Below are 57,671 nucleotides of genomic sequence, written 5' to 3'. Positions count from 1 at the left end.
AGCGCGCGGCTCCACCAACTTTACGCCTGATTTCCGATACTTTTTTGCGCAATCCGGCCATAAACGGTGCCGGACGGCAAATTTGTTGCAGCGCGGAACGGCGCGGACGGCCGCCCGCGCCGGCTTACGCCGCCGCGTGCTCGCGCGCCGTGCGCACCTCGTACGTCTTCAGGTAGTTGTACGCGATCCGCAGCAGCGACAGCGTATCGGCCGCCTGCGGGTCGCGCCGCGCGAGCAGGTCGCCGATCACGTGATCGGCTTCGACGCGTGCATGGTTCTCGACGTCGCGCAGCATCGACGCGGTCAGCGGCGACGGCGTCAGCACCATCCGCTGCATCCGCTCGCTGGCCGCCGGGTCGGGCCGGTGGCCGTTGCATTCGGCGATCGCGCTGCATTCCGCGAGCATCGTTTCGAGCAGGCGGCGGCCGTCCGGCGCGGCGAGAATGTCGCCGATCGACCCGCGAAACAGCGACGTGCTCGCGGCGAGCGTCGCGAGGAACACCCACTTCTCCCACATCCGCGCGGCGATGTCGTCGCTGAGCGTGGCATCGAAGCCCGCGCCGCCGAGCACGTCGGCCACCGCGCGTACGCGCGGCGATTCGCCGCCGGCCAGCTCGCCGAACGACACGCCGTGCGTGTCGTTCAGGTGCACGATGCGCTGCTCGCGATCGAGCGTCGCCGCGATCACGCACAACCCGCCGAGCACCTGCGTGGCGCCGAAGCGCTCGCGCAGCACGTCGAGGTGGCGCATCCCGTTGAGCATCGGCAGGATCAGCGTCTGCGGCCCGACGAACGGCGCGAACGACGCAATCGCGTCGTCGAGGCTGTACGCCTTGCAGCTCAGCAGCACGAGGTCGAACGGCGCGACGCCAGCGCCCGCGTCGCCCGCGCGCACGGTCTGCACGTTCGCGAGCGTCAGGTCGCCGCGCGGGCTGCGGATCAGCAAGCCATCGCGGGCGAGCGCCGCGGCGCGGCCGTCGCGCACCAGGAACGTCACGTCGCGCCCCGCCGCGGCCAGCCGGCCGCCGAAGTATCCGCCGACCGCGCCGGCCCCTACCACCAGAATCCGCATCGTTGCCTCCCTTCGGTTTGGTTCGGCGTCGCGCCGCCGCCCGTGCGGGCGCGGCGCGCACGCCATCGCCCGACAGTATAGCGGCCGCTGTTATGCATATGCATAGATGCCCGCGCTTGCGTCCCGGGCATGTGGAAATGGCCGCCTCTAAGGGATTTCCCGTCTACGGCGACACGCATGGCGCGCCGTCAAGAGACTTATCCCGTCACGCCGACCCGGCGAGCTTCCACGACTGACCGACCTCCTACCATGCGCACTCTCTCCCTGAATCAGAAACTCGCCTCGATGATCGTCATCCTGTGGCTCGGCCTGCTCGTGATCGCCGGGCTGGGCGCATGGCAGACCCGTACCTCGATGATCGCGGATCGCCGCGATCAGCTCGCGTCGCTGGTCGCGCAGGCCGCGAGCGTGACCGATCACTACTACAAGCTGTCGCAGCAGAACGCGCTGCCGGAAGCCGAAGCGAAGCAGAAGGCGCTCGAGGCGATCGCCGCGATGCGCTACGGTGCAGACGGCTATATCTCGATCAACGATTCGAAGCCGGTGATCGTGATGCATCCGATCAAGTCCGATCTCAACGGCAAGGACGTGTCGAATTTCACCGATCCGAACGGCCGGCACCTGTTCGTCGAGATCGTGAAGGCCGGCAACGCGGAAGGCGGCAAGGGTTTCGTCGAATATCTGTGGCCGAAGCCGGGCGCGGACAAGCCGCAGGACAAGACCAGCGCCGTGCAACGCTTCGCGCCGTGGGACTGGTATCTCGTGACCGGCATGTACATGAACGACGTGCGCTCGGCGGTGCTCGCGAGCGTCGGCCGCTGGCTGGCGATGACGGCCGTGCTCGGTGCAATCGCGACCGCCGTGATGGTGCTGGTGCTGAAAAGCGTGCGCGCGAACCTCGGCGGCGAGCTCGAAGTGGCGCTCGACGCCGCGCAGCGCATCGCGCAGGGCGACCTGACCGCGCGCGTGACGGTGAAGCACGACGATCGCGGCAGCCTGCTGCATGCGCTGCATACGATGCAGGGCGGGCTGATCGACATGGTGTCGCGCGTCCGGATGGGCACCGAGAACATCAACGTCGGCGCGAGCGAGATCGCCTCCGGCAACACGGACCTGTCGCAGCGCACCGAGGAACAGGCGGCCGCGCTCGTGCAGACCGCATCGAGCATGGATGAAATGACCGCGAACGTGAAGCAGAACGCGGACAGCGCCGCGCAGGCAGCGTCGCTCGCCGGCCAGGCCGCGCAGGTCGCGACGCGCGGCAGCGCGGTGGTCGACGACGTCGTGCGCACGATGAACGAGATCACCGACCGCTCGCACAAGATCGGCGACATCATCGGCGTGATCGACGGGATCGCGTTCCAGACCAACATCCTCGCGCTGAACGCGGCCGTCGAAGCGGCGCGCGCGGGCGAACAGGGCCGCGGCTTCGCGGTGGTCGCGGCCGAAGTGCGCTCGCTCGCGCAACGCTCGGCGACGGCGGCCAAGGAGATCAAGTCGCTGATCGTATCGTCGAACGAGACGGTCCAGCACGGCGCGACGCTCGTCACGCATGCAGGCGAGACGATGGCCGAGATCGTGCAGTCGGTGCGGCGCGTGAACGAAATCCTCGACGAAATCAGCCACGCGTCCCGCGAGCAAAGCGCCGGGATCGAGCAGGTCAACCGCGCGGTGGGCGAAATGGACCAGGTCACGCAGCAGAACGCGGCGCTCGTCGAACAGGCCGCGGCGGCCGCGCATTCGCTGCGCGATCAGGCCGAGGCGCTGCGCGACGCGGTGACGCGGTTCGCGTTGCCGGCCTGACGGCGTCCCGCCCGGCCCCTCACGCCGCGCTGCCCGCCCGCCGCGCGGCCTCCCCGCTACCGAGCCCCAGCCCCGCCGCCCGCTGAATCAGCTCGACGTCGTTGCTCGCGCCGAGCTTCTTCATCGCGCTGATCTTCTGCGCGCTGACCGTCTGCTTGCCCTTGCTCAGGCGCTGCGCGATCGTCTTGATCGGCACGCCCGACAGATACAGTCGAATCACCTCGATCTCGCGCGCCGACAGCTTCACGGGCGGGTCGCCGCGGGTGCCGAGTGCATCGACCGCGCGCCGGACGGACGGCGACAGATAGGCGCCGCCGCTGTAACTCGAATGGATCGCCGTGACGATATGGCCGACCTCGTCGAGCTTGCTGACGACGCTCACGCGGCCAATCCCCAGGATCGAGCGGAAGATCAGCGGATTCTCGTTGGCGACCAGCACGACGATCCCGACGTTCGGCCGCATGCGGCGCAGCCAGTCGAACAGCGCGAGGCCGTCCATCTGCTCGTCGCCGGGAATCGCATAGTCGACCAGCACGACGTCGCAGTCGACGCCGCCGAGCGACGCGACCAGTTCGGCCGCGCTCCGGTAGACCGCGACGAGCTCGATCGCGCAGGTGCTGCCTGCGATCTGCTCGATGCCGGCCAGCGTCAACGGCCAGTCGTACGCGACGACGATGCGAACATTGAATTTCCTCATGCGCAGTTTCCTGATGGTTCACCGCCGCGCCACGCGGAACGCGCGCGACCGGTTGGGCGTTGAAAGGACGTTCAGGCTATTTTTAGCCTGAACGTCGATTCTATGAACGTGCGCAAGGGCGCGATATCGGACGGCGTACGAATTGGCGGCCGCAGACGTAATACGGGTTTGATATTTGCGCCGGTTCAACGCCCGGCAGCCGGCGATCGACCGTCGCGGCATCGGCCCGACGGCCAGCGTTGCGCGCCGCACCGCCGCCCAGCGGGTAAAATTGCGCGTTTGCATGCCACCCCGGCCCGCCGGCGGCGAGCGACGCGCCGCTGCCGGCCGCGCGCCACGCCCCTTCGCCGGCTTGCCCGTACTGCCCGCTTTCCTCATGACCGATTCCGACCTGCAATCCGACACCTCCATCCACGAAGACGGCCTCTGGCGCGACAACGGCTGGACGGCCCGCATCATCAAGAACGAAGACGACGACGGCTGGGCCGTCGAGATGGTCAAGGACGGCGAGTCCGAGCCCGCGCTCGTCGGTCCGTGGACCATGGGCCGCGACAAGAAGAATCCGAAGCCGATGGACGCGAATGCGTTCCGCACGCTCGTGAAGACCGCGACCGAAGTGCTGATGCGGCACGAACAGCAGCGGCGCGCGATGCTGCACAAGGAGGTGACGGTGCAGGACGAAGCCGGACAGGACGTGTCGGTGACGCTCGACATCGTGCCGGACGAGTTCGAGCCGTATGCGCAGCTCAAGGCTGTCGATCCGTATGGCGAGCTGCTGGCCGACGCGAAGGTGTCGGCCGGATTCAAGCTCAACAAGGCCAGCGCCGAACGCTGGGTCGCATCGGGCTTCGAACGGCCGGCCTGAGCCCGCACGGCGCGCCGACGCACTCGATCAGGTGTCGGCGCCCCGCTCCGCGCGCGCGAGCCGGCGTGCGGCGAGCTTGCGCCGCACGAATTCCTCGAACTGCCGCGTCGCGACCTCCGGGTCGCGCGCGGCCAGCCCCAGCAGGTTGCGCGCGAGCTGGATCGGCGTCAGCACGACGCCCCACGGCAGCCCCCACCAGCCGAGCGTGGCCGACGCGAGCAGCGCGACCGCCTGCTTCCTGCGCCCGCAGCGGCGGCAGCATACGTGGCGCCGCGTCGCCCAGCGCGTGACGAACACGAGCGACACGACGCGATGCGACGCATGGACGTCGACCGGCTGCCCTTCGCGCCGGCAAATCGGGCATGGCCCGTAGCGCCAGTCGTCGACGTACTGCCGGACCTTCGCGTCGGGCACCCGTTCGGCCTCGACGACGACCGGATGCGCATGCGCGCATGCCGGGCTGCAATAGCGGCGACCGTCGATCGACCGTCCGCCGACCAGGAACGTCCTGCCGCACTGACTGCACTCTGCCACGATGACCTCGGATAAGCGTGATGCGCCGCGTGCCGGCCGCGCGCAGGTCGGTGCACGCGTGCCGGCCGGGCCGGTTCATGTCTTAACGGCTGCCGCCGCGCGGTCTTGAGCGGGTGCGTCACGGCACGTCAGCTATGCAGCCCGTGCGCGATCATCAGCCGGTACAGCGTCGCGCGCGAGATGCCGAGCTCCGCCGCGACGTCCGCATGCTGATGGCGGTGACGCAGCAGCGTTTCCTCGATTGCGTGCCGCTCGGCCTGCCGGCGCGCCTGCGCGAGTGTCGGCGGCCGCAGCGACGTGTACGGATGCAGCTCGAGATCGGCGGCCGAGATCAGCGGGCCGCTCGTCATCACGACCGCGAAGCGGATCCGGTTGATCAGTTCCCGCACGTTGCCGGGCCACCGATAGTTGTGGATCGCCTCGATCGCGCACGGCGTGAAGCCGCGAATCCGGTACGAGCCGTCGTCGCGATAGCGCCGCAACACGTCGTCGGCGAGCAGCATGATGTCGCGGCCGCGCACGCGCAGCGGCGGCTCGTCGATCCGCAGCACGCACAGGCGGTAGTACAGGTCGGCGCGAAATCGCCCGGCCTGCATCGCGGCTTCGAGATCGACGTGCGTGGCCGACACGATCCGCACGTCGACCGGAATCGACGCATGGCCGCCCAGCCGCTCGATCTTGCCTTCCTGCAGGAACCGCAGCAGGCTCGCCTGGCTCTCGAACGGCATGTCGCCGATTTCGTCGAGAAACAGCGTGCCGCCGTGCGCGGACTCGATGCGGCCGATCTTGCGCTGGTGCGCGTCGGTGAACGCGCCGCGCTCGTGGCCGAACAGCTCGGCCTGCAGCAGCGTCGTCGGGATGGCCGCGCAGTTCACGGCGACGAACGGTGCATCGGCACGCGACGACTGCCGGTGGATCGCCGCCGCCGTCAGCTCCTTGCCGGTGCCGGATTCGCCGGCGATGAACACGCTCGCGTCGTTATTCGCGACCTTGCGGATCGTCGCGAACAGCCGGCGCATCGCGCCGCACGCGCCGATCATCGCGCCGTCGGGCGGCGCGGCCTCCGCGGCCGGGTCGCCGTCCGCGAGCTCGAGCATCCCGTATGCATGGCCGACGAGATAGACGATCGTCGTGTAGGCCGCCGCATTGCGCACGTAGTCGAAGCAGCAATGGCGGATCAGCCGCGCGATCGTGATGTTGCGCAGCCGCTCGCCGTCGGCGAGCGCGACCCAGCCGACGCGCGGGTCACGCAGCAGCGTCTCGAACGACGCGACGTCAGGCGACGCGAAGCTGCCGAAATCGACGATGCCCGCATGCGGACGGTTCGCCTTGACGAGATTCAGCGCGTCCGCGACGGTTTTGGCGCGCCACACTTCCCAGCCGCGCGCCGCGAGCACGTCGACGAGCGCGGCATCGTGCTGCTGCGACAGGTAGACGAGCGGCCGCGACGGCGCGACATGATTGCGCCGGACCGCGAGGAACGGCAGCGTGCTCACCTCCCGTTCGACATCCTCCGCGCCCGACATGCTGAGCTGACAGCAATGGTTCACGATTGCCTCGCCGCATAAGGTTGTGTGTCGGAGCGGCCGTTGCCCGATCGCGCGCGGCGGGGCCCGTGGTCCCGCGGCGCGGCGCCGCTCCGTCCTCGAATCGATGTCGCGTCATCCGATGCGTCAGCGGCAGAACACGACGCGCTGCGTGTAGATCTGCGGCTCGATGACGGGCTTCGCCGATCCGTTGAGATCGTCGCGATAGGCGCGGTAGGTCTTGCCGTTTACCGTCACGTCCGACGCGCGGGCCGTCTCGATCTTGTCGAGCCCGGTATGCCGCCATTCGTTCACCCGGTCCGCCGCGGTGACGCTCGACTCGCCCGCGATCTTCTGCGTGATCGCGCTGCCGTCGCTCCACGGCTGCGTCTGCATGTCCTCGGTGTGCTGCATCGCGCCGACCGTCTTGCCGGTCGACTTCGGCCCGGTCTGCGCGTCGAACGGCGCGCCGCGGCCGTACACCGGCGATTGCCACGACGGCGCGTGACCGGCTTCCGGCACCATGTAGACCATCTGCGGGTCGCCGATCATCATCATCGGCGCGCATGCCGTGTTGTCGGGACGGCCGAGCGTCGACAGCGCCTGCTGGACGCTCGCGGCGTTCGCGAGGGTCTGCTCGCTCAGGATGACGAAGACCGCGGGATTCTGGAAAACCGACTGCGCAGCGGCCTGCACGCTGGCCAGCAACAAAGCGACCAAAAAGATCCTCATGATTGAGGCCTCCTTGCATCCTCGTCACGCAAAAAGAGGTGTTGACCTCGGGGATGGGCACAACACCCGTCAAACCGGAAAAGACGGTCGGGCATCGGGCCGAACGCCTGCCGTGCGACCCGCGCTCCGGTCGCACGGCAAACCGGCCCGCATGCTCACGACGAGGTACTCGTCGAGATGACGGTCGGCGCCGGCGCGACCGGTGCTGCCGGTGCGGCCTGCTGGTCGACCGTGGCGGGTGGCAACGCTTGCGCCGGATCGGTCAGCGCCGGCGTGCCGGCGGCGGCTTGTGCAGCCGCCGTGCCAGCGGCTTCGACCGCGTCCGGCACTTTCGCGTCGGCGGCCGGCAGGTCGGCGGGCGCCGCGGCAACGGCAGGCTGCGCGGGCTCCGGTGCTGGCGCTTCGGCGGCTGCCTGCGGCGCGGGCTCGGCAGCCTTCGCGTCGGCGGCCGGTGCCGCGACGACGGCTGCCGCCGGCATCGGTTCGGCCACCGGCTCACCCGCGGCTTGCGCGGCGTCGGTCGCGGCGGGCATCGGCTCCGGGGCCTTGTCGGCGACCGGCGGGACCTGCTCCGGCGCCTGGTCGGCCACGGCCGGCGCGGGCTCGGGCGCCTTGTCCGCGACCGGCTGCGCGGGCTCCGGCGCCTTCGTATCGGCGACCGGTGCGGCGGGGGCGGGCGATGCCTTGTCTGCCACTGCCGGCGCGGCGATGACGGCTGCCGCCGGCACGGCGGCCATTGCGGCCGCCGGTACCACCGACGCGGCAGGTGCCGCGGCGACGGCAGGCGCGGCAGCAGCAGCCGGTGCCGCGGCCGCCGGAACTGCGGCGGCAACCGTCGGCACTGCGACGGCCGGAGCAGCCGCGGCGACGGCCGGAGCCGCGGCGACCGGCGCCATCACCGGTACCGGCACCGAAACGGGCGCCGCGCGCATCGACGTCGTCTCGATCGGGCGCGTCGGTGCGGGCGCCGGCGCGGCCGAGCCGAGCGGCGGCAGGCCCATCCGGTCGCGCACGATCGGATCGCGATACTTCACGTCGTCCGCGACGGTCGCTTCGACGCTGGGCGCCACGTTCGAACGCGCGAGCGGCGCGGTCGTGCCCGGGCACAGGTGCCCGGTCGCTTCCACCGCGCGCCGGTTCGCATCGCTCTGGCAGAGCAGCGCGAGCGCCACGTCGGTCAGCCCCATCGCGCGAAATTCACGCGCATCGAGGCGCCGCACGCAGGCCTGGTCGACCAGCGTCGTGCCGCCCGTCGCGCCGAACCCCGGGAACGACACGCCGACGCTCACCGAGCCCATGCAGGTATCGGACAGCGTGGTCGTGAGGCCGGGCGCCTGGATCGACGGGTTCGTCTTGATCGTCTGCGTGCCCGAGTAATTGACGTTTTCCGTCGCCTGGGTGTTGTACGGGCTGGTGCCGGGTGCGCCGGCCGCGAGCGCGTTCGTGCTCTGCGGCGTCACGTTGCCGCCGGCCGTGCTGGACGGCAGCGTCACGTTGACGTTCACGCTCGAATTGCCGCTGCCGCGCACACCGCTGGAACTGGTGGCATTGCCGCCGCGCGAGCTGGTCGTATTCGTGTTCATGCTCGAGCCGCCGCCCTGGCTGATGGCCGTCGACGATGTCGACGACTGCGCGCTCGACGTCGAATCGGCGGTTTGTGCCTGTGCACCGATCGTGGTCATCGCGAACATCGCCGCACATGCCACCTTGATCCTGTTGCTGTTCATTTCACTCTCCGGACGAGGTTTGTCCTCCACCCAGGCAACCGTACTAATTCCCCTGAATGCCTTCAGTTTTCGCTGCTTCCCCGAACTGCTTCCAGCCGCTGCCCAGCTGGGACCACGAGCCGGCCGACACGCCCTGCCACTGCTGGGTGTCCGGTCCGCCGATGGCACTGCCCGACGAAAGCGTTTGTTGTTCTGACGGTTTGGTTGTCTGGTCAGGGTTGTTTGACGTCTGCATAGTCGATTGCCCACCATCGGCAGCACGGTCAGCGCCATACGCCGTCAGAGACGCGAGCATCAGAGCGGCGGCAATCAGGTTCTGCTTCATGCCAACTCCTTACGTGACAACAATGCGGAAAAGAGACCAGCGTCGCTGGGAAACTGGTCCCCTCCACACCTGACTAATGACTGCTCCCGGTCGCGCTCGAGTCGCCCTGGCTTCCGCCCGATGCGGACGGCGAACCGGCCGGACCGGTACTCCACACGGTCGACGAGTTGTAGTGATTCGAGCCCGCGATCGCGCCCGATCCGCCACTGCCCGTCCATCCCGCGGCACCCGCGTTGGCATTGCCGTGGTCGTTCGCGCCCGTGGCCGTGTAGTGGTTCGCGCCGAGTACGATCGTGGCGGTCACCCCTCCCGAAAGCGCATTCGCGTTCTCGTTCGTGCTGCCGTTTCCAGCGAACGAGCCTGCGGCACCGATACCGCCGCCTGCCGCGAACGCGCCCCCGTTCGTGCCCGAACCGCTGGCCGTCGAAGTCGAGTTGTGATAAGCGGACGCCGTGCCGGCGGAGCCGCTGGGCGTCACGGTACTTCCTGCATTCGCGCCGGCCGTCGATGTCGAATTGCTGGTATAGCTGCCGGAGCCGACCAGCACCGAACCGGAAACACCCGCCGCAACGGATTGCGTCTGGTTGGTCGTGGACGATCCGGCCGCCAACGCAGCGGACGAAATGACGGTGAGCGCTGTCGCTAAAATGACTTTGGCTTTCATAGCAATTCCTTGCTGTGAGGAAGTTCGACGGTGGCGGAGCCGGGCCCGCCCTCGCGGGACGAAACCCGGCATCCGTACCGCCAGCCAATGACGAACGCTACGCGTCGCGGCTTAGTGGTGATACGTCCAGCCGATCGAGCCGGCGTTCGCACCGCTGCTGCCGCCCGCTTGTGCGCCGCCGAAGCCGAAGCCGCCGACCGTCGACGTTTGAGTGTGGTTCGTGTACGAGATCGAACCGCTGCTGCCGCCACCGGCCGTTGCGCCGGCTGCGCCGAGTGCCGAGCCCGAATCGGTCGCGGAGAAGTGGCCGAACCCGGCGACCCCTGCCATCGTCTGGCCACCGCTCGACGAGTTGCTGCTCGACACCGTGCCGCTGCCGGCGAACGCTGCACCCGAAACCGCCAGAACTGCTGCTGCAATCAGAAGCTTCTTCATGGTCGACTCCATAACGGCGTGGAGAGAATGAGCATGGAAGATCGCACGCCATCAATCTTCCTGCCTCGAGCAATCCTTAAAAATAAGGATCACTATCTAATAAATAAGCTATTGCTTACTCGTAAATGGCGTTTTTATTTTTGGCCAGCCGAAGTCTAGTTTTATGTTTTTAAGTTGTCCAAAATTTCTGAGTAGGTGTTTTCTATTATTTTTATGAACATTAAAATGTTCTCAAAACACCATTGATGAAATTAACCGGAATGGCGAGCACACCTTTCCGGCTCGCGATTTTCAATACCCCGTCGAAAACCGATGCCGGCACTGGCACCCGTTTCCGGAATTGAAAATCAGCGAATATATTTACAACCGCAAAATTCAGCGCCCGCGCGACGTGCGCCCTTCATCCGGGCGACGACGGGCCTGCATTGCAGCCAGACGACATGTCTGCTCCCTGAGCTGACGAAGAAAGGCCTTCCGGATAACCCGGCCGACGCGCGTTCGATCTAGTCCGGCCGGCGCCGGCACTGACCCGGCGCGATCGAAACGGCTCTGCACGGTTGAAGAGGAATCGGCGCCACGCTGTTCGGCACGAACGACATGCCCCATCCGGGAACGCTGAATGAAGTCGAGCGCCGCTGTCGCCGGGTTGCCGCGCGAAGCGACAACCGCTCCAGCACGCGGCGCGCGCGGAGGGCGGGAAATCGGCAACGCGCGAGCCACGACGCTGGCACTGCGTCGCGAGCACTACCCCGATCGTTCCGACTACCCCTGTGGTGCGCAAGAATCGCGCGGATCAAGCCACTGCTTATAGTGTTCATCGCCGCTTCCCCGACTGGCTCGTGACGAACTGGCCGCCCCCACATCGTTGTTGCATCGTGTCGACCGCTCGCCGGTGCGTCCCATGTTGCAAACTGCATGCCACGCGATATTCCACCGCGCATTGCGCGCCGCATGCGACCGCCAGCCCTGACGATTTCACCCGGAACGGCATTTTTTGTTTCAGGAATGTATCGCGATAACGGGATGCACTTGGCAGCGATCATTGAACACTGCGACGTAATGCCGTGATTTGACGGACGAATCCGGCGTGCCGAGGCACCCCGGACGCCCCTGCGAACGGTTGTTTCAAACTTGAGAAGCGGCCGTCGACACCCGGCCCACGGTTCGCGCGTTTCCACTGACAAACCGCGTGTTGCGGCATGCCGGCAACCGTCCATCCCCCCCGGCGGACGGGGATCCCGGCGCTCGATGATCCCCGCCGAACGGCCGCCGATACGACCGGAACACGGGTTCACCCCGAAATACGAAACGAATTTGATTCATCCGTGAAAATACCCACACGATCATCCGGTGAAAAAAGCTTGCCTTCCGGCACGTTGCAGGCGTAATAATTAAAACAAATGTAAACCAGCGATCCCGGCAAAAACGTACGCATCATTTTTTCATTTCCGTTCGATTCACCTTTCATCGCCTGGCCTCGATGAGCAATTCATTGAAGAGACGTTTTCGATCTGTTATCCGCCTAATTCTCATCACTGAAACATGCCGATTAAAAACCGCTTTCACGCCTTCAATGTCTTAAAAGCCTGATTCGACGCGCGTTTCGTCGTATCGAACCGTATCGATCCCGCGATCGCCACGGGCGCTTCCCTGTCCCCACGATTCACGCATGAAACACAAACGCGCGTGCCGAACGGCCATTGCGCGGCCACGCCCGCATCCAGCGGGACTTCGTCATTCATGGCATGCCGATTGCCTGATGTCCGGCTCTCACCGAGCGGCACGCCACGGCACACGACATACAAGCGGCGGCCCCTCGTCAATCAGCGTGTCGGGGAAAAGGCGATGAAGATCACCACCGATCGATCGACGCTTGCGTCGTTCAAGCATCAACGGGGTTGTCAGCGAAACCGGAGCGCCTGTCGCGGCGCTTCGTCGACATCGGTACATGCGGACCGGCGCCCGCCGAAGCGATACCCGTGCAGCGGGATGGAACGGGTGCGCGACGCCGTCGAGTACATCGACGTGTGGTTCCTGGAGATGCTCGACGAAGGAGAAAGCGATGAATGACAGGGTCGCGATCGACACGCGCGCCGGCCGGCGCGTACTGGTGACGGGTGGCGCAGGTTTTCTCGGCAGCTACGTCTGCGAACGGCTCGTCATGGAAGGCGCGTTCGTCACCTGCGTCGACAGCCTGCTGACGGGACGCAAGCTCAACGTCGCCGACCTGAAGGCGTCCGGCCGGTTCGAATTCGTGAAGGGCGACGTGTCGCTCGGCCTGCCGCAGCTGCAGGTGGATGAAATCTGGAATCTCGCGTGCGCGGCCTCCCCGCCCACCTACCAGATCGATCCGGTCCACACGATGATGACGAACGTGCTCGGCATGAACCACTGTCTCGCGCTGGCGCGCCGGACCGGCGCGCGCGTGTTCCAGGCGTCGACCAGCGAGATCTACGGCGACCCCGGCGTCCATCCGCAGATGGAAACCTATCGCGGCAACGTGAACACGATCGGCCCGCGTGCGTGCTACGACGAAGGCAAGCGTGCGGCCGAGGCGCTGTGCTACGACTACTACCGTTCGCACGGCGTCGACGTGCGCGTCGCGCGCATCTTCAATACCTACGGGCCGCGCATGTCGCCGCGCGACGGCCGCGTCGTGTCGAACTTCATCGTCGCCGCGCTCAATGGCGCCGCGCTCGAGATCTACGGCGACGGCCGGCAGACACGCTCGTTCTGCTTCGTCAGCGACCTGATCGACGGCTTCTTCAGCCTGATGGACGCCCCGCGCAACGTCGGCACACCGGTCAACATCGGCAATCCCGGCGAATTCACGATGATCGAACTTGCGGAGCAAGTCCTCGCGATCACGGGCTCGACCTCGGAGATCGTGTTCCGGCCGCTGCCGATCGACGATCCGCACCAGCGCAAGCCCGACATTTCGGTCGCCGCGACGGAGCTCGGCTGGCGGCCGGCGATCGATCTCGACGAAGGCCTGCGCCGCACGGTCGACTATTTCAGCCGCGAACTGTGGCTCGCGCCGGTGCTGCGCGGGACCGGAGCGGTCGCATGAAAGTGCTCGTGACAGGGGGAGCGGGCTATATCGGCAGCCATACGTGCAAGGCGCTCGCGGAAGCGGGACACGAGCCCGTCGCGTACGACAACCTGTCGACCGGTCATCGCGACGCGGTCCGCTGGGGGCCGCTCGTCGCGGCCGACATCCTCGACGGCGATGCGCTGTCGCACGCGCTCGCCGCGCACCGGCCCGACGTCGTGATCCATTTCGCCGCGCTCGCCTACGTCGGCGAATCGGTGCTCGCGCCCGAGCGCTACTACACGGTCAACGTGACGGGCACCTGCACGCTGCTGAGCGCGATGCGCGCAGCCGGCGTGGGCAGGATCGTGATGTCGTCGTCGTGCGCGACGTACGGCATTCCGGAGACGCTGCCGATCTCGGAACGCACGCCGCAGCGGCCGATCAATCCGTACGGCTTCACGAAGTACGCGATGGAGCGGATGGCCGCCGATTTCGAACGCGCGTACGGGCTGAAATGGATCGCGCTGCGCTACTTCAACGCGGCGGGCGCGGACCCCGACGGCGCGATCGGCGAATGCCACGCACCGGAAACGCACGCGCTGCCGCTGGCGATCCGCGCGGCGCTGCGCACCGGCGACGCATTCCGGGTAATGGGCACCGACTACCCGACGCCGGACGGCTCGGCGATTCGCGACTACGTGCACGTGAGCGACCTTGCCGACGCCCACCTGAAGGCAAGCGCCTATCTGTGCGGCGGCGGCCCGAGCGTCGCGCTGAACCTCGGCACCGGAAACGGGACGTCGGTGCTCGCCGCGTTGCGCGCGGTCGAGGCCGTGACCGGCCGCCGCGTGCCGACGGTGCTGGCCGCGCGCCGCCCGGGCGATCCGCCCGCGCTGTACGCCGACGCGACGATGGCCGCGCGGGTGCTCGGCTGGCGGCCCCGCTTCACCGCGATCGAGCCGATGGTCGAACACGCTGCGGCGTGGTTTCAGAAGGAGCGGCAACGCGAATCCAGCAGGTAACGACGCAAGCGTCGTCACAAGCCACCCAGGGGAACAACCATGAATGTGCGGATCGCCATCGTCGGTACGGGCTACGTCGGCCTGGTCAGCGGCGCATGCCTTGCCGAGCTCGGGCATGACGTCGTCTGCATCGACAACAATCGCGGCAAGATCGACGCGCTGAACGAAGGCCGCATGCCGATCTACGAACCGGGCCTCGACGCCGTCGTCGCCCGCAACGTCGAACGCGGCACGCTGCGCTTCAGCAGCGACCTCGCCGCCAGCGTGCGCGATCGCGATGCGGTGTTCATCGCGGTCGGCACGCCGACGCTGCCCGGCACCGACCACGCGGATTTGCAATACGTCGAGGCGGCCGCGCGGGAAATCGCGGCGAACCTGACCGGCTTCGCGGTGATCGTCACCAAGTCGACGGTGCCGGTCGGCACCAACCGGATCGTCGCGCAGATCGTCGACTGCTGCGCACCGGACGGCGTCGACGCGGCGATCGCGTCGAATCCGGAATTCCTGCGCGAAGGCTCGGCGATCGACGATTTCATGCATCCCGATCGCATCGTGTTCGGCGCCGAGCATCCGCGTGCGATCGAGATCATGAAGGCGATCTACGCGCCGCTGGAAGCGGCCGGCCATCTCGTGCTCGCGACCGAGATCGAGACGGCCGAACTCGTCAAATACGCGGCGAATGCGTTTCTCGCGGTGAAGATCAGCTACATCAACGAGATCTCCGACCTGTGCGAAGCGGTCGGCGCCGACGTCGAGCTGGTCGCGAACGGGATGGGCCTCGACCGGCGCATCGGCGCGTCGTTCCTGAAAGCCGGCCCCGGCTGGGGCGGCTCGTGCTTCCCGAAGGACACGCGCGCGCTGAAGGCGACGGCCTCCCTGCATGCGGTGCCGCTGCGCATCGTCAGCGCGGCGATCGAATCGAACGCGCTGCGCAAGGAGCAGATCCTCCGGCGCATCGAGAACGCGTGCGGCGGCTCGATCAAGGGCAAGCGCATCGCGGTGCTCGGCCTCACCTTCAAAGGCCAGACCGACGACGTGCGCGAAAGCCCGAGCATCGACGTAATCCAGTTGCTCGTCGGCGCCGGCGCACATATCCGCGCGTACGACCCGGCGCGTCCGCACGAGGCGTCGCGGCTGCTGCCGCAGGTGTTCATGGAAGGCTCCGCGGTCGATGCGGTACGCAGCGCAGATGCCGTCGTCGTGATGACCGAATGGAAGGCGTTCGAGACGCTCGATCTCGCCGACCTCGCGGATCACATGGCCGACCCCGTGATGCTCGACATGCGCAACCTGTTCAGCGAACGGCTGGCCGCCGACAGCGGCTTTCGCCGCTACGAACGCGTGGGCCGCTCGTGCGGCGAGCGCTCGCCGGCAGACCCGGCCGCGGAACCCGCGAACGCGAGCGCGGACACCCGGCCGCAGCGCGGCCTGCTTCAGCACTGATGGTCCGACCTTGACGGGAGAGCACCATGAAGAAGCTGGTTGCGTCGCCTGCCGGTGCGCTTGCGCCGGATACCGCCGATACCACGGACGCGCCGGACACCGAAGCAGGTCGCGCCGATGCGCGGCACGCGGCGGTTCCGTTCGTGGTCCCGCTGATGGACAGCGGGACCCGGATCGTGTTCCAGATCCTCGCGCTGGGCTGGTTCGTCGCGCTGGGCATCTTCTGGCGCTGGTGGCTGCGCGACGAGCACTATGTCGATGCGTTCCGCTTCGGCGTCAACTGCTTCGTGCTGTTCTGGACCACCTTCATTCCCGGCTATTTCATCTTCATCATCCGCTCGGCGGTCGTGCCGAACCCCGCGCTGCCCGTGCCGCGCGACTGGCGCGTCGCGATGGTCGTCACCAAGGCGCCGTCCGAGCCGTTCGACATCGTGCGCACGACGCTGCTCGCGATGCTCGACCAGACCTATCCGCACGACACGTGGCTCGCCGATGAAGACCCGTCGCCCGCCACGCTCGACTGGTGCCGCGAGCACGGCGTGTTCGTGTCGACGCGGCGCGGCATCGCCGCGTATCACCGGGCGAGCTGGCCGCGCCGGACCCGCTGCAAGGAAGGCAATCTCGCGTACTTCTACGACCGGGTCGGCTACGACAACTACGATTTCGTGTCGCAGCTCGACGCCGACCACGTGCCGACCCGCACCTATCTCGAGGAAATGCTGCGGCCGTTCGTCGATCCGGACGTCGGCTACGTGTCGGCCCCGAGCATCTGCGACAGCAATGCGGCCGGCAGCTGGAGCGCGCGCGGCCGCGTCAACGTCGAAGGGCCGCTGCACGGCACGATGCAGGCCGGCTACGCGGGCGGCCTCGCGCCGCTGTGCATCGGCTCGCACTACGCGGTGCGCTGCCGCGCGCTGCGCGAGATCGGCGGGCTCGGGCCCGAACTCGCCGAGGATCACTCGACCACGATGATCTTCAACGCGAAGGGCTGGCGCGGCATGCATGCGCTGAACGCGATCGCGAACGGCGAAGGACCGCGCACGTTCGGCGATCTCGCGACGCAGGAATTCCAGTGGTCCAAGAGCGTGATGATCATCATGCTGCGCTACACGCGCCGCTATTTCATGGGCCTGCCGCTGAAGCTGAAGGCGCAGTTCCTGTTCTGCCAGCTGTGGTATCCGCTGTGCGCGCTCGCGATGGCCGGCAGCGTCGTGATTCCGGTCGTCGCGTTGCTGACCGGCCGCGTGTGGGCGCACGTCGACTACCTCACGTACCTCACCTACGCGCTGCCGCTCACCGTGCTGATCCTGTGCGTCGTGACGTGGGCCACGCATTCGACGCAGTCGTGCCGGCCGCTGAATACCAAGCTGTTGTCGTGGGAAGGGCTCACGTTCGTGTTCGCGCGCTGGCCGTGGGTCGTGCTCGGCTGCGTGTCGGCGCTGCTCGACTGCGTGCGCGGCAAGGAATTTCCGTTCAAGGTCACGCCGAAGGGCGGCATGGTCGAGCAGGACGCGCCGCTGCGCGTCGTCGCGCCTTACCTGCTGATCTCGCTGTTCTGCAGCCTGCCGGTGGTCGCGATCGAGAATCCGCGCAACGCGGCCGGCTTCTATCTGTTCTCGACGCTGACGGGCATCCTGTATTTCGTGATCGCCGCCGTCATCGCCGTGCATCACGGCAAGGAGCAAGGACTCGACGCGTCGACGTTCACGCAGATGTTCGTCAGCCGCCTGCCCGTGCGCAACGCGCTGTTCGTCTTCGCGCTGGCGATGCTGCTGACGGCCATCGGGCTGCGCGCACCGCACGGCTGGCAGGCGATGATGTGGCGCTCGGGCGTGCCGGTCGTCGCGATGGTCGAACCCGCGGCGGGGGAGCCGGTGAAGCAGCCCGCGCTCGGCGCCTACGACCCCGACGACGCGCTCGCGGCCGCGCCGGGCATCGCATTCGATCATGTATTCGTGTCGTGGAACGCGCCCGATATCGACGCGGAAATCGGCAACGCATACCGGGCCGCGCAAGCCCGCAACCGCTCGCTGATGCTGACCGTCGAGCCGTGGGCGGCGGACGGCACGCGACCGGGCACGTTGCTCGCCGATATCGCGCGCGGCCGCTACGACGCGCGGATCGCCGCGACCTGCTCGGCGCTCGCCGCGTTGAAGGGGCCGGTGTTCGTGCGATGGGGCCACGAGATGGAGACGGACACCGGACGCTATCCGTGGGCCGTCGGCGATGCCTCGGCTTACGTCGATGCGTACCGGCGCGTCGTCACCGCGTGCCGCACGATGACCGACCAGATCCGCTTCGTGTGGTCGCCGGCCGGCAACCGCAATCTCGGCGACTATTTCCCGGGGCGCGGCTATGTGGACGAAGTCGGCCTGTCGGTATTCGACTGCCCGCGCTGCGCGATCTGGCCGCCCGGCGGCCGGTTCTCGGCCGCGAGCATCCTGCGCACCAAGTACGAACGGGTGGCCGACTACGCCTTGCCGGTGATGGTCGCGGAGCTCGGCGTCGACGGGTCGAACGCGCGCAAGCGCGCGGAACTCGACGAATTCCAGCGCTCGCTGTGGCGCTATCCATTGTTGAAGGCGGTGGTCTACTTCAACGCGGTCGACACGCCCGGCGCGTGGCCCGCGCACTATGTGCCGGACTGGCGGATCGCGCCGGCGTTCCTGCAGACGACGGTCGTCGCGAAATGACGATCGGCGAGCGGCCGGCCGTCAGCCGAGCAGTTCCTTCTTGCGCAGATGCACGACGTCGCGCATCGGCGGCGCGCCGAACAGCCGGCTGTATTCGCGGCTGAACTGCGACGCGCTTTCGTAGCCGACCACGGCCGCCACCGACCCGACGTCGCCGCCCTGCCGCAGCAACAGCCGCCGCGCCTCGTGCAGCCGCAGCTGCTTCTGGTACTGCAACGGGCTCAGCGTCGTCACGTGCTTGAAATGATGGTGCAGCGACGACACGCTCATGTTGACCGCCTGCGCGAGCGACTCGACGCGCATCGGCTCCGCGAAGTGATCGCGGATCCATTCGATCGCACGCGCGATCCGGTGCGTCTGGCTGCCCGCGATCGCCATGTGCCGCAGCCGCGTGCCCTGCCCGCTGATCATCAGCCGGTACAGCACTTCCTTTTCGATCAGCGGCGCGACGACCGCGATGTCGGCCGGCGTATCGAGCAGCCGCAGCAGCCGCAACGCCGCATCGAGCAGCGGCGGCGTCAGCTCCGCGAGCGCGATCCCCTCGCCCTCCGGGCCCGCGTCGGGCTCGGGCAGCCGCATCTCGGCCGCCAGCTCGACGATGCGCTGCGGGTCGAGCGTCAGCGACAGGCACAGGTACGGCGCATCCGGCGACGCACGCGTCACGCGCGACAGGATCGGCAAGTCGATCGACGTAATCAGGCAATTGTGGGTGTCGTATTCGTAAGCCTGGCCGGCCACGATCACGCGCTTCGCGCCCTGCGCGGCGATCACCAGCGCGGCGCGCGATACGCCGCAGCCGAGATCGACCGGCCGCGTGTGCCGATGCAGCATCAGGCCCGGCACGGCGGTCGAGTGCGAGCCGTCCGCGGGCGCGAAACGGCCGATCAGCGACGCCAGTTCGCGCCGCCCGGATTCGCGCGACGCCACGATATCGGTCATGTCCATGACGCTTCCTCGAATGATTTCCCGTGTCGCGCGAGCATAGCGAAACGGCTCGCGGCGTGCGGGGAATTTGCAGGATTGTTCAATAAATTTGCAGGATTGGGTAGACGCAAAAAACGATGCCTCGCGCACACTGCCGGCTAACCCGGCGCATGCCGGGTTTTCCCCACGGAGACAACAACATGCCTACCTCGTTTGTCCTGAACGGCAAGAACGTCACGCTCGACGCCGATCCGTCGATGCCCGTCCTCTGGGCGATTCGCGAACACGCGGAACTGACCGGCACGAAATTCGGCTGCGGCATGGCGCAGTGCGGCGCGTGCACGGTGCATCTCGAAGGCCAGGCCGTCCGCTCGTGCGTGCTGCCGCTCGCCGGCATCGCGGGCAAGCACGTCACGACGATCGAAGGCCTGCAGAGCAAGCCCGCGCAGGCCGTGCAGGCCGCGTGGGTCAAGCTGCAGGTGCCGCAATGCGGCTATTGCCAGTCCGGCCAGATCATGTCGGCCACCGCCTTGCTCGAACAGAACCCGAAGCCGACCGACGCGGACATCGACGCCGCGATGAACGGCAACCTCTGCCGCTGTGCGACCTACGCCCGCATCCGGGCCGCGATCCACGACGCGGCCGCGACGCTGGGAGCCTGACCATGACGATCGAACTCGACAACCCCGGTTCGGTGCGCCCGTCGCGCCGCACGTTCCTGAAGGCCGCGGGGGCCGCTGCCGCCGTCAGCCTGACCATCGGCTTCGACTGGGCCGGCCTCGGCCGCCGCGCGCTCGCCGCCACCGCGCCGGCCGGCGATTTCGCGCCGAACGCCTTCCTGCGCATCACGCCGGACGGCGCCGTCACGGTCATCGCGAAGCACGTGGAAATGGGCCAGGGCGCCTATACGGGCATCGCGACGATCGTCGCCGAGGAGCTCGACGCCGACTGGTCGAGCGTGCGCGTCGAAAGCGCGCCGGCCGATGCGAAGCGCTATGCGAACCTCGCGTTCGGCACGATGCAGGGCACGGGCGGCAGCTCGGCCATGGCGAACTCGTGGCAGCAACTGCGCGAGGCCGGCGGCAAGGCGCGCGCGATGCTCGTGTCGGCCGCGGCAGCCCGCTGGAAGGTGCCGGCCGGCGAACTGACCACCGCCAACGGCGTCGTCTCGCACGCGAAGAGCGGCAAGACGGCCGCGTACGGCACGCTCGTCGCCGATGCGTCGAAGCTGCCCGTGCCCGACAAGGTCACGCTGAAGCAGCCGGCCGATTTCAAGCTGATCGGGCACCGGATTCCGCGTGTCGACGGGTCGTCGAAATCGAACGGCACCGCGCATTTCACGCTGGACACGACGTTCCCCGGCATGCGCGTCGCGCTGCTGCAGCGGCCGCCGCGCTTCGGCGCGACGGTGAAATCGTTCGACGCGACCGCCGCGAAGGCCGTGCCGGGCGTCGTCTCGGTCGTGCAGGTGCCGGGCGGCGTCGCGGTCGTCGCGACGGGCTTCTGGGCCGCGAAACAGGGCCGCGACGCGCTGAAGGTCGAATGGGACGAAACGAAGGCGGAAAAGCGCGGCTCGGACGAGCTCATGCGCGAATACCGGCAGCTCGCCGAGAAGCCGGGCGCATCCGCGCGCAAGGACGGCGATGCCGATGCGGCAATCGCCGGCGCCGCGCGCAAGATCAGCGCGACGTATGAATTCCCGTATCTCGCGCATGCGCCGATGGAGCCGCTCGACGCGGTCGTCAAGCTGACGCCGACCAGCTGCGAGATCTGGGCCGGCGACCAGTTCCAGACGGTCGACCAGGGCAACGCGGCCAAAACGGCCGGGCTGAAGCCGGAACAGGTGAAGATCCATACGCTGTATGCGGGCGGCAGCTTCGGCCGGCGTGCGAACGCGTGGTCGGACTACGTCGTCGAGGCCGTGTCGATCGCGAAGGCGCTCGGCGCGGACGGCAAGCCCGTCAAGCTGCAGTGGACGCGCGAGGACGACATCCAGGGCGGCTTCTACCGGCCGATGTACTTCCACAAGCTCGACGCGGGCCTGACCGCGGACGGCCGGCTGGTCGGCTGGCGCCACCGGATCGTCGGCCAGTCGATCCTCGCCGGCACGCCGTTCGAGGCGTTCATGGTCAAGAACGGCATCGACGCGACGTCGGTCGAGGGCGCGGCGAACCTGCCTTACGCGGTGCCGAACGTGTCGGTCGAGCTCACCACCACCCGGGTCGGCCTGCCCGTGCTGTGGTGGCGCGTGGTCGGCAGCTCGCATACGGCCTACGCGGTCGAGGCGTTCATCGACGAAGCCGCGCACGCGGCCGGCAAGGACCCGTACGCGTTCCGCCGCGACCTGCTCGCGAAGGAGCCGCGCATGCGCGCGGTGCTGGAGCTGGCCGCGCAGAAGGCCGGCTGGGATCCGGCCAAGCCGCTGCCGAAGGGCCGCGGGCGCGGGATCGCGGTGGCCGAGGCGTTCAAGAGCTATGTCGCGCAGGTGGCCGAGGTCTCGGTCGACGCGGACGGCAAGGTGAAGGTCGAGCGCGTGGTGTGCGCGGTCGACTGCGGGATCGCGATCAATCCCGACATCGTCGCCGCGCAGATGGAGGGCGGCATCGGTTTCGGCCTCGGCGCGGCGATGCACAGCGCGATCACGCTGAAGGACGGCCAGGTCGAGCAGCGCAACTTCGACGGCTACCACGTGCTGCGGATGGCCGAGATGCCGAAGGTCGAGGTGCATATCGTGCCGTCGGCCGAGGCGCCGACCGGGGTCGGCGAGCCGGGCGTCGCGCCGGTCGGGCCGGCCGTGGCGAACGCGATCTTCGCGGCGACGGGCAAGCGGCACTACGTGCTGCCGTTCGATTCGGCGGATAGCGCGAAGGCTTGATGTGACGGGACGCCGGCTGCGGGGCGAGGGGTGCCCTGTGACCGGCGTTTTTTCGGCTGCCCATGCAGGGTTCGATGTCGGCAAAAATCTTCGCCAACCATTTGATTCAAAAAGAAAACCCGGCAAGCCCGGCAGGGTTCGATGTAGGGTTCGTTATCCATCCGAAGCCTTATCCGGCCGCCCCCGAAATCCGTCCCTCCCCCACGTTACGTCAGACGTAACGCCCGTAACGTCCCCGCCCGATGCTACGTAACAATCCTTCACCATTGCTCCAGCCCTGTCATCACGCGCCCGGCGTTGCGCGTTAAAAATTCTTTTTAAATTCAAGGCTGCTCCGCGGTCCGCGCCGCTCCCGCCCGCCGTTACCCCCTGACAACCGCCCCCTGGCCCGAAAGTTGCAGCACAGGACCCCGCAAACACTCCTTTATGGACATGCGAGGGCCACCATGGATTGCAAATACCTGTACATCGACAACATAAAAATCAACTTCGTGCGCCGCACGATCGAAATCGACAACAAGGTCGTTGACGTCACGCCGCGCGAATTCGACGTCGTCGAATTCCTGCTCGACAACATGAACAAGATCGTGCCGCGGCAGGCAATCCAGGAAGCCGTGTGGGGCCGCGAGCTCGGCGTGTCGTCACGCACGCTCGACACCCATATCTCGCGGATCCGTTCGAAGCTGCAGCTCGAACACGACAAGAACCTGCGAATCATCCCGATCTACGCGGTCGGCTATCGGCTGGTGCTGTTCGGTGCGGCGATGACGCACGTCGAACGCCACGACGCGGCGCCGATGCTGCGCACGGCGCCGCAACCCGCGATGGCCGCCGACTACGCGTAACGCTTCACCCGCGCGCCGCCCGCTCGCGGCACGCCGGTCACGCTTGCCTCACCGCGCTGCGCGAATTCGCAGCCCCTCGCGGCCTGCCAGCCGGACGCGGCCTGCACGCCGCCCGGCCCGCCAGCCAGTCGCGCCCCAACCGCCGCCTCCGGGCGGCGGTTGCTTTCGAGGCCAGCCGTCGCGTCGCCCACTTCGGCGCACTCGGACGCACTCCACCGCACTTCGTCGCGCTTCGTAGCGCCCCGCTCCCGCCGCCTCCGCACGATGTGCGCGACTACGGATTCCGGCGCGGCACACGGCCATCGCCGTCCCTACAATCGACGCAGCAGCCGCGCGCCCCCGGCGCCGCCGGCATCAGAACAACCCGTCGAACCAACGCCGAATCCGCCCCGATCCCGCCGTGCCTGCGCTGTTCCTGACGAATGCCGACGCCGGCGACGCCGCGAACCGGGCCATGCCCGCCGCTTCCCCGCCGTCCGCCGCCGTGCCGGCCGCGGTCGCGCTCGACGCGTCGCCCTACCTGCCGCGCCTGTCCGCCGCCGCCGCGCGCGGGCTGTCGCATGCGTACGGCGCGACCGGCGCCGTCCCGGTCACGCTCGGCGAGCACGCGTACGAGGTGCGCTGGCGCGTCGACGCCGAGCCGGCCGCCGATGCGCACGCGTACCGCTTCGTCGTCGGCCCGGCCGCCGGCACGCTGTGGATCGACCCGGTCGCGGAAACCGAATGGCTCGGCGACGCGGCCGACCCCGCGGTCCCGGCCGTGATCCGCGCGGCGCTGCTCGCCGACCTGTGCGCGCCGCTCGCTGCGGTGCTGCAGGCAGCAACCCGGCAGCGCGTGGCGTTGCTGCCGCCCGACGGCGCACCGGCCTGGGATGCAGCGCCGGCCGCGCTGCGGTTCGAGCTGCGACGCGCCGACGCCGCGTGGCGCTGCCACGGCGCGCTGCTGTTCGACGCGCCGGACGCGCTGGCCGTGTTCTTCGCGACCGCGCCGGCCGCGCTCGCCGACGCGCGCGCGACCTACGCGAGCCTGCCCGTGCCGCTCGTGTTCGAAATCGGCCGCACCGAGCTGACGACGGCCGAGCTGGCCGACGTCGTCGGCGGCGACATCATCGCGATCGAGCGCTGGCAGGCGCACGAGCAGAACCTGCTGTGCGTCGCGCGGCTGCCGGCCGCGCCGGCGTGGGAGATCACCGGACGGCCGTCGGGCAACCGGCTGACCGTCGAACGAATCAGGGAGATGCCTTTGGAACCGACCCGCACCGACTCCGCCGCGCCGACGACGCACGACGCGCCGCCCGGCGACGCGCCACGCTCGCTCGATGGCCTCGCGGTCGACCTGCGCTTCGAGCTGCCGCCCACGTCGATGCCGCTGGGCGAACTGAGCGCGCTGCAGCCGGGCGCCGTGATCGAGCTGCAGCAAGGGATCAACCAGAGCGTGATCCATCTCGTCGCGAACGGGATGCTGATCGGCACCGGCCACCTGATCGCGGTCGGCCAGAAGCTCGGCGTGCGCGTCGTCACGCTGACGCAACCCGCGCCGCGCGAGCGCTGAACGATGGGCAACCTGCCGAATCCGGTCGCGCTGATCGCGGTGATCGCCGCGCTCGGCATCGCGCCGTTCGCGGCGCTGATGGTGACGAGCTACACGAAGCTGGTGGTCGTGCTCGGCCTGCTGCGCTCCGCGCTCGGGATCCAGCAGGTGCCGCCGAACCTCGTGCTGAACGGCATCGCACTGATCCTGTCGCTGTTCATCATGGCGCCCGTCGGAATGTCGATCCGCGATGCGCTGCAGGCGCGCCACTTCGATGCGTCGGGGCAGTCGTCGACCTCGGACATCGGCGCGCTCGCCGATGCCGCGCTGCCGCCGATCAAGGATTTCCTCGTGTCGCATACGCGGCAGCGCGACCGCGAATTCTTCGTGCGCACCGCGACGTCGGTCTGGCCGAAGAACCGCGCGGACGGCATCAAGGACGACGACCTGCTCGTGCTGGTGCCGAGCTTCACGCTCGCCGAGCTGACGAAGGCGTTCCAGATCGGCTTCGTGATCTACATCGTGTTCATCGTCGTCGACCTGCTGGTCGCGAACATCCTGCTGGCGCTCGGGATGCAGATGATCTCGCCGACCACGATCTCGGTGCCGTTCAAGCTGCTGCTGTTCGTCGCGCTCGACGGCTGGTCGCTGCTCGTGCACGGGCTCGTGCTGTCGTACCGCGTGGCGGGGGCGGGATGAACGCGCGCCGCCTGCGCACCGCCGCCGCGTGCCTGTGCGCGCTGGCCCTGCTCGCGCTCGCGTGCCTGCCATCGCGCGTCGTGCAGGCAGCCGGCGGCGCCGGTTTCGCGCAACTGGCGCGCGCCTGCGCGCCGAACGTCGATCCCGCGACGCTCGCCGCGCTCGTGCGTACCGAGTCGGGCTTCAATCCGTATGCGATCGGCGTGGTCGGCGGGCACCTGACGCGCCAGCCCGCGTCGCTCGACGAGGCGCGCGCGACCGCGCGCGAACTGTCGTCGCGCGGCTTCAGCTACAGCGTCGGCCTCGCGCAGGTCAACGAACGCAATTTCGCGAAATACGGGCTCGACGAAGCGACGATGTTCGAGCCGTGCCGCAACCTGCAGGCCGGCGGCGCGATCCTGACCGAGTGCTTCGCGCGCTCGTCGGGCACCGGCCGCGCGACGCAGGCCGCGTTGCGCGCGGCGCTGTCGTGCTACTACAGCGGCAACTTCACGACCGGCTTCTCGAGCGGCTACGTGAGCCGCGTCGTCGCGAGCGCACAGCGCAATGCGCGCGAAGGCGGCGTCGAACCGATCCCCGTCGTGACCGACACGCCGCCGCCGGAACGCCAGCGGCGCATGGCCGCGGCCGCCACGACGCCGCCCGAACGCGCGCGCCGCCTGCCGTCGCCCGCCGCGTCCGCCGATGCGCCGTCGTGCCATGCGCGTCCGGTGGTGATGATGTGCCGCGGGCTGCCGGCGAACCAGGCGAAGCGGCTGTGCGTGCGGTGTCTTGATCAGTAAGCAGGCCCGTACCCTCGTTCCCGCCGCCTCGCGTCGCCGCCGTTCGTAGCGACGACCCGGCGGCGCGCGCGCATCGGCGGCGCGCTACGAAACGCGCTGCGTCACCGCGGCGCATGCCTTTCTACACTCCAAGCTCGACCGTAATGGCATCGTAATGCGCGCCCCGTCGAGCGCGGCGCGACCGGGAGGAGTTTGATGCTGGATATCGACGGCGTCGGTATGGGCGCCAACTGGATGGCGTTCCTCGAGCGCACGCTCGAAGCCGAACGCGCGAAAGCGGCAAGCCAGGCCGCGCAGCAATCGGGCGACCCGTCGAAACAGCAGACCGCCACGCCCCCGCCGCCGCCGATCACGGTGCAGGTCACGCCCGGTACGGACCCGTCGAAGCCGACCAATGCCGAAATCGCGTCCGCGACCTCGCTGATCCGGAGCCTCGCCGAACAGTACCGGCCCAAGCCGCCCGACATCACGGTCGACGATCCGCTGACCCAAGCCGCGCAGACCGCGATCCAGGGCGCGCAGACGCAATACGACAACGCGCTGCAGGACGAGCAGGACAAGCAGACCGCGCTGACCCACGCGAAGAACGATCCGTCCACGACGAAGGACGCGCTCGCCAGCGCGCAAACCGCCTACGACAACGCGCACCAGGCCACCGCGAAAGCGGAAAAGGAACTGGACGTCACGACCGACGCCGGCTACATGATCGCGTACGCGCAGCAGGCCGATCACGACAACGAAGCGCTCGATCCGAAACGGGCGGGCTCCGCGCAGGCCGACGCGAACGCGGCGCTCGACCGGCTGAAGGCGGCCGTCCCGGGCATCGACGATCCGGCCAAGGTGTCGCCGCGGGACGACTGGACGCCGCAGCAGAAGCAGGCCTACGACGCGTGGCAGAAGGCGGACGCGAAGCTGTCCGAAGCGAAGGCGCTTCACAACGCCGACATCGCGAATTCGAACCTCGCGTTCGCCCAGTTGCAGTCGTATGGGTCGAACGGCGATTACGCGGATGCGATGGATGCCGGCATCGCGCGTATCAACAAGCAGCTCGCGCCGCTCGATCGCGTGATCGACGTGCCGCCGGCGCTGAAGCCCGACGAGGCCCGGACGCAACTGACGCAGAGCGCCGACGACGCGAACTATGCGAACGCATGCCTGAATGCGGCGACCGACGCGGCGAAGGTCGCCGACATCCAGGGCACGTACAACGCGGTGTCCGGCAAGTACGGGCCGACCGTGATGAGCACGACGGTCGCCGCACAGCAGGACCTGCTGAACCATGCGCAGGCCAGCGCGCGCGTGAGCGGCGGGTATCTGCAGATGCTGTATGCGAATCGCCAGGTCGACGAACAGCAGAAGAACTACGACGCCACGCAAAAGAGCGCGACGCAATGGCGCCGCGACCATCCCGGCGTCAAGCTGATGGACCCGCGCGCCGATCTCGGCGTCGAAGACGCGGCCACGCAGCTGTGGAAGGCGAAGGATGCCGCGAGCCTCGCGCACGACGGCTATGTCGCCGCGTACGGCAACGCGCTCGCGATCCACTACGACGATATCGCCGCCGGCGTGCAGAATCGGTACGACCACCGGACGATGTGCATCGCGAACGATCCGACGCCGCTCGAGATCAAGGGCCTGAAAACGATCGCGTCCGCGCTGCATCAGGCAGACGAGCGGATGACCGCGTCCGTCAACGAGCGCGCGACGAAGCAGGCGCTCGCCGATGCACAGGCGAAGCAGCAGGACCTGAAGATCAAGGTCGACGGGCTGCAGGCCCAGTACGACCAGTGGAACCGCGATCACGGCATCGGGCCGACGCCGAGCGTGTTTTCCATCGCGACACCGCAGGGAACGCCGAAGAACATCCCGTTGACGGCGCCGGTGCCGTTCGTCGTCAATCAATACGCGAAGCCGCTTGCCGATGCGCTCGCGGAACTCGATCAGGCGAACCGGGACGTCCAGCACGCGCAACTGCGCAGCGAAACGTTCCATCAGCAGGTGCTGTTCAACGAATTCGACGCGCATCTCGACGAGCGGCTGCGCAATCCGAAGACCGAATCCGATCAGAAGGACTACGCGAAGGCGCTGTCCGACTTCTTCGGCGCGCACCGCAGCGAGCTGTCGCAGTCGCTGCTCGACAAGGCCGGCGACGCGACGCGGCGCGGCACGCGGATCGACTTCGGCCTGCTGGACCCCACGGAACAGCGCAACCTCGTCGGCGTCGCGATCGGGCTGTCGCCGGACCGCGCGACCGGCGACCCGCATGCCGCGCAGTTCAGCGACGGCAAGAAGCTCGAATCGATCGACAAGGTTCGCGACGAACTGCTGAAGGTGGGCGGCGGCAAAGGCACGCGCGTCAACGTGATGCCGATCGTCTATGCGTCGAAGGACGCCGGCCTGGTCACGAGCGCGATCTTCAAGGTCACGAACGAGAATGGCGACACGCACTACGTCGACGATCAGGGCGCGAAATACTCGAGCATCGACAACTTCATCGACGACAACTCGCTGTCGTCGGACGGCACGCTCGACATCGCGACCGGCTACGACGCGAACGGCACCGCGCGGATCGACCCGCACAACACCGCGCACGACGACAGCTGGTGGGAAAGCGTGATGCACACGTTCGGTTCCGGCGACGTGAACCTCGGGATGCTGCTCGGCGGGATCGCGCTCGAAGTCGGCGGCGGCCTGCTCGACGCGACGGTATTCGGCGCGCCGCTCGGCGTCGCGCTCAACGTGGCCGGCACCGGGCTGATCTATACGTCGGCGGCGGCAGCCGTCGCGAACTCCGGCTACGACCTCGCCAATCGCATCCAGCACGATCGCACGATCAGCCCGCTCGATGCGGAAGCGCGCGCCGATTACCTGAACCTGGTGCCGGCCGGCGTCGGCGGCGTCGGCAAGATCGCCACGCTGCTGAACGATTCGAAGGGGCTCGCGACCTTCGTGCGGCGCGCGACGACGGTCACCGGTCTCGGCGGCGCGGCGGAAGCCGGCGTGCAGTTCGTGCACGATGCGGTGACGGGTCATACGGACCGGCTCGCCGGCGATGCGTCGTCGTTCATACTGAATCTCGGCCTCGCGCAAGGTCACCAGAAGCTCAAGGCCGTGACGACCGGCATCGTGCGGCGTACCGGCGGATTCGGCGGCCGCGACCTGAACAACCAGGCCGTGCAGATCGGCGACCAGACCGTGCGCATCGGCCAGAGCCGCTACACAGCGACGAACACGCTGCGGCTCGGCCGTACGCGCGCGACCATCGACGGCCGCAGCGTGACCGTGGCCGGCGACGGCACGCTGATGGTCGGCAAGCGCGTGCTGACCTACGAAGGCGTGCCGATCCGCGTATTGAGCCGCGCGAATGCGGTGAATACCGGCGCACGCGGCAAGACCGGCACCACCGCGTTCGTCGACCACGAAGGCCGCATCACGATCGCGGAACGCATCGACGGCTCGTGGCGCACCCTCGAGCGCACGCGCTTCAACCGCTACGGTACCGATGGTCGCATCACGGCCGGCCGGGACGGCAGCCTGACGCTGTCCGACGGCATCGAGCTGCGCGCGCCGAGCCAGGTCGGCACGCCGCGCGGCGCGGGCCCGGCGCCCGCCACGCCGACGGCCGCGCCGCCGCACGACGATGGCGCCCGCACGAACGCGGCCCGCGCGACCCCGTCCACGCTGCGCGCGGCAGCGGACCCGACGGCGGCCGTGGCCGAGCCGGCCGCCGCGACGTCGCGCGCGACCGCGCAGGCAGGCCGCTCGTCCGCGCAGGTGCGCGAACGCGCCGCCGAGAACGACCAGGATGCACGCACCGCATCGCGCGCGGATCGCCGCAGCGGCGACGCGCGGACGATCCAGTACCGGCGGGTCGCCGACCCGGCCGAAGCCGGCGCCGGCGGGCCGCTCGAACCGCTGACGTTTCGCCAGCGCGTCGCCTGGACCGTCCTCCATGCGATCGAATCCTCCCCGCTCGCGCCGGGCTTCGCCGCCCGCGAGGCGGACGTCGCGGTCGCGCCCGGCGGGCCGCGCGTCGAGCAGCACAGCTATGGCGGGCGCACGCTGTTCGTCGTGCGCAACGGCCGCCCGGACGCGCCGCTGACACGCCCGGACGGCACGCCGTTGTCCGGCCACGAACTCGCGCTCGACGCGCGCCACGGGCTGCCGGCGCCGTCCCGGCTCGACGAACCGATCGTGCTCGTCGCGGAAGGCGCGGAGGCCGGGCTGGCCCCCGAACTCGCGAACGTCTGGAACCGTCCGGTATTCGTCGCACCGCGCGGCGCGCTCGCGGCGGACGGCACGATCCGCGCGACCAGCGGCTTCCTGCGCTTCGATCCCGCGCCGCATCCGGAGGTCGCGCTCGGGCCGCTGCGGGCGGACGGCCTGCAGGTATTCCATGCGGACAGCGGCAAGCCGGTGGACCTGAACGAGCATCTCGGCGCGCTGCTCGGCTTCGGCGCGCACAAGGGCGGCTTCGCGCTCGGCCGGGATGCGGTCGTCGCCCTCTACGAGGATTTCAGCACGCGCGCCGAACAGCAGGCCAGCGCCGGCGCCGAACGCGCGGCGCTCGCGTTGCTGCGGCGTCGCTACGATCTCCCGACCGTCGCGATGGACGGCCCGTTTTCGCACGCCGGCCGCGTCGCGGTGCTGTACCAGCCGCGCGGCGGGCTGCATACCGGCGATGCCGGGCGCGGCCTGCTGCCGACGACGCTCGACCCCGAATCGCTGCAGACCCTGCGCACGCTGCGCGACGCGATTCAGCAGGACCGGCTCTACTTCGATCCGCAAGGCGTGTATCGCGACGGCCGGCTGCTGCTCGCGGATCCCGGCCCGATCGAGACCCACAGCGACGCGTATCGTCAGACCCTCGCGGACGTCGACGATCAGATCACGCTGCTCGAACGCGGGATCGAGCGCGGCGACGTGAAGCTCAAGCGCCCGGACGTGCAGATGCGTGCCGGCGGCGCGCCGCTGCCGAACCAGGTCAGCGCGTTCGCCGAACAGTCGGGCACGCTCGCGCAGCAGATGCGCCTGCTCGGCAGCGACCGTTCGCGCGTGAACGCCGCCGGCAAGCGTCCGGGCGGCGGCCGCTACACGCGCAAGGCGCTCGAAGCCGAGGCGAGCCGGCAGCTCAATGCATTCGAGGCCCGCTACGACGTCGATCTCGGCAGTCGCGCCGACGCGCATCCGCGCGATGCGGGCGATCCGCCGAACGACCACGGCGGCCGCGACAAGCCGCGCGACGACGCGCCGCGCTCGATGCGCGAGATCCAGGCGCAGCGCGTCGCGTGGTCGCGCGCGCACGTCGAGCGCAACGCGTCGCCGTTCGGCGCCGCGACGCCGGCGCTCGACGCGCTGGGGCTCAGGCGGCGCGGCCTCGTGTCGATGGATGAAGCCGACCGTCTCGCGATCGTCCATGCCGACACGCAGCCCGACGGCACGCTGCTCGGCCCCGACGGCCGGCCGATCGATCCGCACGGCTTCTCGCTGCTGTCGGATGCGCCGTACGCCGGCCAGCGCGTGGTGATCCTGGCCGCGCGGCACGCGAACGAAGGCGCGGCCGCGCAACTGGCGAACCTGTGGCAACGCCCCGTCTACGCGGTGCATCCGGACGCCGTTGGCGCAGACGGCGGACTGACCGACCTGTCCGGCATGAACCGCTACGTGCCGGCCGCTTACGAGCAGCCGGCGCTCGGCGAGCTGTCGGTCACCGGCGGCCAGCTGCACGTCGCGGGCGATCCCGCGCGCACCGTCGATCCCGCCGACCATCTCGGCCCGCTCGTCGGCTCGGGGCTCTACAAGACGGTATTCGACGGCGGCACGGGCCAGGCGATCGGCTTCTTCCGCGACACGTCGCCGGACGGCGTGGAAGTCGCGCACGAGGAAATTGGCGCCGAACAGGGCGGCCTGCGTGAACTGAAACGGCTCGATCTGCCCGTCAGCACGGTCGACGGACCGTTCTCGCACCTGGGCCGGGTCGGCGTCGTGTACAAGCCGGCGGCACTGCTGAGCAGCGCCGCGATGGAAAAAGGGCTCGGCCTGCCCGGCGTGGTCCGGCGCAGCGGTCTCGACGATCTCGCGAACATTCGCAACGTCACGCAGCGGCACGGGCTGCTGTACGACTTCCAGGTGCTGTTCGGCCGCCATGGCGAAGTGCTGCTGCACGACCCCGGCCAGGTACTGCACAAGGCGGACCCGGAAGGCGACGTCGTCGAGCGGATCGACGGCGTCATCGACACGATCCAGCGCGGCATTGCGACGGGCCGCATTCGCCTCGCCCATCCCGCCTACGCCGAAAGCGGCGCGTACGCGCAACGCCCGGGCATGCTCGGGCGCGTCGTGCAGCGGTTCCGCGGCCGCGTGCTGCTGATGCGCGCGCACGCGATCGCGCGACAGTCGCCGACCTTCCGCGCGCAGATGCGGCTGGCCCGCAGCGACGGCTGGACGATCCGCGTCGGTACGCCGGGCGGCGGTCATTACGCGGACGCGGACACGCGCACGATCGTACTCGACGGCAATACGCGCCGCGCCGGCACGCTCGTATTCGTGTGGGGCCACGAACTGCAGCACAGCGTCGATCTCGCGACCGGCGCGCTGGCCGCCGAGCACGCCAGCCCCGAAGCCGCCGTGGCCGCGCTGCTGAAGTCGGATGCGCGCGCGGAGGTCAACGCGTACACGATCCGCAACGAAATCCTCGCCGCCGGCGGGCCCGACATCGCGACCCACGCGACGTTGCCCGACGCGCTCGCCCGGGCGACCGAGCATGCGCTGACGAGCCGCGACCCGGCCGCGCTCGACGCCCTCGCGGACACGTTCGGCGACATGCGCACGTCGACGCCCGGCAATCCGACCTATCGCGAGTACTACGGCGAACAGGTTCGCGCGGCGGCCGGACGCCCCGTCGCGGCACGGCTCGCCGCGCCGGCACGCGCCCGCCATGCGGTCGACGGCCACGCGATGAAGCACGCACGCGCGTGGCTCGACGCGCGCGACATGCGCACGCTGACGCGCGCCGAAGGCCAGCACGCGCCCACGCTCGGGCACCTGGTGCAGCAGACCGGCACCGACACGGCGCTGCTGATCGCGCGGGCCGGCAAGCCGACGCCCGACGCGCCGCCGACGTTCGTCGCGACGGCGCACGTCGATGCGAATGGCGCGATCCAGCGCCTGCGCTTTCTCGGCAACGCGCTGAACGCCGAGGAGCGACAGGCGCTGAAGCAGGCGCTGTCGAGCGCGATGGAACGCAGCGATCCGGCCGGCACCGCCGCCGCGCGGCGCGCGTTCGATTTCCATGCGTCGCCCGTCACGCACCGCGAACTGGTCGCGCTCGGCGGCCCGGCGAAGGTCAAGCCCGCGCGTGAAGGCGAGACGGTCGAATTCACGCGGCACGGGCGCGTGCGCGACGCGTACGTCGATGCGATCGACGCGCTGTCGAATGCGCCGCATTTCGCACGCGCGAAACAGGCCGTCGCGGCGGCCGGCCACGCCGACACGATCTACGTCGTCGACAAGGCGACGGGCAAGATCGCCGGTCATGCGCGCTACGACTCGGCCACCGGTGTCTGGCAATACCGGGAAAACGCCCCGCATGCACGGACTCACGTAACGGAGCGGCCGCTCGCCGCCGCGTATCCGCAGCGCGGCCGCATCCGGTTGCGGCCGAACGGCAAACTGCACGGCGTGCCGCTCACGCGGGCCCGCACGCGCGGCATGACGTTCTTCGTCAGCAGCGTCGAACCGGCCACGCTGGCGCGGGTCGGCGACCGCTTCGACGCGCCGCGACCACCGAAGAAGGACAAGACGGAAGTCCTGCCGCGCCGCGGCCTGCACTATGGCGGCCATGTGGCGATCAGCGGCATGCACGGTCTGCGGCGCCGCTTCGCGTCGCTGACCGGCACGGGCGCCGCGATCGCACTGCGCCGCGCCCGCGCGATCGCGACGCTCGGCCGCGCATCGTCAGCCACGCGTCCGCTGCCCGCCGGCGGCACGCGCACGCCCGCGACCAGCGCGCTGGCGCCGGCGCCCCGCGCGTTCGAAGCCGGGCTGCTGCCCGCCGCGTCCGGTCATGCGCTGGATTTCAGCGGTCACAACGTCGTGCACCTGCTCAGCCTCGCGAAAGCGCGCGGCCTCGTGCCCGGCAAGCATTTCATCTACGTGTATGGCGGCGGCGAGCGCATCGCGTACCGGCTCGGCAAGCCGCGCGCGGTGATCACGGCCAACGCGCAAGGCGAACTGACCTGGCATGACAACTGGCGCAAGCCCGACAGCCCCGGCGTGCCGCTCGACGCGTCGCCGATCGGCGGCGGCCCGTACGGCGGCGATACCCATCTGCTGCTGACCGAACTCGCGCCGGATGCGCTTGCGGAGCACGCGCGCGGCACCCGGCTCAAGACGCTCGAGACCCGCCTCGCAACCGTCGACGCATGGGCGAAAGACCCGTCGCCGCACATGTCCGACGCGCGGCGCGACTGGGGCGCGACCGAGGCGCGGCGGCTGCGGTCGCAACGCCACGCGGCGCTGCAGTCGATCCGCCGCGCGAACGCCGCGGCCGCGCGCAACGGGCAAGCGGCATCGGGCCATCCGGTGCTCGACGTGCGCACCTATCAGCCGTCGCTCGTCAGCACGACGCAGGTCGAATCGCTGCAGCGCTATGGCGACGGCAACGCGTCGGCCCTGCTCGCGCACTACGACCGGATCGACGCGCTCGTGCAGCACGCGCGCGATCCGCGCGCCGCGCCGCTCGAACTCGACGATGCGGTCAACGGCGTGCCGCCCGCGATCATGGCCGACGCCCAGGCGTTGCGCGACACCGGCATGCCGCTGTACGTCGCGCGCGACTGGTCGGGCGGCGGCTCGCGCTATGCGCCGATCCCGCTCAGAAGAAAGGTGCTGAGCCGTTTCAGCACCGCGCTCGCGACCGATCGCGCGCTGCGCCGGCGCCTCCTCGCCGCCGATCCCGCGTACCAACAGCGCGTGGTGCCGATGAGCCGCGCGTTCCGGCTCTCTGACGATCCCGCGAAATTCGTCGCGCAGATCGAGCGGCACGGCGGCGTGATGCCGGCCGTGACGATCGTGATCGACCCGCACACGCTCGCGGCCACGCGCGGCGCGAAGCACGACCCCGCCGTCGTGCACGACGCGAAGTCGATCGGCGACCACAAGGACGCGACGATCGACTACTGGACCGGCACGATCACCGGTGCGAACGGCAAGTCGATGCGTATCGACGACCTGGCCGAGCAATACGTGCACAACTGGCTCGATGCGTCGTCGAAGGCCGGCTTCCTGCTGCGCTTCGAAATGGCGCCGGCGCGGGCGCTGGTGTCGTCGGTCGACCACCGGCATCAGCCCGGCTCCAACACCGGCTATCACGACCACGCGCGGCTCGGCGCGCTGCTCGAATCGTGGAACCGGACGCACCTCGGGCAGCCCGCGCCGCACGTGATGGTGACGTTCCACGGCTGGGATACGGTGCCGGAGCCCGCGTCCGGCGCGAGCCACCTGGAACTCGCGAAATCGCTGCTCGACCATCCGGCGCTGCCGTGGGTGCACGTCGGCCTGTCGTACGCGACGCATGGCTCGGACTTCGTCGCGAACCAGGAACTGACGACCGCGCTCGCGACGCTGCTCGTCGAGCGCGCCAGGGCCAACGACCCGACGCTCGCGCGACTGCACGGCGCCGACGCGCTGACGCGCGTATACGACCGCGTCGACCGCACGACGCTGATGAACCAGCACGGCCTGCTGCTCGCGGAAGTCGACCGCATCGGCCGGGCGCGCGGCATGTCGCCCGCGCGGCTCGCGGCGTTGCGCCAGCAACTGTACGAAGGCAACACCACGCAACTGCTGCATCGCGCCCGCTATGCGACGTCGCGCTTCGCGGCGGACCGCTGGGCCGCCGACCCGCGCCGCGCGCCCGCGGCCAGCGACGCCGCCCGGATGTTTACCGAACGATGGCTCACCGACGTCGGCGCGCGGCTCGCGGCGCCGGAACAGATCGTCACGACGGACGGCGGCGGCGCCGGTGTCGAACCGCTGCAGGCCTGGCGCGAAACCGTCCTCGCGCCCGCGCTCGTCGCGGCCGATACGCAGCCGATCAGCGAAAGCCGGCTCGTCAGCGCGCAGACGAACGAGCCGATGCGTCCGGACGATCCGCTCGCCGCGGCCGCGGAACTGCATGCGCTGCGCCTGCATCAGCCGGACAGCTGGATCGCCGCGCTGCTGAACCGCAAGAACCTGCTGTCGATCGCGATCGGCGCGGGGGCCGGCTTCGCGGTCCATCACTTCGGCCTGACGCCGGACAAGTTCAAGCAGGCCGCGAACGCGGCGTTCGTCGGCGTGCGGACCGGCCGGCTCGTGCAGGCCGTGCACCAGGACACCGTGCGCGCGCTGCAAAGCGGCGACCCGCGGCTGTTCGATCGCGTGATCGACCGCTTCGTCGACGGCCTGAACAATCAGCTCGACGCGCACCAGATGCATGCCGAGCAGCGCAACGCGTCGCTGATCCTGCTCGCCGAGAGCGCGCGGGCGAAGATTCATCTCCAGCTGGAATTGCACAAGGCCGCGTCGCTGCCGGCGGACAAGACGCTGGAATACACGAAGATGATCGCCAACGACATGCTCCAGCAGATGCAGGGCGTGCTCGCGGGCACCTCGATCCAGCAGCTGCATTACGGCAATCCGCGCCGCTTCATGGGCAAGGCCGGACGCGCCGCCGCGATCGCCGGCTATGCGAGCCTCGGCGAGCTGTCGCTGCATGCGCTGCTGCAGAATCCGTCGGTGGTGCCGGCGCTGGGCGCGGCCGGCGCGCTGCTCGGCATCACGTATACCGGCCTCGTGCAGGGCAGCGCGTTCGCGCACCTGAGCATCGAACGGCGTAGCCGCGTCGTGCGGGGCATCGACCTGATGTCGGATCTCGCGAGCATCGCCGGCGGTGCGATCGCGCCATTCGTCGGCCCGCATCCCGCGATCCAGTCGGACTTGCCGATCGCGATTTCGTCGCTGTCGTCCGCGACGCTGCTCGCGCTCGCGCGCATCGACACGCATTTCCCGAACCTGCCGAAGCGGCTCACCGGCTCGATTCCGACGTCGCTCATGGTCGCGCCGATCCTGATCTATGTCGGCAAGTGGATCTACACCGCATTCGAGGACGACGACGGCAAGGCGCCGCCATCCGGCACGCAGCAGCCGGGCGGCGGGGCGACCCAGCACGCCGTCGCGCCGTCGTCGGCCGCCACGCCGGGACACCCGGCGCCCGCCACGCATGCGGCGCAGCCGAGCGCGCCGCCGTCGCCTTCGGCGAGCGCCGCCTCGCCGTCCCGACCGCAACCGTCGCCAGGCACGCCGTCGAACCCGCCGTCGCCGTCGAACGCCCCGCAGCCCTACATCGTCGTCGACGGCGATTCGCTATGGGTGATCGCGGACCAGCATCGCCAGTCGCTGCTGGACGCCGCGCACGTATCGCGTGCCGACCAGCAGGCGATGACGCGCGGCGAACAGGATGCGCGTGCGCTGAAAGAAATCCTGCAGCTCAATCCGTCGGCCGCGCGCGATGCCACGCACTTGCCGGTCGGCACGCCGCTGGTGGTCGGATGACGGTCGGCCCGCCGCGCGTCACGGCGGCGGGCACGACGATGCCGTCACGCCGCGCGCTGCGCCTCCAGCCACGCCTGGAACATCAGCACCGTCCACAGCTGGTGCTGCCAGTTCATCCGGCCCGTCTGGTGCTGGCGCCACAGCCGCTCGACCGCCGCCGCATCGAAGAAGCCTTCTTCGCGCAGGCGCGACGGCCGCAGCAGCGCCTCGGCCCAGTCGCGCAGCGCGCCGCGCAGCCAGTGGTCGACGGGCGCGCAAAAGCCCTGCTTCGGCCGGTCGATCAGCGCGGACGGCACGTACCGGTCGAGCAGCCGGCGCAGCAGCGCCTTCGACTGCCCTTCCGGCAAGCGCACCGACGCCGGTACGCGCCACGCGAATTCGACGACGTGATGATCGAGGAACGGCATGCGCGTCTCGAGGCTCACGGCCATCGCCGCGCGATCGACCTTCGCGAGGATGTCGGTCGGCAGGTACGTGAGCGTGTCGATCGCCATCGCCTGCTCGGCGAAGCTCAGATGCGCGGGCCACGCGGACACCGTGTCGAGCGGCGTCGGCGGCTCCTGCCCCGACAGCGCGATGCGCTCCGGATGATGCACCGACGACATCAGCAGCCGGTACAGCCCGATGCGACTTTCGGCCGTCATCACATGGCCGAGCTTGTGCAGGCGATCGCCGATGCGCGACGTCGATTCGCGCGCCTCCACGCCGCCGCCCCACGCGCCCTGCGCGACGGCTGCCAGCTGGTCCGCGTGGTCGGGCCGCAGCGCGTGCAACGCGGCGGCGATCCGCGCGCGCACGGCGCCCGGCACGCGATGCAGCTTGCGCCACAGGCGCGGCGTCAGGAAATAGCGCGTGTAGCCGCCGAACAGCTCGTCGCCGCCGTCGCCGGACAGGCTCACCTTCACGTGCCGGCGCGTCAGTTCGGAGACGAGAAAGGTCGGGATCTGCGACGCATCGGAGAACGGCTCGTCGTAGATCGACGGCAGCTTCGGCACGACGCCGAGCGCATGGTCGGCGGTCACGTAAAGCTCGGTATGGCGCGTGCCGAGATGGCGCGCGACGGCCTTCGCGTAACCGGCTTCGTCGTAGCCGGCCTCGTGGAAGCCGATCGTAAACGTGTCGACCGGCGTCGCCGATTGCGCCTGCATCAGCGCGACGATCGCCGACGAATCGACGCCGCCCGACAGGAACGCGCCGAGCGGCACGTCGGCCTCCATCTGCCGCGCGACGGCCTGCCGCAAGATCGCGTCGAGCTGGCCGACGGCTTCGTCGGAGGTGCCGTCGAACGGCTGCGCGCGGCCCGCCTCGATCGCCTGTTCGAGCGTCCAGTACGCGCGCAGGCGCGGCGTGTCGCGCGCATGTTCGAACTGGATGTACGTGCCGGGCGGCAGCTTGCGGATGCCGCGATAGATCGTGTAAGGCGCGGGCACGCTCGACTGGCGCAGGTACAGGCACAGCGCGTCGCGGTCGACCGTGCCGTCGAAGCCCGGGTAGCCGCGCAATGCCTTCAGCTCGGACGCGAACACCAGCGCGTCGCCGATCCGGCCGTAGTAGAGCGGCTTCTCGCCGATCCGGTCGCGTGCGAGCGTCAGCACCCGCGACGCGCGATTCCACAGCGCGAACGCGAACATGCCGGTCGCGCGGCGCAACGTGGCCTCGACGCCCCACGCGACGATCGCCGCGATCAGCACCTCGCTGTCGGAGTGGCCGCGCCACGCCGGTGCGCGCCCCGCACGCTCGAGCTCCGCGCGCAGTTCGCGATGGTTGTAGATTTCGCCGTTGAAGACGAGGACGTAGCGGCCGCACGCGGAAGCCATGGGCTGCCGGCCGTGCACCGACAGGTCGACGATCGCGAGCCGCCGGTGGCCGAGCGCGATGCCGGCTTCCGGGTCGACCCAGATCCCCTGCCCGTCCGGCCCGCGATGCGCGAGGCTCGCCGTCATTCGCGCGAGCGTGCCGCGCGCTGTCTCCTCATCGAAGGCGACGCTATTCAGAAAGCCGTCGATTCCGCACATTGATTTGTCTGCCCCTGTTGACCAGTTCCGTCACGCACCGCGCAACCTCGCGGCCCGCCGTCGGGCATGACGGTCGAGCCATATTACGAAGAAATAAATCAGCAATAATTCACCAGTGAATGTCGGCACCGTCCGGAAAAAAATGGACGTCAAGTGCCGCGTGCGGATGGTCGCGCAAGGGGCCATATCGAATCCGGTGAGTTGGCCGGCAAGCGTTGCGGATGAAAAAAGGGCCGTATGCCGACGGCAACGCCGCCACGCCACGCCGCCGTCAACCGGCGCCGGTCGCCCATTTCAGCAACTGCGCGACCTCGCGGAAATGCTGCGGCTGGATCGTGCCGTTCTCGGGCGTCGTCTCGTACAGCGCCTGCGCGAGCCCGACGTTCGCGAGCGTCGGGCGCAGCGCGTCGCGGGCGAGCCGCACGATCCGCTCGGCCGCGTCGCCCTCGCCGCGCGCGAGTACCCACGGCAGCGAGCCCATCCCGCCGTAGTAGAGCGCGACCGCGACGCGCGGCGAATAGACGACCACCGACGCGTAGCCGATCCGGTCGGGCAGCGACGCAAACTGCACTTCGCGCGCGAGCTGGCGGCGCTTCGCCTGGATGTGCGGATCGCCTTCGTCCTCCTTGTGCTCGCGCCGCACTTCGTCGATCGACATCTTCATCTTCTGGTTGAACTCGTGCCGCTGGTGCACGATGTCGATCAACGCCATCACGATGTAGATCAGCGCGGCCCAGCCGAACAGCAGCATCAGCAGCTTCACGATCAGCGCGAGGATCGAGACCGGCCGCGTGAAGCCCGACTGCACCGACGGATCGAGCGACTCGACGATCAGCCAGCCGAGCGTCGCGACGAGCAGCGCCGTCTTCAGCAACATCTTCGCGAGATTGACGAGGTTGCGCAGCGACCACAGGTTCTTCATCCCCTCGGCCGGGTTGAGCCGCGACAACTGCGGCACGAGGCGGCTCCACGCCATCACGCCGCCCACCTGCACGAAGCCCGCGAGCAACCCCGCCAGCAGCCCGGCCGCGACGATCTGCGCGGACAGCGTCGCCCAGTCGCGCGCGGCGCCGTCGATCAGCACCGCGAGCCGCGCGGCCGGATCGGCCGCGCCGACCGCGTCGAACACGAGCCGGAACAGCGCCTGCAACCGCGCGAACAGCGAACCGATGCCCACCGCGAGCGCCACGCACACGCCGACGAAGAACGCCGACGACACCGTTTCCGCGCTTTTCGGCACGTCGCCTTTCTCGCGCGCCTCGCGCAGGCGCTTCGCGGTCGGCTTCTGGTCCTTTTCGGCCATCGCGGCTCCCGCGCGCTCAGCCGCCGCCGTGCGCGGCGAACAGCGCGCGCAGCAGCGCCATCAACCCGCTGTCGGGGCTCAGCAGCGCATGCAGCGACGCGTACACCACCGGCAGGAACAGGATCATCATCAGCATCGCGAGCGCGCTCTTCAGCGGCTGCGAGAACACGAAGATGTTGAGCTGCGGCACCGCGCGCCCGACCAGGCCGACGCCGAGCTCGACGAGCACCAGCACGATCGTGACCGGCGCGGCGAGCTTCACCATCCATTCGAAGATCGTGTCGGTCTGCCGCACGATGAAGGTCTGCAGCATCGACGAGAAATCGGGGCCGAGCGAGCCGATCGGCCACCAGGCGTACGACTGCGCGAACAGTTGCACGAGCACCTGCAGCCCGCCGGCTGTCACGAACAGCGCGATCGCGACGAAATTCAGGAATCCGGAAGTCGGGCCGCCCTCGTGGCCACCCATCGGATCGAAGAACGCGGCGCTGCCGCTGCCGGTCTGGAAATCGATCAGGTAGCCGACGCCCTGGATCGCGAACAGCACCGCGCTGAACGCGCCCGCGAGCAGCATGCCGACCATCGCCTCCTTCGCGACCAGCAGGCACCACATCAGGAACGGCAGCGCGGCCACCTGCGCGGCATCGATCGTCGGCGCGACGAACGCGGCGATCACGACCGCGATCCCGTTGCGCACGAGGCCCGTGATGATCTGCTCGTTGAACACCGGCACGATCAGCATGACCGGCAACAGACGCGGCATCACGTAGAGCAGCGGCCGCAGCATGCCGGCGACGTCGTTGAAACCCGCGGCCTGGTCTAGCATCGGCGCTCCGCGGCGGCGGACGGGACGGAATCGTCGGGCATGGCGGGTGCGTCCGATGTATCGGATGTATCGGATGCATCGGCGTCAGCGGCAGCGGCGGCGCCCGTCTCCACGTCGGTCATCGCCGCATCGAACGCGGCGGCGGCCTCCGGCGGCGTGGACCCGTGACCGGCCGCGTCGCCCGCGCCGGCCACCCAGGTGCCGCCGGTCGCGAAGCGCCGCACCGCGTAGCCGTCCGCGACGTCGTCGGCGTCGCGCTCGACCCGCGCGGCGCGCGCATGCAGCGCCTTCTCGCCGGCTTTCTCCAGCTTGTCCTCGGCGGCCTTCGCCTTGCGTGCGGCGCGCTGCAGGTCGGCGAGCGTCGCCTCGTGGCCGCGATGCACGTGCGCGGCCTCGCTCACCGACGCGTTCGCGGTGCCGATATGCCGGTCGAACGTGCGCGTATCGGCCGCCGCGTTCTGCAACGCGCGCGCTTCACGCACGTCGTCGGCCAGGCGCGTCTGGATCGCGGCCTTCGCGGCGACCTGCTGCGCGAGCTGCGCCTGCGCGGCCGCCAGCGCGCGCCGGCTCTGCGCGGCGATGCCCTGCTGGCGCGCGGCCGCGACGCGCGCGATCTGGCTGCGCATCTCGCGCACCCGCTTCAGACGGGCAAGCGTCGCGAGCACGAGGCGGTCGTCGGCTTCAGACATGATCGTTCGCCAGCTTCGTCAGTTTCGCGAGCAGCGCGTCGAAGCGCACGTCCTCGTCCGACGCCTGCGCGCAGAACGCACCGATCGCGTCGCGCGCGCGCAGCGCGAGATCGCCGAGCCGGTCGCTGCCTTCGCGATACTCGCCGATCTGCACGAGCAGCTCGATCTCCTGGTACTTCGCGATCAACTCGCGCACGCGCGCGGCCGCATGCTGGTGCGCGCGGCTCGCGACGAGCGGCATCACCCGCGACAGGCTCGCGAGCACGTCGATCGCCGGATAGCGGTTCGCGAGCGCGATCTTGCGCGACAGCACGATATGGCCGTCGAGGATCGAGCGCACCTCCTCGGCGATCGGGTCCGATTCCTCGTCGCCTTCGACGAGCACCGTGTAGAGCGCGGTGATCGACCCGTGCGCCCCCTGCCCCGCGCGTTCGAGCAGGCGCGGCAACACCGCGAACGTCGACGGCGGGAAGCTGCGCCGCGTCGGCGGCTCGCCGCTCGCGAGGCCGACCTCGCGCTGCGCGCGCGCAAAGCGCGTCAGCGAATCGACCAGCAGCAGCACGCGCTTGCCCGCATCGCGGAAGTGCTCGGCGATCGCGGTCGCGACCAGCGCGGATTTCACGCGCTCCATCGCGGGGCGATCGGACGTCGACACGACGACGATCGACCGCGCGCGCACTTCCGGCGACAAGCTGTGCTCGATGAATTCGCGCACCTCGCGGCCGCGCTCGCCGACCAGCGCGATCACGTTCACGTCGGCCTGCGCGCCGCGCGCGATCATCCCGAGCAGCGTGCTCTTGCCGACGCCGGACGGCGCGAAGATGCCGACGCGCTGCCCGATGCCGAGCGTCATCAGCCCGTCGATCACGCGCACGCCGGTCGGAAACGGCGTGTCGATCATCTTGCGCGCGAGCGGGTTCGGCGGGTCCTGCTGCGTCGACACCCACGCGGCGCCCGTCACCGGCCCGCGATCGTCGAGCGGCCGGCCGAGCCCGTCGAGCACGCGGCCGAACAGTCCTTCGCCCACGGGAAAGACATGTTCGCGCCCGGACGGCACGACGGTCGTCTCCGGCGACAGGCCGGCCACGTCGCCGAGCGGCGTGAGCAGCGTCGTCTGCCGCGAGAAGCCGACCACCTCCGCGAGCAGCGTCGGCTGGTTCGGCGTGCGCAGCTCGCAGATCTCGCCGAGCCGCGCGCGGATGCCCGTCGCGTTCAGGATCTGCCCGACCGCGTGGTTGACGCGGCCCTGCACCGAGACCGGCGAGAAGAACGCGAGCCCCGCGTCGAGCTCGCCGACCAGGCGGCCGCGATCGAACGGCGCGTCGTCGTCGCCGAACGACGGCGGATCGTCGAGCGGCGCGCTCATCCCGCGGCCCCTTTCAGCGCGTCGCGGCGGATCGCCTGGCGCAGCGCGTCGATCTGCAGGTCGAGGCTCGCGTCGATCCGCCCGGACGGCGTCTCGACCGTGCACGCGTGGCGTTCGAGCTGCGCATCCTCGACGATGCGGATCTTCTGCCGGTTCGACTGCCCGGCGAACGCGCCGTCGAGCGCGTCGCGCATTTCGTCCGTGCGGCCGGGCGCGACGCGCACGATCAGGAACGCCTCGTCGCGTACGAGCGGCGCGATCCGCGCGAGCGCGGCCTCGTACAGCTTCTGCGTGCTCATCTCGCCGACGATCGCGCGCACGGCCTTCACGACGATATCGGCCATCGCATCCTTCATCGTCTCCATCGTGCGCGTCGCGGCGAGCGCCTGCGTGTAGGCTTGCGCGGCCTGCTCGCGCTGCGCGCGGCGCATGCCTTCGTCGTAGCCGGCCGCCTGGCGCTTGTCGAATTCGCGCTGCGCGTCGGCGACGATGCGCGCCGCTTCTTCATGCGCGGTCGCGATCACCGCGGACGCGTCGAGCAGCGCCGCGTATTCGCGCTCCTTGAGCACCTTGCGCTCGGACAGCAGCTGCAGGTTGTCGCTCGTGATCAGAAAAGCCAGTCCCATGACGCAAGCCTCTCGGGAATCAGAAACAGGAACATCAGTTCGCCGAACTGGTCGCGCTGCGCGCGGTTCAGCCAGTACGGCGCTTCGTCGTCGATCGCGCGGTTGAATTTCAGGCGCACGCGCCGCGCCACCGCGTCGCCGGCCACGCCGATGAAATCGGCGAGCAAGCGCCCGCCGCGCGCGCGGATCACGACCGGCAGCGCGGCGGGATCGGCGCGCCACGGTTCGAGCGTTTCGGCGAGCGCGCCGAATTCCGGCGCGCGTTCGAGCGCGAGTTCGAGCGCATCGCCGCCGAGCCGCGCCGCGACTTCCGCGCGAATGCGCCGCCCCGCCAGCGCGTCGCGCAGCCATGCGCGATGCAGCAGCAGCCCCGCATACGCGGCCAGTTGTTCGAGCGCCGCGCCGGGCAGCAGCGCAAGCCGCGCGCACGGGCTCGCGACGTCGAAGTCGTGCCGGTCGGCCACGCCGTGCAGGTCGAGCAGGTGCCGCGCGAGCAGCTTGCGGCCGGCCGCGCCGAACGCGTCCGGCGAACGATAGCGCGCGGGCCAGTCGGCCGGCACGCGCGTCACGTGCAGATAGCGGTCGGGCCGCAGGTTGAAGTCGCAGACGAGCGCATGAAACGCGGCAGCGCGCGCGGCGGGCGGCGGCGCGATCGGCTGCAGCCACGGCAGCGGCGCCGCCTCGCCCGCCTCGCCCGGCGGCAGCGCGTGCGGGTCGCTCATGCGCCGTCGCGCGCGCCGTCCGGCGTACGCAGCCCGCCGCCTGCCTGCTGCGCGGCCGAACCACCGCCGTTCGCGCCGCGCGGTGCGCCGACGAGGCCCGCGAGGCGCGCGCCGAACATCCCGCGCCTGGCGGCCGACAGCGCGATCACCGCGCAGGTCAGCAGGATCAGCGCGAACACCAGCCAGCCGAGCGGCGAGCGCAGCCGCAGGATGTCCGACACAGCGCTGCCGATGCCGTCCACGCGCGTCGCGCGCGCGGCGGCCGGTTGCAGGAACAGCGACACGTTGTCGTACTGCAGCCCTTCGATGCTGTGCGCGACGAGATCCTTGACCATCGGCGCCATCGCGCGCAGGTCGACGCCCGGCCGGTAGCGGATGTACACCGCGGCCGACGACGGCTTGATCTTGTCCGCGAGCGGATCGTTCTCCGGAATCACGACCTGCACGCGCGCGACCACCACGCCTTCGATGTCCTGCAGCGTGCGCGACAGGTCCTGCGACACGCCGTACAGGTAGCGCACGCGCTCCTCGGCCGGGGTCGACACGAGCCCCTGCTTCTGGAACAGCTCGCCGAGGCTCGCATAGCTCGGCTTCGGCAGCCCGTTCGCCTGCAGCACCGTGAGCGCCGCCTGCATGTCGCCGTCCGCGACGCTCACGAGCCACGCGTTGCGGTCCGACGTGTCGCGCGCATCGTTGTCCTTCGACGCGCTGATGCCCGCGTCGCCGAGCACCGCGACCATCTGGTTCGCATCGCGCTCCGACAGGCCCGAGTACAGCTCCTTCTGGCACCCGGCCAACAGCACGAGCAGCCCCGCGAGCAGCGCGCGCGCCGCCCGGCTGCGCCACGCATGCGTGCGCGGCGTCGAATCGATCGTCGTCATCGTTTGTCCGCTTCAGGGCGCGCGGCCGTTGCAGGCACACGCACCGGCTTTCGTCACTCCTGCGTCTTCAGCACCGTGTGCGTGAAGCCGTTCGCCGCCTGCGCAACCGACAGGCTCAACTGGTATTCCGAAATCGTGGTGGTTGCCGTCCACTGGAAATCCATCGCCTTCACCATCGTCATCAGCGGATCGCTGCGGCTGTCCGCCATCGACGTCAGCATCTCGCTGCGGTGCTTGTCGATGTTCGCGTACCGCGAATCGAGATCGTTGCCGTAGGTGCGCAACCGCTCGACGAGCGACGACTGGTTCGCCTGCGCGGGCGTCATCTGCACGGCCGGCGCCGCATCCGCCGGTGCGCGCGACATCGCGACACCGGACGAAGACGGGGGTGCGGCCGACGACGCGCCCGGCTGCATCAGCGCATCGAACTGGCGCACCTGCGCCGGATCGGACGTCGCGCCCGTTTGCTGCGCGGCACTCGCGAGCGCGGCTGCGCCCGGCGGCGCCGCGCCTACGCCTGTTACCGACATGATCGTATCCTCCTTGACCGGCAGGGCCGGAAACGGGCCGGCCGGCACGCACCCACGCCGCACCGGGCGCCCGTCACGGGCGGCCCCGGCATCCGGCGTCGCGCGGCACGGCCGGCGACCGGCATCACGCGCGGCCGGCGGAACTCAGGTGTTGCGCGACCTGGGCGTTCGCCGTCCCCTCCTGCGCGGTCACTGCGTTGCTGGTTTCGAACGTCGCAGTCGATTGCTGGACCTGGAAGTTGATCTTCGTCAGTTCGAGCTGCGTCTTGGTCAGGTCGTCGGCCTGCTGCTGGACCTGCTTCGTGTCGGTTGCGCTACCGGTGGGGGCAGTCATGTTTCGCTCCTTTACGTGACGTTCACTTGCGTTGCCGGCGGCGGCCCCATGCCCCGCCGATGACGTGACGCGCCGCCTGCCGGCGACGTGTCGCGTGATGCGCGCAGCGCGATTCGCGCTGCGCCTGATTCGTCGCGACGCTAGTGCGCCGCCTCCTTCGTCGATACACCGGCCGCCGGCTCGCGCGGCAACAGCGTCGGCCCCGGCACCGGCTGCGCGACGCCCGCCGCCGCACCGCTCGCGAGCGGCGCCACGGGCGGCGCCGGCGCCTGCTCGGGCGCACGCGCCGACGGGCCGCCGAGCGGCATCGTGATGCGCTGGCCGTTGCGTTCGAACACGACCTCGTCCGGGCCGATCGACACGACGGTCGCGCCCTCCTTCAGCCGCGCGCCTTCGAAATAGCGGCTGCCGTCGACCGTCTCGATGTAGCGCTGGTCGCCGTCGCCGGCGAACACGGTCGTGATCTCCGGAATGCCGGCCGTGCCGCCGAGCGTCGTCGCCGTGCGCGGCGCGGCCGCATCGGCATCGCGCACGTGATCGACCACCTCGAGCGCCGGGCGCGCGTCCTTCATGTAGTTGCGGATGCGCGGCTCGATCTGCGCGCGCGCGGCCGTGCCCGTCAGCTCGATCCGGCCGCGGCCGAGATACGTGACCGTCAGCGCCGTGTCGCTGAAATAGGTCTGCGCGGTCGCCACGAGATCGCTGACCACGTAGATGTTGCCGAGCGCCGCGTTGTCGACGCCCGCGACGATCTGCGCGACGCGCTCGCGCGCGGCCGGGTCGCTCACGTAGCCCGACACGATCACGCCGTCGTCCCGCGGCGCGACCGCCAGCTCCGGATACGCGTGCAGCAGTTGCTGCAGCCGGTGCGTGCGCGCGAGCACCGATTCGTGCTGCCACGGCAGCCGCCCCGACCACGCGACGAAGCCGTAGCCGAGCGCGCCGAGCAGCACGCCGACCCACAGCGCGACCAGCGCGATCACGAGCCGCCGGCTGCCCAGCCGCCGTAGCCCGCCCGTGAGCCAGCCGAGCCACGCGGCTTCGCGCGCGGCGTCCGGCGCATCGGTTTCGTCGGGCACCGCGACGCTCGCCTGCGCATGCCGTGCGATGCCGAGCCGGATCGAGCCGACCGTCACGACGTCGTTCGGCGTCAACGAGCGGCGGCCGGTGCCGAGCGGCTCGTCGTTGAACAGCACCGGCGCGCCGGCATCGCCGCCGTGGTTCTGCACCGTCACCGCGAGCGCGCCGACCTGCAGGCACACCTGTTTCGCGCCGATCTCGCGATCGGGCAGGATCACCTCGCAGTCGGCCGCCGTGCCGACCCAGTTCGCGCCGCGCGCGAGCGACATCGTACGGCCGTACATCGGCCCGCTCAGGAAGCACAGGTTCCACGGCGACGCGAGCGCGGCGGCCGAGCCGGCCCCGCCCGCCGCGCCGCCGGGCAATGCGCCGTCGCCGTGCGGATCAATGATGCTCGTCGACATGCGTGACCACTCCTGCGGTCGTCGCCGCGGGCTGCGACGCCGCCGTATCCTTCGGCGGCGGCAACGCGGGCGGACCGAATTTCGTGCCGGGCAGCGGCTTCGGCGTCAGCGGCACCGTGACGTCGTTGTCCGGCGGGCGATACATCGACATCCCTTCCTGGTTCGCCGGACCGTCGACGCCCGGATTCACCGGCGAGCCGTCCGGCGCATACATCGACGCGCTCGTCACGACCCGCGGCGTCAGCAGGTAGAACCGCTCCATGTGGTTGCCCGACTTGTCGGTGTACTTGAACAGGTTGCCGATCAGCGGGATGTCGGACAGCCAGGGCACGCCGCTCTTGTTCAGCCGCACCTCGTCGTCGTTGAAACCGGCGATCAGGAGGCTCTTGCCTTCGTCGATCATCGTCTTGGTGACGATGTTGCGCTGCTGGATCACCGGCACGTTCGACACCGCCTGCCCCGGCACGATATTGCCGTCCTGGATGTCGATCGACATCATCACGCTCTGCGGGTTGCCCGACACGGCCGCCGCGTTGCGGATCGCCTCGTCGACGATCATCGGCGTCACCTTGATGCTGGTGCCGGTCGTCACGCTGTACAGCGACGAATCCTGATAGCCCGGCACCTGCACGTAGAACTGCGTGAGGTTCTCGAGGATCGCCTCGGTGTTGTCGAGCGCGAGCACCTTCGGCTTCGATCGCAGTTGCGCCTGGCCTTTCTGCGCGAGCGCGTTCACGCGCGTGAGCAGGTAGTTGCGCAGCGACCCGCCGATCGACGCGGTCAGCGCGATGCCGGTCGGCATGAAGGCGCCCGTCTGCCCGGTTTCCGACGTGCCGATGCCGAACGTCAGCGGCGGATTGCCGGCGCCGTTGTACTGCGTGTTGCCGTTCAGCGCGTTCTGGCCGTTGCCGATCTGCACGTCGCCGTGCGTCGTGTGCAGGCGCCAGTCGATCCCGAGGCTGTCGAGCGAATCCTCGTTGATGTCGATGATCGTCACGTTGATCTCGACGATGCGCGGCCGCTCGTCGAGCTGGCCGATCAGCGACTGGTAGCGGTACATGTTCTCCGGCAGGTCGCGCACGATCACCGCGTTGATCGCCGGGTCGGCGACGATCTGCGGCAGCGTGTCGCCGCCGCCGTTGTTCGAGAACGGCGAGAAGCCGCCGCCCATGCCGCTGTCCGCCCCGCCATAACCGCCCTGCCGCGGGCCGCCGGAAATGTCGGGAAAGTCGAGCCGCGGCACCGCGATCGTCAGCCCCGAACCGAGCTTCACCTGGCGCGCGGCCTGCCCGAGCGGCGTGCTGGACGGCGCCGCGGTCGTGCCGCCGCCCTTGCCGAACAGCCGGCGCAGGATCGTCGCGACGCCTGGCACCGTCACTTCCTTGCCCGAGCGGTTGATCGTGAAGTCCGACGCCCAGCCGTATTTCAGCCGGAACGCGCGGATGTCCGCATGCGCGCCGTTCGCCGACGGATCGCCGACCGAGCCGACCGCCTGCCGCACGAGCTCGACATAGCGGCGCGGGCCGGCCACGTACACGCTGTTCGCGCGATCGTTGATCACCAGCGTGTAGCGCTTGTCCGGAATCTGCATCGCCTGCAGCGCGCGGCCGATTTCGCCGGACGCATTCGGCGGAATCGGGATCATCTGCGTCTGCGACTGGTCGGCCGGATCGACGTACAGGAACGAGCCGTCGTAGTACCACGTGAGCCCGTAGGTCGAGCAGATCGTGTCGAGCGTCTGCTGCGGCGTGCCGGAGAAGCGGCCGCTGATCACGCCGTCGACCTTCGGGTCGACCACCGCCGTCACGCCCTGCGACGACGCGAGCTCGCGGATGAAGTCGCCGATCTTCTTGCCGTTCGCGACGATCGTGAACGGCTTGTTGCGCCAGCGCAGGTCCGCGGCGCGCGCATGCTGCGCGGGCGCCATGCACAGCGACGCCGTGAGCAGCGCGGTCGCGCACACGGCAAGCGCGGCCCGTTGCAGGCTGCGCGGTTGAAACCGGATCGAGGCGACGCGTCGACGCATCAAAGGACTCCTGTGGAAGAAACGAACATGCGTTCCAGCGCCTGCTGCGCGAAGCGCAGCACTTCGCCGCCGAGCCAGCCGGACAGCAGCACGAGCGCGACCATCACGGCGATCAGCCGCACCGCGATGCCGATATTGGCGTCCTGCACCTGCGTGACGGCCTGCAGGATCGCGACGACGAGGCCCGTGACGGTCGCGATCAGCACGATCGGCAGCGACAGCAGCAGCACGAGCATCAGCGCCTGGCGCGTCAGGTCGAGGATCGTCGAGCTCGTCATTGCACGGCTCCCGGCGCGCGCACGTCGGCGCCCGCGCCGACCGTGCCGTCGTCCGGCGGGTTCTTCACCCAGCCGACCGTATGCAACTGCACGTCCTCCTCGACTTCCTGGTACGACAGCACCGCGAGTTCGGGCAGCACCGGCTGCAGAATCGTCTTCACGTAGCGGCGCGCGCCGAGCGCGACCATCACCGCGAGCCGCGCGCCACCGTGCGCGCCACCCTGCGCGTTGCCGTGGCCGCCGGGGCCGGCCGCCTGCGCGGCCTGCACGATCGCGCGCACCTGTTCGCCGATGTCCTGCTTGACCGCGCTCGACAGCGCGAGGAAATTGCCCTGCTTGGTGCGCATCACCGCGCTCTCGATCCGCTCCTGCAGGTTCTGCTCGAACAGCACGACCCGCAGCTGGCGCGCCGTGCCCGCGTGACGATCGGTGATCATCCGGCGCAGGTCGACGCGCACGAGCTCGACCAGCGCGATCACGTCGTCGGGCTCGTTCGGCGCCCACGTGATCAGGCTCTCGAAGATCACGCGCAGGTTCCGGATCGGCACCTGTTCGGCCAGCAGGCGGCGCAACACTTCGGTCACGCGCTGCAGCGGCACGAGCCGCGTCAGTTCGCCGACGAGCTCCGGATGATCGCGGCGCACCAGATGCACGAGCGCCTGCGTCTCCTGGATGCCGAGCAGCTCGTCCGCGTGCTGGCGCACGATCTGCTCGACGTGCGCGGCCAGCGCGCTCTCGCTCGACAGCCACTTGCCGTCCGGCGCCGCGCCGTCGGGCTTGATCCACAGCGCGGTCGCGAACGGGCCGAACGCTTCGGCCGGCTGGCGCTCCGCGCGCTCGGGCAGCGGCGCGACGCCGTCCCACAGCAGCCAGCCCGGCTTCAGCGCGCCGTGCGCGACGAGCACGTCCTGCAGGTAGATCCGGTACGTGCCGGCCGGCGCGCCTTCGTCGTCGTTCAGCGTGATACGCGGGAACACCGTGCCGATGTCCGCGTCGACGCGCGCCTTCGCGCTCGACAGCGCCGCCTGCAATTGCGCGAGGTTCAGGTTCGTACGCAGGTCGTCGGACAGCGACACCGCGATCAGCGACGTGACACCCGCCGCGTGCGACACCTTCGCGGGCTGGCCGTCGTCGGCCGCGCCGACGCGCCCCGCGACATGAATCAGGTTGAAGCTCGGCGCGGACGTCTTGCGCTTCAGTTGCGAGAACGCGAAGGCGCCGAGGCCGAGCGCGATCAGCGCGAACGACCATTTCGGGAAACCCGGCACGACGAGAAAACCGCTCAGCACGAACGCCGCGATCAGCAACGCGCGCGGATGCGCACCCAGTTGCTCGCCGAGCTGTTCGCCGAGCTGGCGTTGCCGCGCATCGCGCGTCGCGACGCGCGTCGTCACGATGCCGGCCGCGATCGACACGAGCAGCGACGGAATCTGCGACGCCATCCCGTCGCCGACCGTCAGAATCGCGTAACGCTGCAGCGCTTCGCCGATGTCCATCCCGTGCATCAGCGTGCCGACCGCGATCCCCGCGACGATGTTGATGAACGCGATCACGAGGCCCGCGATCGCGTCGCCCTTCACGAACTTCATCGCGCCGTCCATCGCGCCGTGCATCTGCGATTCCTGCTCGAGTTTCTCGCGGCGCTCGCGCGCTTCGTCGGCGCTGATGATGCCCGCGCGCAAGTCCGCGTCGATGCTCATCTGCTTGCCGGGCATCGCATCGAGCGAGAAGCGCGCGCCGACTTCGGCCACCCGCTCCGACCCTTTCGCGATCACGATGAACTGCACGACCGCGATCACGAGGAACACCACGCCGCCCACCACCACGTTGTTGCCGACCACCAGCCGCCCGAACGCGTCGATCACGTGGCCGGCGTTCGCATGCAGCAGGATCAGCTTGCACGACGCGATGTTCAGCGCGAGCCGGAACAGCGTCGTAAACAGCAGCAGCGCCGGAAACGACGAGAAGCTGACCGCCGACGGCACGTAGGTCGACACCGTCAGCAGCACGACGCTCGCCGCCAGATTCAGCGAGATCATCCCGTCGAGCGCGGCCTGCGGCAGCGGCAGGATGAACAGCGCGACGACCGCGACGATGAAGGTCGCGAGAAACAGGTCGGCGCGCGGCGACGCGCCCCCGAGGCGCCGTCCGGACACGCCGCGGCCGGCGGAAAACAACCGCTGCCAGTCGCGGGGGAGCGCCTTCGGTTCAGCCATCGTGCCGTCGTCCTGTCGTTATCGCCGGCTGGCACGGGCAACCCTTCCCCGTGCTGCGCGGACCGTTGAATGGGACGAGTGTAGCGACGGGAAACGGCGGAAAAAGAAGCGCGCCTCGTAGCGTGAAAGCGCGTTTTCCTCAGACGATCGAATCGGACTACGAAACCCGGCGGCCGGCTCGGGCACGCGCCGCCGGAACCGCTTCCATCGCGCGCCGGGCCGCCGGCGCGCGCCTGCGGCAGGGGTCGGGTCAGGACGGCAGCCGGCGCGCGGCGAGGTACGCGAGCTGCGCGCGGTTCTGTACGTTGAAGAGTTTTTCGAGCGAGCGGATGTGGTGCCCGACCTTGTGCAGCGACGTGCGCAGCGCGCTCGCGATCTCCTGGTCGGACAGCCCGTGCACGAGCCGGTCGAGCACCTGCTGCTGCTCGTCGCCGAGCGCGAAGCCGCGCATGCGCGCGACCCGCGCCTCGAGGAACGGCAGCGCGACGCGATGCACGGCCAGACTGACCGACAGCGCGCCGCCGATCACCCGATCGTCGATCCATTCGGTGCCGTGCGTTTCCGACGTCACGTTTACCGCGACGCGCAGGTCGAGCCGCGGCGCCGACAGGCTGAAGATCACGCCGCTGTTCATTGCGTGCGCACGCAAGTGGCCGGCGAGCGCCAGCACCTTGCGGTCGCCGCTGCCGTGCGCGGCCGCCTCGATCTCGTCGAGCCGCCACGCGACCGGGAAGCCGCTTTGCCGCACCTGCGCGAAGCGCGGGTCGCTTTCGTACAGCATCCCTTCGATGAACGGCTGCATGAACGTCGCCGGCGCGAGGTCGCGCAGCAGATGCGCGCGCAGAATGCGCCGCCCGATCATTTCGTACGCGCCGTAACCGAGCGTACTGAATCCGATTTGCCGCAATCGCGCATGGCATTGCGCGAAATCGAATGACGCAAGGTCGGTTTTACCGGACGTGATTTGAATACCGGTAAAAACGTCACGCTCGATTGCGTGATATTCGTTCGAATAAGCGGCGGCGGCCGCTATATCGGCTTGTGAGAACCACTCGACGCGTGGTGCGCCGTCAGCATATGTCATGAGGAGCCCGCCCTTTCCCAATATGTGAAACTGCGCCCCGTCACGATCTGGTCTTTTCTTTATGATTTTCTGGTCGTCGTTATATGCGCACGAACATGAACCTTTCGCCGCAATTAGTATTACGGCATATTACCCACACACCGGCATTTTTGTACAATGCCCCCGCGTTTCGTCAGGGATGACGATCGGCGCATATCACAACGATGCTCGGTCGCACCGCCGCGAATGCCGTACACGATACGGCCGCCGCCAGGCGATGCGCGTCGATTCCGAGGGATGGCTCATGTCCGATATTGCATTGCATGAAGAAGCGGTCGCCCCAACCACCTTGTCCCGCTCGTCGCGCGGATTGAACGCCTGCGCGGACACGCTGCGCGAGCGCACCGTGCAGGTCGTCTGGTGCGACGACGTGAAACGCGGCGACGTCGCGCAGCCGCACGCGCCGAAGCTCGGCGTCGCCGATACGCTCGCGCACGCACAGAGCACGGCCGAGCGCAACCGGATCGTCACGAGCCTGCTGCATCTGACAGGCTTCTCGACGTTCGCGTACTTCGCCCTCGAATTCGCGCGCGAGCGCGTCGAAAGTCTCTACCTGCACGAAGCATTCACGCCGGCCACCTATCGCGGCGACTACGTGCGCCACAACCATCACGACGTCGATCCGCGCACGCTCGGCGCGCGCGTGTGCAACATGCCGATCGTGTGGGACCTGCAGCAATTGCGCCGCGAACACCGCGAGCGCGACGACGACTCGTGCGTGAGCCCGGCCGCGCTCGACGGCTTCCTGCAGACGATGCAGGACGACGGGATGTGCAGCGGCATCATGTATTCGATGGCCGTGCCCGGCACGCGGCTGCACGCGTTCATGAGCTTCACCGCGCCGCGCCGCACGCGCGAATGGATCACGCCCGCGACGATCGAGCAGGCGCTGTCGATCGGGCTGTCGGTACACAAGTTCGCGTCGCCGCAACTGATCTCGACGTCGCGCGAGCGCGCGGTCAACGGGCTCACGCCGTTCGAGCAGGAGTTGTTGCTCGGCATCGCCGAAGGCGCGTCCGACAAGGAGATCGGCCGGCGCCTCGACACCAGCGCGCACAACGTCGACTATCACCTGCGCAAGCTGCGCAAGCGCTTCGGCGTCGCGAACCGGATCCAGCTCACGTACCTGACGTCGAAGCTCGAGCTGATCTGACGCGCGGGCGACGGCGCGGCGCAGTTTCGTTTCGCCGATCGCATAAACGCACATGCCGGCCTCGCGGGCCGGCATGTTCGGGTTGCGGCGCGGCGCCGGGCCGGCGCCGCTTCCTCGTGGACGGTCGCCGTTACTTCAGCAGCGTCATCTGCACGACCTTTACGATCACGAGCCCGACCGCAATCACCAGATAGCCGCGCAGCACGGCCATCCAGATCCGCGTCGCGAGCGTCATGTTCTGCGGCTCGAGCGTGTCGAGCGGCGGCATGCGCCACGTGTCGCGCAGCGAACGATCGACGGCCGGCTCGACGACGCGCTTGTTGCGGCGAATCAGTACCGTCGCGAGATAGCCGGCGATGGCGAGCACGGTGCCGCCCACCAGCACGTCGACGATCGCCTCCCCGCTGATGTCCGGATACATCACCGACGCGGTCAGGATGATCGACAGCAGCACCAGCACCCAGATCACCGCGCCCGTGAACACGTTGAGCTTCGTCGAGTTGACCCAGGGCCCAAGCACCTGACGGTCGTTGCACAGCACGAGCAGGAACACCGTCGCGCTCGGCAGCAGCACGCCGGCCAGCGTCTGCACGGCTTCCGTCAACAAGCCGAGCGGGCTGCCCGGAATCAGCACGAGCGTGGCCGCCGCCGCGACGATGCCGAAGTAGACGAGATAGAAGCCCTTCGCGTCGGTCACGCCGCGGTGCAGCGAGTGACGGATCTTGAACACGTCGCCGATCGCGTACGCGGTCGACAGCGACACGGCCGCCGCGCCGATGATGCACGCGTCGAGCAGCGCGATCGCGAACAGCGTCGCGCTCGTGCGGCCCGCATACTTCTCGAGGCCGGCGATGATGCCGCCCGCGTCGGTGAAGTTGCCGGCTTCCGGATGGCCGCCGAACAGCGCCGAGCTGAAGCCGATCATCGCGACCGCGCCGACCAGCACGAACGCGATGCCGATCCACAGATCGGCTTTTTCATACTTCATGAAGCGCGGCGTGATGCGCTTGTCGATCACGTAGCTCTGCTGGAAGAACAACTGCCACGGCGCGACCGTGGTGCCGACGATCCCGATCACGAGCAGCATCACGTCCGACAGCTTCGCGTGCGCGGGCCAGTTCGGCACGAAGAAATCGCGCGTCATCTGCGCGACGGGCGGGTGGATCGACACGAGCACCGGCACGAGCAGCAGGCTCAGCACGCACAGCCCGATCGCGAACCGCTCGAAGCGCCGGAAATCGCCGGTACTGACCGCGGCCATCGTCAGCGCGGCGGCGACGCACACGCCGGCCACCTTCGGCAGCCCGAAGAAATCCAGCACGAACGTGATGCCGATGAATTCGGTGACGATGGTCAGCGCGTTGAGCAGGAACAGGTCGATCACGCTGAACGCGCCCCAGAACTTGCCGAAGCGTTCGAAGATCAGCCGCGCATGGCCGACGCCCGTGACCGCGCCGAGGCGCAGCACCATTTCCTGATTCACGTACAGCACGGGCACGAGCAGCAGCAGCGTCCACAGCAGCGTCGTGCCGTAGTTCTGGCCGGCCTGCGTATAGGTGCCGAATGCGCCCGCGTCGTTGTCGCCGACCATCACGATCAGGCCCGGGCCGATGATCGCGAGCAGCGTACGCAGGCGCGCCCACCACGTGCCGCGTGCGCCGGTGTCGTGGTGCGGGATCGTGCCGAGCGCACCGCGGATGTCGCCCAGGTGGGCGTCGTCGAGCACGGCGCTGCGGTCGACCGCGATCGGTGGAGAGACGTTGGAGGGCGTGGACATGATGTGTTCCGTACGGCTAAGGGTTATGCGATTCGATGAGCGTGCGACCTTGGGATGCGCGCGGGACGGCCGCTCGAAGGCGGCCGCACGTGCGCATGCCGAGGCGCGCTCGGCGTGTCTCTTTTAGCGGATCAACGCTTTCAACTGGTTCAGCAGGCGGGAGAACACCCGCGGACGGGCGTCGAGCGTCAGCATCGCGTCGTAGTGGGGGCGCGATTCCGTGACGTGCGGAAGGGTCGACAGCAGAAGGCCGAAGTTCATGGTCTGGCTCCGTGCGGCGGCGGCAGGCGTGCCGGCCGCGTCGTGGGCGCGGGGCCAGCCAGCGGCCTGAACGACGTGTCAGGCTAGTCGGCCGGCGTGTCCCCGCGACCCGGGTTCAAAAGGGTCAGCGTATGCAACGGGCATAAGAGACGGTTTCAAAAAGGCCCCGTGGGGCTGTTAACTTTCGCGGTGAGCTGTTAACCTCAGGCATCGGAACAACCGAGACTGAGGAGATGGC

The 57,671-nt window shown here is 69.2% G+C and carries 44 protein-coding genes; 15 read left to right on the top strand and 29 right to left on the bottom strand.

All coding sequences use genetic code 11. The annotated features are described in order from the left end of the window. Nucleotides 1–124: 124 nt before the first annotated feature. The gene (panE, locus tag DFS13_RS00230; RefSeq protein WP_034202126.1) at nucleotides 125–1,072 is read right to left on the bottom strand and encodes a 2-dehydropantoate 2-reductase; all 948 of its coding nucleotides are present in this window, start codon (nucleotides 1,070–1,072) and stop codon (nucleotides 125–127) included. A 249-nt stretch (nucleotides 1,073–1,321) separates the two neighbouring features. Between panE and DFS13_RS00225 the strand changes: the two genes are divergently transcribed. Beyond that, on the top strand, nucleotides 1,322–2,875 hold the full coding sequence (locus DFS13_RS00225) for a methyl-accepting chemotaxis protein (protein WP_034202125.1): 1,554 nt from the start codon (nucleotides 1,322–1,324) through the stop codon (nucleotides 2,873–2,875). 19 nt (nucleotides 2,876–2,894) lie between these two features. On the opposite strand, the gene DFS13_RS00220 is transcribed toward DFS13_RS00225, so the two are convergent. Beyond that, nucleotides 2,895–3,572, bottom strand: coding sequence for a response regulator transcription factor (locus tag DFS13_RS00220; RefSeq protein ID WP_006482022.1), 678 nt, complete (start codon nucleotides 3,570–3,572; stop codon nucleotides 2,895–2,897). An 18-nt stretch (nucleotides 3,573–3,590) separates the two neighbouring features. Further along, nucleotides 3,591–3,950 carry a hypothetical protein gene (locus DFS13_RS00215; RefSeq protein WP_153260033.1) on the bottom strand — a complete coding sequence of 120 codons (360 nt, stop codon included), beginning with the start codon at nucleotides 3,948–3,950 and terminating at the stop codon, nucleotides 3,591–3,593. Here DFS13_RS00215 and DFS13_RS00210 point away from each other — a divergent pair. Continuing rightward, nucleotides 3,949–4,437: a hypothetical protein gene (locus DFS13_RS00210; protein WP_034202124.1), complete on the top strand. Its 489-nt coding sequence runs from the start codon at nucleotides 3,949–3,951 to the stop codon at nucleotides 4,435–4,437. The two genes, DFS13_RS00215 and DFS13_RS00210, sit on opposite strands and share 2 nt — an antisense overlap. Before the next feature lie 27 nt (nucleotides 4,438–4,464). Here the strand turns inward: DFS13_RS00210 and DFS13_RS00205 are convergent, their stop codons facing one another. The 8 genes from DFS13_RS00205 to DFS13_RS40160 form a co-directional block, all read right to left on the bottom strand. Further along, on the bottom strand, nucleotides 4,465–4,971 hold the full coding sequence (locus tag DFS13_RS00205) for a hypothetical protein (RefSeq protein ID WP_034202123.1): 507 nt from the start codon (nucleotides 4,969–4,971) through the stop codon (nucleotides 4,465–4,467). 128 nt (nucleotides 4,972–5,099) lie between these two features. Next, entirely contained in the window at nucleotides 5,100–6,497 is a 1,398-nt protein-coding gene (locus DFS13_RS00200; RefSeq protein WP_111441268.1) for a sigma-54 dependent transcriptional regulator, read from the bottom strand. A gap of 147 nt (nucleotides 6,498–6,644) precedes the next feature. After that, complete coding sequence (locus DFS13_RS00195; RefSeq protein WP_006496160.1) at nucleotides 6,645–7,229, bottom strand: hypothetical protein; 585 nt, start codon at nucleotides 7,227–7,229, stop codon at nucleotides 6,645–6,647. A 155-nt stretch (nucleotides 7,230–7,384) separates the two neighbouring features. Then, on the bottom strand, nucleotides 7,385–8,956 hold the full coding sequence (locus DFS13_RS00190; protein WP_034202121.1) for a hypothetical protein: 1,572 nt from the start codon (nucleotides 8,954–8,956) through the stop codon (nucleotides 7,385–7,387). Between the two features lie 43 nt (nucleotides 8,957–8,999). Next, nucleotides 9,000–9,281, bottom strand: coding sequence for a hypothetical protein (locus DFS13_RS00185; protein WP_006491003.1), 282 nt, complete (start codon nucleotides 9,279–9,281; stop codon nucleotides 9,000–9,002). Nucleotides 9,282–9,354: 73 nt separating this feature from the next. Then, the gene (locus tag DFS13_RS00180) at nucleotides 9,355–9,945 is read right to left on the bottom strand and encodes a hypothetical protein (RefSeq protein WP_006491002.1); all 591 of its coding nucleotides are present in this window, start codon (nucleotides 9,943–9,945) and stop codon (nucleotides 9,355–9,357) included. A 111-nt stretch (nucleotides 9,946–10,056) separates the two neighbouring features. After that, a complete protein-coding gene (locus DFS13_RS00175; protein WP_006491010.1) occupies nucleotides 10,057–10,380 on the bottom strand; it encodes a hypothetical protein in 324 nt (107 codons plus the stop codon). A gap of 1,291 nt (nucleotides 10,381–11,671) precedes the next feature. Next, the gene (locus DFS13_RS40160; RefSeq protein WP_162838545.1) at nucleotides 11,672–11,848 is read right to left on the bottom strand and encodes a hypothetical protein; all 177 of its coding nucleotides are present in this window, start codon (nucleotides 11,846–11,848) and stop codon (nucleotides 11,672–11,674) included. A gap of 377 nt (nucleotides 11,849–12,225) precedes the next feature. On the opposite strand from DFS13_RS40160, the gene DFS13_RS40685 reads away from it, so the two are divergent. From DFS13_RS40685 to DFS13_RS00140, 5 genes are read left to right on the top strand one after another with little or no spacing between them, the layout of a single operon-like run. Beyond that, nucleotides 12,226–12,450 (top strand): hypothetical protein, encoded by a 225-nt coding sequence (locus tag DFS13_RS40685; protein ID WP_230204603.1) that lies wholly within the window; start codon nucleotides 12,226–12,228, stop codon nucleotides 12,448–12,450. Next, a complete protein-coding gene (locus DFS13_RS00155; protein WP_006491006.1) occupies nucleotides 12,443–13,450 on the top strand; it encodes a UDP-glucuronic acid decarboxylase family protein in 1,008 nt (335 codons plus the stop codon). The genes DFS13_RS40685 and DFS13_RS00155 overlap by 8 nt, the downstream gene beginning before the upstream one ends. After that, nucleotides 13,447–14,436, top strand: a complete 990-nt coding sequence (gene galE, locus DFS13_RS00150) for a UDP-glucose 4-epimerase GalE (RefSeq protein WP_034202119.1) — start codon at nucleotides 13,447–13,449, stop codon at nucleotides 14,434–14,436. The genes DFS13_RS00155 and galE overlap by 4 nt, the downstream gene beginning before the upstream one ends. A 39-nt stretch (nucleotides 14,437–14,475) precedes the next feature. Next, nucleotides 14,476–15,879, top strand: coding sequence for a UDP-glucose/GDP-mannose dehydrogenase family protein (locus tag DFS13_RS00145; protein WP_034202118.1), 1,404 nt, complete (start codon nucleotides 14,476–14,478; stop codon nucleotides 15,877–15,879). A 26-nt stretch (nucleotides 15,880–15,905) separates the two neighbouring features. Continuing rightward, a complete protein-coding gene (locus tag DFS13_RS00140) occupies nucleotides 15,906–18,572 on the top strand; it encodes a glycosyltransferase (protein WP_034202117.1) in 2,667 nt (888 codons plus the stop codon). Between the two features lie 21 nt (nucleotides 18,573–18,593). Here DFS13_RS00140 and DFS13_RS00135 read toward each other — a convergent pair whose 3' ends face one another. Beyond that, nucleotides 18,594–19,517, bottom strand: coding sequence for an AraC family transcriptional regulator (locus tag DFS13_RS00135; RefSeq protein ID WP_006485801.1), 924 nt, complete (start codon nucleotides 19,515–19,517; stop codon nucleotides 18,594–18,596). 179 nt (nucleotides 19,518–19,696) lie between these two features. On the opposite strand from DFS13_RS00135, the gene DFS13_RS00130 reads away from it, so the two are divergent. The 7 genes from DFS13_RS00130 to DFS13_RS40155 all read left to right on the top strand — a co-directional run bounded on the left by DFS13_RS00130 (nucleotide 19,697) and on the right by DFS13_RS40155 (nucleotide 37,823). After that, a complete protein-coding gene (locus DFS13_RS00130; protein ID WP_034202116.1) occupies nucleotides 19,697–20,158 on the top strand; it encodes a (2Fe-2S)-binding protein in 462 nt (153 codons plus the stop codon). Between the two features lie 2 nt (nucleotides 20,159–20,160). Further along, on the top strand, nucleotides 20,161–22,371 hold the full coding sequence (locus tag DFS13_RS00125) for a xanthine dehydrogenase family protein molybdopterin-binding subunit (RefSeq protein ID WP_034202115.1): 2,211 nt from the start codon (nucleotides 20,161–20,163) through the stop codon (nucleotides 22,369–22,371). Nucleotides 22,372–22,817: 446 nt separating this feature from the next. Beyond that, entirely contained in the window at nucleotides 22,818–23,216 is a 399-nt protein-coding gene (locus DFS13_RS00120) for a winged helix-turn-helix domain-containing protein (RefSeq protein ID WP_006485803.1), read from the top strand. Between the two features lie 400 nt (nucleotides 23,217–23,616). After that, complete coding sequence (sctQ, locus tag DFS13_RS00110) at nucleotides 23,617–24,768, top strand: type III secretion system cytoplasmic ring protein SctQ (RefSeq protein ID WP_034202113.1); 1,152 nt, start codon at nucleotides 23,617–23,619, stop codon at nucleotides 24,766–24,768. Between the two features lie 3 nt (nucleotides 24,769–24,771). After that, a complete protein-coding gene (sctR, locus tag DFS13_RS00105) occupies nucleotides 24,772–25,446 on the top strand; it encodes a type III secretion system export apparatus subunit SctR (RefSeq protein ID WP_111441267.1) in 675 nt (224 codons plus the stop codon). Then, complete coding sequence (locus DFS13_RS00100; protein ID WP_006496150.1) at nucleotides 25,443–26,228, top strand: lytic transglycosylase domain-containing protein; 786 nt, start codon at nucleotides 25,443–25,445, stop codon at nucleotides 26,226–26,228. Before sctR ends, DFS13_RS00100 begins: the two co-directional genes overlap by 4 nt. 195 nt (nucleotides 26,229–26,423) lie before the next feature. After that, a complete protein-coding gene (locus tag DFS13_RS40155) occupies nucleotides 26,424–37,823 on the top strand; it encodes an LWXIA domain-containing protein (protein WP_166677900.1) in 11,400 nt (3,799 codons plus the stop codon). Nucleotides 37,824–37,867: 44 nt separating this feature from the next. Here DFS13_RS40155 and asnB read toward each other — a convergent pair whose 3' ends face one another. The 15 genes from asnB to DFS13_RS00015 form a co-directional block, all read right to left on the bottom strand. Continuing rightward, nucleotides 37,868–39,838, bottom strand: coding sequence for an asparagine synthase (glutamine-hydrolyzing) (asnB, locus tag DFS13_RS00085; RefSeq protein ID WP_111441266.1), 1,971 nt, complete (start codon nucleotides 39,836–39,838; stop codon nucleotides 37,868–37,870). 271 nt (nucleotides 39,839–40,109) lie between these two features. Then, complete coding sequence (locus DFS13_RS00080) at nucleotides 40,110–41,141, bottom strand: EscU/YscU/HrcU family type III secretion system export apparatus switch protein (protein ID WP_058903313.1); 1,032 nt, start codon at nucleotides 41,139–41,141, stop codon at nucleotides 40,110–40,112. A gap of 16 nt (nucleotides 41,142–41,157) precedes the next feature. Further along, a complete protein-coding gene (gene sctT / locus DFS13_RS00075) occupies nucleotides 41,158–41,967 on the bottom strand; it encodes a type III secretion system export apparatus subunit SctT (protein ID WP_006489708.1) in 810 nt (269 codons plus the stop codon). After that, on the bottom strand, nucleotides 41,961–42,656 hold the full coding sequence (locus DFS13_RS00070; RefSeq protein WP_111441265.1) for a hypothetical protein: 696 nt from the start codon (nucleotides 42,654–42,656) through the stop codon (nucleotides 41,961–41,963). The genes sctT and DFS13_RS00070 overlap by 7 nt, the downstream gene beginning before the upstream one ends. Then, nucleotides 42,649–44,022, bottom strand: a complete 1,374-nt coding sequence (gene sctN, locus DFS13_RS00065; protein ID WP_006487564.1) for a type III secretion system ATPase SctN — start codon at nucleotides 44,020–44,022, stop codon at nucleotides 42,649–42,651. Before sctN ends, DFS13_RS00070 begins: the two co-directional genes overlap by 8 nt. Then, nucleotides 44,019–44,648, bottom strand: a complete 630-nt coding sequence (gene sctL / locus DFS13_RS00060; protein ID WP_111441264.1) for a type III secretion system stator protein SctL — start codon at nucleotides 44,646–44,648, stop codon at nucleotides 44,019–44,021. Before sctL ends, sctN begins: the two co-directional genes overlap by 4 nt. Continuing rightward, on the bottom strand, nucleotides 44,630–45,370 hold the full coding sequence (locus DFS13_RS00055) for a SctK family type III secretion system sorting platform protein (RefSeq protein ID WP_111441263.1): 741 nt from the start codon (nucleotides 45,368–45,370) through the stop codon (nucleotides 44,630–44,632). Before DFS13_RS00055 ends, sctL begins: the two co-directional genes overlap by 19 nt. After that, the gene (gene sctJ, locus DFS13_RS00050; protein ID WP_012493471.1) at nucleotides 45,367–46,251 is read right to left on the bottom strand and encodes a type III secretion system inner membrane ring lipoprotein SctJ; all 885 of its coding nucleotides are present in this window, start codon (nucleotides 46,249–46,251) and stop codon (nucleotides 45,367–45,369) included. Before sctJ ends, DFS13_RS00055 begins: the two co-directional genes overlap by 4 nt. Before the next feature lie 53 nt (nucleotides 46,252–46,304). Further along, nucleotides 46,305–46,781: a hypothetical protein gene (locus tag DFS13_RS00045; RefSeq protein ID WP_012493472.1), complete on the bottom strand. Its 477-nt coding sequence runs from the start codon at nucleotides 46,779–46,781 to the stop codon at nucleotides 46,305–46,307. Between the two features lie 124 nt (nucleotides 46,782–46,905). Further along, nucleotides 46,906–47,115 (bottom strand): hypothetical protein, encoded by a 210-nt coding sequence (locus DFS13_RS00040; protein WP_006486267.1) that lies wholly within the window; start codon nucleotides 47,113–47,115, stop codon nucleotides 46,906–46,908. A 140-nt stretch (nucleotides 47,116–47,255) separates the two neighbouring features. Beyond that, nucleotides 47,256–48,599, bottom strand: coding sequence for a type III secretion system inner membrane ring subunit SctD (gene sctD, locus DFS13_RS00035; protein WP_059721999.1), 1,344 nt, complete (start codon nucleotides 48,597–48,599; stop codon nucleotides 47,256–47,258). Then, nucleotides 48,580–50,625: a type III secretion system outer membrane ring subunit SctC gene (gene sctC, locus DFS13_RS00030; RefSeq protein WP_077021249.1), complete on the bottom strand. Its 2,046-nt coding sequence runs from the start codon at nucleotides 50,623–50,625 to the stop codon at nucleotides 48,580–48,582. The genes sctD and sctC overlap by 20 nt, the downstream gene beginning before the upstream one ends. Beyond that, nucleotides 50,625–50,903 carry a type III secretion system export apparatus subunit SctS gene (gene sctS / locus DFS13_RS00025; protein ID WP_006480854.1) on the bottom strand — a complete coding sequence of 93 codons (279 nt, stop codon included), beginning with the start codon at nucleotides 50,901–50,903 and terminating at the stop codon, nucleotides 50,625–50,627. Before sctS ends, sctC begins: the two co-directional genes overlap by 1 nt. Continuing rightward, the gene (sctV, locus tag DFS13_RS00020) at nucleotides 50,900–53,119 is read right to left on the bottom strand and encodes a type III secretion system export apparatus subunit SctV (protein ID WP_111441262.1); all 2,220 of its coding nucleotides are present in this window, start codon (nucleotides 53,117–53,119) and stop codon (nucleotides 50,900–50,902) included. Before sctV ends, sctS begins: the two co-directional genes overlap by 4 nt. A gap of 250 nt (nucleotides 53,120–53,369) precedes the next feature. Continuing rightward, nucleotides 53,370–54,203: an autoinducer binding domain-containing protein gene (locus DFS13_RS00015; RefSeq protein ID WP_006487859.1), complete on the bottom strand. Its 834-nt coding sequence runs from the start codon at nucleotides 54,201–54,203 to the stop codon at nucleotides 53,370–53,372. 283 nt (nucleotides 54,204–54,486) lie between these two features. On the opposite strand from DFS13_RS00015, the gene DFS13_RS00010 reads away from it, so the two are divergent. Continuing rightward, nucleotides 54,487–55,395, top strand: a complete 909-nt coding sequence (locus DFS13_RS00010) for a LuxR family transcriptional regulator (protein ID WP_034178602.1) — start codon at nucleotides 54,487–54,489, stop codon at nucleotides 55,393–55,395. A 130-nt stretch (nucleotides 55,396–55,525) separates the two neighbouring features. Here DFS13_RS00010 and DFS13_RS00005 read toward each other — a convergent pair whose 3' ends face one another. After that, complete coding sequence (locus tag DFS13_RS00005; protein ID WP_006487872.1) at nucleotides 55,526–57,172, bottom strand: Nramp family divalent metal transporter; 1,647 nt, start codon at nucleotides 57,170–57,172, stop codon at nucleotides 55,526–55,528. Nucleotides 57,173–57,295: 123 nt separating this feature from the next. Continuing rightward, a complete protein-coding gene (locus tag DFS13_RS40150; protein ID WP_006487867.1) occupies nucleotides 57,296–57,433 on the bottom strand; it encodes a hypothetical protein in 138 nt (45 codons plus the stop codon). Nucleotides 57,434–57,671 lie beyond the last annotated feature (238 nt).

It is taken from the genome of Burkholderia sp. 28_3 (genome assembly GCF_003253915.1).
GTDB classification, from domain to species: Bacteria; Pseudomonadota; Gammaproteobacteria; order Burkholderiales; family Burkholderiaceae; genus Burkholderia; species Burkholderia cenocepacia.
This window is presented reverse-complemented; position numbering and strand designations above follow the sequence as displayed.

Coding starts and splice junctions, on each gene's coding strand:
- DFS13_RS00185 (WP_006491003.1), bottom strand. CDS start 9,281: ATGAAGCAGAACCTGATTGCCGCCGCTCTGATGCTCGCGTCTCTGACG.
- DFS13_RS00210 (WP_034202124.1), top strand. CDS start 3,949: ATGACCGATTCCGACCTGCAATCCGACACCTCCATCCACGAAGACGGC.
- DFS13_RS00155 (WP_006491006.1), top strand. CDS start 12,443: ATGAATGACAGGGTCGCGATCGACACGCGCGCCGGCCGGCGCGTACTG.
- DFS13_RS00215 (WP_153260033.1), bottom strand. CDS start 3,950: ATGAGGAAAGCGGGCAGTACGGGCAAGCCGGCGAAGGGGCGTGGCGCG.
- DFS13_RS00125 (WP_034202115.1), top strand. CDS start 20,161: ATGACGATCGAACTCGACAACCCCGGTTCGGTGCGCCCGTCGCGCCGC.
- sctD (WP_059721999.1), bottom strand. CDS start 48,599: ATGTCGACGAGCATCATTGATCCGCACGGCGACGGCGCATTGCCCGGC.
- sctC (WP_077021249.1), bottom strand. CDS start 50,625: ATGCGTCGACGCGTCGCCTCGATCCGGTTTCAACCGCGCAGCCTGCAA.
- DFS13_RS00175 (WP_006491010.1), bottom strand. CDS start 10,380: ATGAAGAAGCTTCTGATTGCAGCAGCAGTTCTGGCGGTTTCGGGTGCA.
- sctJ (WP_012493471.1), bottom strand. CDS start 46,251: ATGACGACGATCGATTCGACGCCGCGCACGCATGCGTGGCGCAGCCGG.
- sctN (WP_006487564.1), bottom strand. CDS start 44,022: ATGAGCGCGCCGCTCGACGATCCGCCGTCGTTCGGCGACGACGACGCG.
- sctT (WP_006489708.1), bottom strand. CDS start 41,967: ATGCTAGACCAGGCCGCGGGTTTCAACGACGTCGCCGGCATGCTGCGG.
- DFS13_RS00070 (WP_111441265.1), bottom strand. CDS start 42,656: ATGTCTGAAGCCGACGACCGCCTCGTGCTCGCGACGCTTGCCCGTCTG.
- sctV (WP_111441262.1), bottom strand. CDS start 53,119: ATGGCTGAACCGAAGGCGCTCCCCCGCGACTGGCAGCGGTTGTTTTCC.
- DFS13_RS00145 (WP_034202118.1), top strand. CDS start 14,476: ATGAATGTGCGGATCGCCATCGTCGGTACGGGCTACGTCGGCCTGGTC.
- DFS13_RS00010 (WP_034178602.1), top strand. CDS start 54,487: ATGTCCGATATTGCATTGCATGAAGAAGCGGTCGCCCCAACCACCTTG.
- DFS13_RS00100 (WP_006496150.1), top strand. CDS start 25,443: ATGAACGCGCGCCGCCTGCGCACCGCCGCCGCGTGCCTGTGCGCGCTG.
- DFS13_RS00130 (WP_034202116.1), top strand. CDS start 19,697: ATGCCTACCTCGTTTGTCCTGAACGGCAAGAACGTCACGCTCGACGCC.
- panE (WP_034202126.1), bottom strand. CDS start 1,072: ATGCGGATTCTGGTGGTAGGGGCCGGCGCGGTCGGCGGATACTTCGGC.
- DFS13_RS00120 (WP_006485803.1), top strand. CDS start 22,818: ATGGATTGCAAATACCTGTACATCGACAACATAAAAATCAACTTCGTG.
- DFS13_RS00220 (WP_006482022.1), bottom strand. CDS start 3,572: ATGAGGAAATTCAATGTTCGCATCGTCGTCGCGTACGACTGGCCGTTG.
- DFS13_RS00040 (WP_006486267.1), bottom strand. CDS start 47,115: ATGACTGCCCCCACCGGTAGCGCAACCGACACGAAGCAGGTCCAGCAG.
- sctS (WP_006480854.1), bottom strand. CDS start 50,903: ATGACGAGCTCGACGATCCTCGACCTGACGCGCCAGGCGCTGATGCTC.
- DFS13_RS40160 (WP_162838545.1), bottom strand. CDS start 11,848: ATGAAAGGTGAATCGAACGGAAATGAAAAAATGATGCGTACGTTTTTG.
- DFS13_RS00045 (WP_012493472.1), bottom strand. CDS start 46,781: ATGTCGGTAACAGGCGTAGGCGCGGCGCCGCCGGGCGCAGCCGCGCTC.
- DFS13_RS00135 (WP_006485801.1), bottom strand. CDS start 19,517: ATGGACATGACCGATATCGTGGCGTCGCGCGAATCCGGGCGGCGCGAA.
- sctL (WP_111441264.1), bottom strand. CDS start 44,648: ATGGGACTGGCTTTTCTGATCACGAGCGACAACCTGCAGCTGCTGTCC.
- DFS13_RS00055 (WP_111441263.1), bottom strand. CDS start 45,370: ATGAGCGACCCGCACGCGCTGCCGCCGGGCGAGGCGGGCGAGGCGGCG.
- asnB (WP_111441266.1), bottom strand. CDS start 39,838: ATGTGCGGAATCGACGGCTTTCTGAATAGCGTCGCCTTCGATGAGGAG.
- DFS13_RS00225 (WP_034202125.1), top strand. CDS start 1,322: ATGCGCACTCTCTCCCTGAATCAGAAACTCGCCTCGATGATCGTCATC.
- sctR (WP_111441267.1), top strand. CDS start 24,772: ATGGGCAACCTGCCGAATCCGGTCGCGCTGATCGCGGTGATCGCCGCG.
- galE (WP_034202119.1), top strand. CDS start 13,447: ATGAAAGTGCTCGTGACAGGGGGAGCGGGCTATATCGGCAGCCATACG.
- DFS13_RS00140 (WP_034202117.1), top strand. CDS start 15,906: ATGAAGAAGCTGGTTGCGTCGCCTGCCGGTGCGCTTGCGCCGGATACC.
- DFS13_RS00015 (WP_006487859.1), bottom strand. CDS start 54,203: ATGACATATGCTGACGGCGCACCACGCGTCGAGTGGTTCTCACAAGCC.
- DFS13_RS00195 (WP_006496160.1), bottom strand. CDS start 7,229: ATGAGGATCTTTTTGGTCGCTTTGTTGCTGGCCAGCGTGCAGGCCGCT.
- DFS13_RS00180 (WP_006491002.1), bottom strand. CDS start 9,945: ATGAAAGCCAAAGTCATTTTAGCGACAGCGCTCACCGTCATTTCGTCC.
- DFS13_RS40150 (WP_006487867.1), bottom strand. CDS start 57,433: ATGAACTTCGGCCTTCTGCTGTCGACCCTTCCGCACGTCACGGAATCG.
- DFS13_RS00190 (WP_034202121.1), bottom strand. CDS start 8,956: ATGAACAGCAACAGGATCAAGGTGGCATGTGCGGCGATGTTCGCGATG.
- DFS13_RS00200 (WP_111441268.1), bottom strand. CDS start 6,497: ATGTCGGGCGCGGAGGATGTCGAACGGGAGGTGAGCACGCTGCCGTTC.
- DFS13_RS00005 (WP_006487872.1), bottom strand. CDS start 57,172: ATGTCCACGCCCTCCAACGTCTCTCCACCGATCGCGGTCGACCGCAGC.
- DFS13_RS40685 (WP_230204603.1), top strand. CDS start 12,226: ATGAAGATCACCACCGATCGATCGACGCTTGCGTCGTTCAAGCATCAA.
- DFS13_RS40155 (WP_166677900.1), top strand. CDS start 26,424: ATGCTGGATATCGACGGCGTCGGTATGGGCGCCAACTGGATGGCGTTC.
- DFS13_RS00080 (WP_058903313.1), bottom strand. CDS start 41,141: ATGGCCGAAAAGGACCAGAAGCCGACCGCGAAGCGCCTGCGCGAGGCG.